Source organism: Acinetobacter sp. YH12105 (assembly GCF_013419095.1).
In the GTDB taxonomy this organism is placed as follows: Bacteria; Pseudomonadota; Gammaproteobacteria; order Pseudomonadales; family Moraxellaceae; genus Acinetobacter; species Acinetobacter pseudolwoffii.
In genome coordinates this window covers 1-57,671 of the sequence record NZ_VPAU01000012.1, presented here as the reverse complement: position 1 = coordinate 57,671, position 57,671 = coordinate 1, and the positions used below count along the sequence as shown (strand labels likewise).

The 57,671-nt window shown below is 38.3% G+C and carries 47 protein-coding genes and 1 pseudogene (1 of these 48 running past the window's edge); 31 read left to right on the top strand and 17 right to left on the bottom strand.

Annotated features, from left to right (window positions below; genetic code table 11):
* Nucleotides 1–1,518, bottom strand: partial view of a polysaccharide biosynthesis tyrosine autokinase gene (locus tag FTU44_RS09940; protein ID WP_180050490.1) — the 5' portion only. Its footprint begins 666 nt before the window's first position; only the first 1,518 of its 2,184 coding nucleotides appear in the window; its start codon is at nucleotides 1,516–1,518; the stop codon falls past the left edge of the window.
* A 435-nt stretch (nucleotides 1,519–1,953) separates the two neighbouring features.
* The gene (locus FTU44_RS09935; protein WP_100535470.1) at nucleotides 1,954–3,030 is read right to left on the bottom strand and encodes a polysaccharide biosynthesis/export family protein; all 1,077 of its coding nucleotides are present in this window, start codon (nucleotides 3,028–3,030) and stop codon (nucleotides 1,954–1,956) included.
* Between the two features lie 740 nt (nucleotides 3,031–3,770).
* Between FTU44_RS09935 and rfbB the strand changes: the two genes are divergently transcribed.
* The 12 genes from rfbB (at nucleotide 3,771) to FTU44_RS09875 (ending at nucleotide 16,609) form a co-directional block, all read left to right on the top strand.
* Nucleotides 3,771–4,835, top strand: coding sequence for a dTDP-glucose 4,6-dehydratase (gene rfbB, locus FTU44_RS09930; protein ID WP_180050488.1), 1,065 nt, complete (start codon nucleotides 3,771–3,773; stop codon nucleotides 4,833–4,835).
* A complete protein-coding gene (rfbA, locus tag FTU44_RS09925; protein ID WP_074383752.1) occupies nucleotides 4,835–5,710 on the top strand; it encodes a glucose-1-phosphate thymidylyltransferase RfbA in 876 nt (291 codons plus the stop codon). The genes rfbB and rfbA overlap by 1 nt, the downstream gene beginning before the upstream one ends.
* A gap of 5 nt (nucleotides 5,711–5,715) precedes the next feature.
* Nucleotides 5,716–6,129: an FdtA/QdtA family cupin domain-containing protein gene (locus FTU44_RS09920; protein ID WP_180050547.1), complete on the top strand. Its 414-nt coding sequence runs from the start codon at nucleotides 5,716–5,718 to the stop codon at nucleotides 6,127–6,129.
* 114 nt (nucleotides 6,130–6,243) lie between these two features.
* The gene (locus FTU44_RS09915) at nucleotides 6,244–7,335 is read left to right on the top strand and encodes an acyltransferase (protein WP_180050486.1); all 1,092 of its coding nucleotides are present in this window, start codon (nucleotides 6,244–6,246) and stop codon (nucleotides 7,333–7,335) included.
* A 96-nt stretch (nucleotides 7,336–7,431) separates the two neighbouring features.
* Nucleotides 7,432–8,547: a DegT/DnrJ/EryC1/StrS aminotransferase family protein gene (locus FTU44_RS09910; protein WP_180050483.1), complete on the top strand. Its 1,116-nt coding sequence runs from the start codon at nucleotides 7,432–7,434 to the stop codon at nucleotides 8,545–8,547.
* Nucleotides 8,548–9,807 carry an O-antigen translocase gene (locus FTU44_RS09905; protein ID WP_180050480.1) on the top strand — a complete coding sequence of 420 codons (1,260 nt, stop codon included), beginning with the start codon at nucleotides 8,548–8,550 and terminating at the stop codon, nucleotides 9,805–9,807.
* Nucleotides 9,804–10,691 (top strand): glycosyltransferase, encoded by an 888-nt coding sequence (locus FTU44_RS09900; protein ID WP_180050477.1) that lies wholly within the window; start codon nucleotides 9,804–9,806, stop codon nucleotides 10,689–10,691. The genes FTU44_RS09905 and FTU44_RS09900 overlap by 4 nt, the downstream gene beginning before the upstream one ends.
* A 141-nt stretch (nucleotides 10,692–10,832) precedes the next feature.
* Nucleotides 10,833–11,975 (top strand): hypothetical protein, encoded by a 1,143-nt coding sequence (locus FTU44_RS09895; RefSeq protein ID WP_180050473.1) that lies wholly within the window; start codon nucleotides 10,833–10,835, stop codon nucleotides 11,973–11,975.
* Between the two features lie 2 nt (nucleotides 11,976–11,977).
* Nucleotides 11,978–12,844, top strand: a complete 867-nt coding sequence (locus FTU44_RS09890) for a glycosyltransferase family 2 protein (protein ID WP_180050470.1) — start codon at nucleotides 11,978–11,980, stop codon at nucleotides 12,842–12,844.
* The gene (locus FTU44_RS09885) at nucleotides 12,844–13,998 is read left to right on the top strand and encodes a glycosyltransferase family 4 protein (protein WP_180050467.1); all 1,155 of its coding nucleotides are present in this window, start codon (nucleotides 12,844–12,846) and stop codon (nucleotides 13,996–13,998) included. Before FTU44_RS09890 ends, FTU44_RS09885 begins: the two co-directional genes overlap by 1 nt.
* A gap of 81 nt (nucleotides 13,999–14,079) precedes the next feature.
* The gene (locus FTU44_RS09880) at nucleotides 14,080–15,033 is read left to right on the top strand and encodes a GNAT family N-acetyltransferase (RefSeq protein ID WP_180050465.1); all 954 of its coding nucleotides are present in this window, start codon (nucleotides 14,080–14,082) and stop codon (nucleotides 15,031–15,033) included.
* 925 nt (nucleotides 15,034–15,958) lie between these two features.
* Nucleotides 15,959–16,609 (top strand): sugar transferase, encoded by a 651-nt coding sequence (locus FTU44_RS09875; protein WP_034609171.1) that lies wholly within the window; start codon nucleotides 15,959–15,961, stop codon nucleotides 16,607–16,609.
* Between the two features lie 534 nt (nucleotides 16,610–17,143).
* On the opposite strand, the gene FTU44_RS09870 is transcribed toward FTU44_RS09875, so the two are convergent.
* The 4 genes from FTU44_RS09870 to FTU44_RS09855 form a co-directional block, all read right to left on the bottom strand.
* Nucleotides 17,144–18,598, bottom strand: a complete 1,455-nt coding sequence (locus tag FTU44_RS09870; protein WP_180050463.1) for a capsule assembly Wzi family protein — start codon at nucleotides 18,596–18,598, stop codon at nucleotides 17,144–17,146.
* A gap of 145 nt (nucleotides 18,599–18,743) precedes the next feature.
* Complete coding sequence (locus tag FTU44_RS09865) at nucleotides 18,744–20,927, bottom strand: polysaccharide biosynthesis tyrosine autokinase (RefSeq protein WP_180050460.1); 2,184 nt, start codon at nucleotides 20,925–20,927, stop codon at nucleotides 18,744–18,746.
* Nucleotides 20,928–20,962: 35 nt separating this feature from the next.
* Complete coding sequence (locus tag FTU44_RS09860; RefSeq protein WP_005094751.1) at nucleotides 20,963–21,391, bottom strand: low molecular weight protein-tyrosine-phosphatase; 429 nt, start codon at nucleotides 21,389–21,391, stop codon at nucleotides 20,963–20,965.
* A complete protein-coding gene (locus tag FTU44_RS09855; RefSeq protein ID WP_180050457.1) occupies nucleotides 21,391–22,491 on the bottom strand; it encodes a polysaccharide biosynthesis/export family protein in 1,101 nt (366 codons plus the stop codon). The genes FTU44_RS09860 and FTU44_RS09855 overlap by 1 nt, the downstream gene beginning before the upstream one ends.
* A gap of 299 nt (nucleotides 22,492–22,790) precedes the next feature.
* Between FTU44_RS09855 and tviB the strand changes: the two genes are divergently transcribed.
* The 18 genes from tviB to galE all read left to right on the top strand — a co-directional run bounded on the left by tviB (nucleotide 22,791) and on the right by galE (nucleotide 43,827).
* Nucleotides 22,791–24,068 carry a Vi polysaccharide biosynthesis UDP-N-acetylglucosamine C-6 dehydrogenase TviB gene (gene tviB, locus FTU44_RS09850; protein ID WP_180050453.1) on the top strand — a complete coding sequence of 426 codons (1,278 nt, stop codon included), beginning with the start codon at nucleotides 22,791–22,793 and terminating at the stop codon, nucleotides 24,066–24,068.
* A gap of 18 nt (nucleotides 24,069–24,086) precedes the next feature.
* Entirely contained in the window at nucleotides 24,087–25,112 is a 1,026-nt protein-coding gene (locus FTU44_RS09845; protein WP_180050450.1) for an NAD-dependent epimerase/dehydratase family protein, read from the top strand.
* Between the two features lie 10 nt (nucleotides 25,113–25,122).
* A complete protein-coding gene (locus FTU44_RS09840) occupies nucleotides 25,123–26,556 on the top strand; it encodes a lipopolysaccharide biosynthesis protein (protein ID WP_180050447.1) in 1,434 nt (477 codons plus the stop codon).
* Nucleotides 26,557–26,592: 36 nt separating this feature from the next.
* Nucleotides 26,593–27,714, top strand: coding sequence for a polysaccharide pyruvyl transferase family protein (locus FTU44_RS09835; protein ID WP_180050444.1), 1,122 nt, complete (start codon nucleotides 26,593–26,595; stop codon nucleotides 27,712–27,714).
* Nucleotide 27,715: 1 nt separating this feature from the next.
* Entirely contained in the window at nucleotides 27,716–28,519 is an 804-nt protein-coding gene (locus FTU44_RS09830) for a glycosyltransferase family 2 protein (RefSeq protein WP_180050441.1), read from the top strand.
* A gap of 9 nt (nucleotides 28,520–28,528) precedes the next feature.
* On the top strand, nucleotides 28,529–29,563 hold the full coding sequence (locus FTU44_RS09825) for a RimK family alpha-L-glutamate ligase (protein ID WP_180050438.1): 1,035 nt from the start codon (nucleotides 28,529–28,531) through the stop codon (nucleotides 29,561–29,563).
* A 14-nt stretch (nucleotides 29,564–29,577) separates the two neighbouring features.
* Nucleotides 29,578–31,029 carry an O-antigen polysaccharide polymerase Wzy gene (gene wzy / locus FTU44_RS09820; protein WP_180050435.1) on the top strand — a complete coding sequence of 484 codons (1,452 nt, stop codon included), beginning with the start codon at nucleotides 29,578–29,580 and terminating at the stop codon, nucleotides 31,027–31,029.
* Complete coding sequence (locus FTU44_RS09815) at nucleotides 31,030–32,133, top strand: glycosyltransferase (protein WP_180050432.1); 1,104 nt, start codon at nucleotides 31,030–31,032, stop codon at nucleotides 32,131–32,133. It begins immediately after the preceding gene.
* 10 nt (nucleotides 32,134–32,143) lie between these two features.
* Complete coding sequence (locus FTU44_RS09810; RefSeq protein WP_180050430.1) at nucleotides 32,144–33,331, top strand: glycosyltransferase; 1,188 nt, start codon at nucleotides 32,144–32,146, stop codon at nucleotides 33,329–33,331.
* 23 nt (nucleotides 33,332–33,354) lie between these two features.
* Nucleotides 33,355–34,509: a glycosyltransferase gene (locus tag FTU44_RS09805; RefSeq protein WP_218949984.1), complete on the top strand. Its 1,155-nt coding sequence runs from the start codon at nucleotides 33,355–33,357 to the stop codon at nucleotides 34,507–34,509.
* Entirely contained in the window at nucleotides 34,510–35,124 is a 615-nt protein-coding gene (locus tag FTU44_RS09800) for a sugar transferase (RefSeq protein WP_180050427.1), read from the top strand.
* Nucleotides 35,117–35,773: a NeuD/PglB/VioB family sugar acetyltransferase gene (locus tag FTU44_RS09795; RefSeq protein WP_180050423.1), complete on the top strand. Its 657-nt coding sequence runs from the start codon at nucleotides 35,117–35,119 to the stop codon at nucleotides 35,771–35,773. The genes FTU44_RS09800 and FTU44_RS09795 overlap by 8 nt, the downstream gene beginning before the upstream one ends.
* Nucleotides 35,774–35,804: 31 nt before the next feature.
* The gene (locus FTU44_RS09790; RefSeq protein WP_180050420.1) at nucleotides 35,805–36,974 is read left to right on the top strand and encodes a DegT/DnrJ/EryC1/StrS aminotransferase family protein; all 1,170 of its coding nucleotides are present in this window, start codon (nucleotides 35,805–35,807) and stop codon (nucleotides 36,972–36,974) included.
* Between the two features lie 131 nt (nucleotides 36,975–37,105).
* Entirely contained in the window at nucleotides 37,106–38,980 is a 1,875-nt protein-coding gene (locus FTU44_RS09785; RefSeq protein WP_180050417.1) for a nucleoside-diphosphate sugar epimerase/dehydratase, read from the top strand.
* 13 nt (nucleotides 38,981–38,993) lie between these two features.
* Complete coding sequence (gene galU / locus FTU44_RS09780; protein ID WP_180050414.1) at nucleotides 38,994–39,869, top strand: UTP--glucose-1-phosphate uridylyltransferase GalU; 876 nt, start codon at nucleotides 38,994–38,996, stop codon at nucleotides 39,867–39,869.
* Nucleotides 39,870–39,894: 25 nt separating this feature from the next.
* Nucleotides 39,895–41,151, top strand: a complete 1,257-nt coding sequence (locus FTU44_RS09775) for a nucleotide sugar dehydrogenase (protein ID WP_005094718.1) — start codon at nucleotides 39,895–39,897, stop codon at nucleotides 41,149–41,151.
* A gap of 35 nt (nucleotides 41,152–41,186) precedes the next feature.
* Nucleotides 41,187–42,818 carry a glucose-6-phosphate isomerase gene (gene pgi / locus FTU44_RS09770; RefSeq protein ID WP_257226476.1) on the top strand — a complete coding sequence of 544 codons (1,632 nt, stop codon included), beginning with the start codon at nucleotides 41,187–41,189 and terminating at the stop codon, nucleotides 42,816–42,818.
* Nucleotides 42,811–43,827, top strand: coding sequence for a UDP-glucose 4-epimerase GalE (gene galE, locus FTU44_RS09765; RefSeq protein WP_180050408.1), 1,017 nt, complete (start codon nucleotides 42,811–42,813; stop codon nucleotides 43,825–43,827). Before pgi ends, galE begins: the two co-directional genes overlap by 8 nt.
* A 78-nt stretch (nucleotides 43,828–43,905) precedes the next feature.
* Here the strand turns inward: galE and FTU44_RS09760 are convergent, their stop codons facing one another.
* The 10 genes from FTU44_RS09760 to FTU44_RS09715 form a co-directional block, all read right to left on the bottom strand.
* Nucleotides 43,906–45,276: a phosphomannomutase CpsG gene (locus FTU44_RS09760; RefSeq protein WP_180050405.1), complete on the bottom strand. Its 1,371-nt coding sequence runs from the start codon at nucleotides 45,274–45,276 to the stop codon at nucleotides 43,906–43,908.
* A gap of 59 nt (nucleotides 45,277–45,335) precedes the next feature.
* Nucleotides 45,336–47,174, bottom strand: a complete 1,839-nt coding sequence (gene glmS, locus FTU44_RS09755) for a glutamine--fructose-6-phosphate transaminase (isomerizing) (RefSeq protein ID WP_180050402.1) — start codon at nucleotides 47,172–47,174, stop codon at nucleotides 45,336–45,338.
* A gap of 12 nt (nucleotides 47,175–47,186) precedes the next feature.
* Nucleotides 47,187–48,551: a bifunctional UDP-N-acetylglucosamine diphosphorylase/glucosamine-1-phosphate N-acetyltransferase GlmU gene (glmU, locus tag FTU44_RS09750; protein WP_159138736.1), complete on the bottom strand. Its 1,365-nt coding sequence runs from the start codon at nucleotides 48,549–48,551 to the stop codon at nucleotides 47,187–47,189.
* Nucleotides 48,552–48,571: 20 nt separating this feature from the next.
* On the bottom strand, nucleotides 48,572–49,093 hold the full coding sequence (locus FTU44_RS09745; protein WP_159138735.1) for a phosphatidylglycerophosphatase A: 522 nt from the start codon (nucleotides 49,091–49,093) through the stop codon (nucleotides 48,572–48,574).
* The gene (gene thiL, locus FTU44_RS09740) at nucleotides 49,071–49,985 is read right to left on the bottom strand and encodes a thiamine-phosphate kinase (RefSeq protein WP_159138734.1); all 915 of its coding nucleotides are present in this window, start codon (nucleotides 49,983–49,985) and stop codon (nucleotides 49,071–49,073) included. The genes FTU44_RS09745 and thiL overlap by 23 nt, the downstream gene beginning before the upstream one ends.
* Before the next feature lie 18 nt (nucleotides 49,986–50,003).
* Complete coding sequence (nusB, locus tag FTU44_RS09735; RefSeq protein ID WP_004728813.1) at nucleotides 50,004–50,453, bottom strand: transcription antitermination factor NusB; 450 nt, start codon at nucleotides 50,451–50,453, stop codon at nucleotides 50,004–50,006.
* Nucleotides 50,454–50,457: 4 nt separating this feature from the next.
* Nucleotides 50,458–50,928: a 6,7-dimethyl-8-ribityllumazine synthase gene (gene ribE / locus FTU44_RS09730; RefSeq protein ID WP_044109358.1), complete on the bottom strand. Its 471-nt coding sequence runs from the start codon at nucleotides 50,926–50,928 to the stop codon at nucleotides 50,458–50,460.
* A gap of 18 nt (nucleotides 50,929–50,946) precedes the next feature.
* On the bottom strand, nucleotides 50,947–52,062 hold the full coding sequence (gene ribBA, locus FTU44_RS09725; protein ID WP_004728811.1) for a bifunctional 3,4-dihydroxy-2-butanone-4-phosphate synthase/GTP cyclohydrolase II: 1,116 nt from the start codon (nucleotides 52,060–52,062) through the stop codon (nucleotides 50,947–50,949).
* A 403-nt stretch (nucleotides 52,063–52,465) separates the two neighbouring features.
* Complete coding sequence (locus FTU44_RS09720; protein WP_180050399.1) at nucleotides 52,466–53,977, bottom strand: aldehyde dehydrogenase family protein; 1,512 nt, start codon at nucleotides 53,975–53,977, stop codon at nucleotides 52,466–52,468.
* Nucleotides 53,978–54,324: 347 nt separating this feature from the next.
* Complete coding sequence (locus tag FTU44_RS09715) at nucleotides 54,325–55,287, bottom strand: alpha/beta hydrolase (protein WP_180050396.1); 963 nt, start codon at nucleotides 55,285–55,287, stop codon at nucleotides 54,325–54,327.
* 366 nt (nucleotides 55,288–55,653) lie between these two features.
* Here FTU44_RS09715 and FTU44_RS09710 point away from each other — a divergent pair, with 366 nt between their 5' ends.
* Nucleotides 55,654–57,354: an NAD-dependent malic enzyme gene (locus tag FTU44_RS09710; protein WP_180050394.1), complete on the top strand. Its 1,701-nt coding sequence runs from the start codon at nucleotides 55,654–55,656 to the stop codon at nucleotides 57,352–57,354.
* A 197-nt stretch (nucleotides 57,355–57,551) separates the two neighbouring features.
* On the opposite strand, the pseudogene FTU44_RS09705 reads toward FTU44_RS09710, so the two are convergent.
* A pseudogene (locus tag FTU44_RS09705) lies at nucleotides 57,552–57,671 on the bottom strand (IS30 family transposase); the annotation flags it as partial.

Sequence of the window (57,671 nt, the reverse complement as noted above, 5' to 3'; positions counted from 1 at the left end):
TTTAAGGGCTAATAAGAACGGCAGTTTTTTCTTTTTCAGCAGTTTCAGTCCCGGTTTCTGAACAGGGGAGTGTGCAATATTGGCATAGACGGGAAGATCCAGTTGGTATTCTATTTGGCTACTATCTTTCACTCCAGAACGGAACATATTGCGGAATAATGCCACCAGAATTCCCAAGAAAGTACCGAAGCAAAAAGTTAAGAACAGAATTAATGGCTGTTTCTGTTTAATCACGTCAATCGGTTCAAGCGCAGTATCAATAACATGTACATTGCCAATCTCGCCGGCTTTGGCAATTCGCAGTTGTTGGTAGGAATTGACCAAATTGGTATACAGTTGTTGTTTGACTTCGACTTCACGAGACAGTTGTAAATACTGGCGTTGTATCTCTGGAAGATTTTTAAGTGTCGTATTGAGCTCACGAATCTTGCCATTAATCACACGAAGTTGAGCAGTAACTTCTCGCATGGTCGGGTGTGCTGCTGCATATTTGGCGCCTATTTCCGCCTGTCTCTGTTCGAGTAGAGCTCGTTGTGTTTCTAAAGTCACACTCTGATTTAAATATAATTCTGACTCCCGGGTGATGTCGACAGTATTATGCTGTTGACGGAATTGGTTAAAGACCCGCTCTGCATCATCCAGCTGTTTTCTTAAATCCGGTAATTGAGCATCCAAGAAAGCGAGGGTCTGAGCAGTTTCTGCTGAACGACGGGTAATATTATTTTGGCTATAAATTGCCAAGATAGTATTCAGAACTTTGGTGATGTGCTGTTTGTCATGACCTTGGTAGCGAAGCTGCAAAATCCCGCTAAGTTCGCCTTTTTCTACAATTGAATAATTGGCAAGAATAGAATCAATCGCTGAGGGTAAAGAGAGCTTTTGCACCTGATAACTGCTATCTAGCGGATCCTGAGTAAAGATCGCGATTTTCCAGTCGCCCTGCGCAGTCTTGAATTGTACTGGCTGGTTCAGTGCACCCTTGAAAATGGTTTCTTTTGTCACAGGATTGATCAGACTAAAGCCCTGTTGTTGAAATTGCAGTAGCAGATTTTTATCCAAATAGGCGGTAGGAACTTCAAACTGTCGAATGTCGAAGCTTTTTTGATCCTCTTTAAAGCGCACAGTTTCAGGTTGATATTCGGTTTGATAATTTACACCTTGAAATAGTCGCTGAACAAAAGTGTCTTCAGTACTGGCAATCTGAAGATCCAAATTTAAGCGATTAATTACTGATTCCAGAATATTGCGTGATTTTAATACCTCAACTTCAGCATTAGATGAAGACATTTGTCCAATGACACTTGAAAGGTTACCCAATAAAGCAGCTGAGGCACCTCTACTTTCTTCGACTTGGACGATGGCATCGACCTTATAATTAATCGCTACAGTGCGTAAATAGAGCAGGACAGCAAGCACGCTGAGCAAGGCACATACGAGGATAAGTTTCCATTGCGCAAACAAGGAAAATAACACCCCTTTTAGGTCAATCATATTTTCGGTATTGTTATTTTTGTTCATAATTTTGCTTTCTAAAAGTTTAAAAGTGATTTTTCCAGTCGATGACGTCGTTTTGAATTAAATTACAGAACTTCATCAAAGATCTGCTGCCCCTGCAAAAATGAATCCCAAATATGCTGACTTTATTGTTCCCTCATGAAAAATTTAGTCTGGTAAAACCAGATATTTTTATGATGATCAGGATAAGATTATTTTTATTCAATCTGCTTCATATTTAGTGTTGAACTACATGGAGTTGCAGGCAGATCCCATGCTATTACGTAAAAAATGCTGTCTTGTGATCAGCGCTGAGTATTACTTCAGCCATCTATATTTATAGATTTAATCTACAAATACGGGCAGATCTCGTTAGTAAACATTCAGTCATTAATCGATGGCTAATACTTTCAAAACAGCTCCCCAAAATCTTTTTAATATACATAGCTGAACTACCTGCTAGCGTATAGCTGTACCAGCAACATTTGAAAATGGAAGAATCTGGCTAACCACTCGTTCCCAACGAGTCAGACCTGTGGCATCCACATAGACAATATCATTGCTGTGCATTTTGAACTTTTTGGCCAAGCCAAAATCTCCCAGGTTTTTTAAACTTAAATGATATATTTCAGTCATCTGGTTATTTGAATTGTCACGTAAGACGTAAATTCGACTAGCACTGGCTGAATAGGGATTAATCCCTTCACTTTCACCGAGAACATCCGCGAGAGTCATCCCCTGGTCACGTATGGGTAAGGGGGTATTCGTGCCTGCTTCACCCATGACATAGATTTTCTGATTTTCACGAGGACTGATATACAGGGTGTCATTGGGTTGAATTAACAGCTTATGTAATGAATATCCTGCCTTTTCTAATGCAATTGTATTGAGGTCATAGGCCACACCCTGACGCACCAATTGAATAGAGCTAGAGTTACCTTGCTCGTTAATGCCGCCGGCCAGACCCAGTGCTGTATAAACGCTCACGGGCTGATCAGACAAATAAAACTGCCCAGCTGATTTCACATTACCCACCACTGAATAACGCTGTCCCTGATAAGAAAGTACTCTCACCACCACATCTGGATTGTTTAAATAAGGAATTAATAGTCGGCGTACTTCCCGATTAACCTCCGGAAGGGTTTTCCCTACTGTTTTATAGCGTCCAATTAATGGAAAATGGATATAACCATTTCGGTCAATTTGATAACCATTGGTATTATCAGTTGCTGTTGGAACTGCACTAATTTCCGGGTAGGCCCATAATTGAAAGGATAAAATATCACCTGGATTCAAACGATAATCCTGCATTTCATGCTGAAATAAAGGTGCGTAATGATTCAGGTGTTGAGTTTGGGCTGACTGCACTGCAGGTAGATTGTCCTGAGTCAATTTTACCAGATTAACTTGAGTTCCCAGTTCGGTTTGATAAATTCCTTCATCTGGTAAATCATAGGTTTGAAAGCCAGATGTTGCTGCACATCCGACTAATGATAGGCTTAAGGTTAAAACGCCTATAAGGTGTCTATTGTTCACTTGAAACCCCTTTATTTTTATATATTTAAAATTAGTATTTATTCGTAATTATTAATTTTTTTAACATGGTTTATGTGATTAACATCTAAAAGTTATAACAAATTATATAGCTTGTCTATACTTATTTTTAGTTCTAAGTATACGTTTGAATTAAAATAGATCAATAACATTTATTAAAAAAAGTATCTAAAACTTCCATTAAATTAAGGTGTAGAGATACAAGTATTACTTAGTTTATTCAGGTAAAACGTATTGTTTATAAATTTTATTGCTTGCAGATTAAGGTGATTATCACAGTATAACTATGCAAAACAAAAGCTTAGAAATAATGAAAGTATTTTCATATTATTTGTGTATACTTTAAAGGTTTTTTAGATTCTATTTTTATTAAATTTCACATATATTTATTCGGCATTAACTAGATTATATAAATGAAGTGTTAATTAATAATCTCTTATTAGTTGAAAGTAATATATCAGTAGTTGTAAAGCTTAAGCTGATTTTTATTGGTTGAAAAGTGTTTTAAAAAAACAATAATTATAAAGTATTGGGTAAGGGGTATAAGAAAAATAATTATCCATAAAATGTAACTATATTTGAGAATAATATTTTTATAGGTGGTGTGTTGAATAAAATTAATATATGTTATAAATAATCAAATAAGAATATCTATGCCAGAAGGCATCAATGAATTAAAAAAATATTTGAAAAGTAAAATAAAAATAAAAGGAATACTGGGAATGGTGAAAAAAATATTAGTGACTGGTGGAGCTGGTTTTATTGGATCTGCTACCGTCCGGCATATCATCAAAGCGACTGAACATCATGTTTTAAATGTTGATAAGTTAACTTATGCAGGCAACTTGGAGTCATTAATTTCTATATCAGCTCATCCCCGTTATCAATTTGCTCAAACTGATATTTGTGATCATGTATCTTTAACACGATTATTTTCAGAATTTCAGCCAGATATCGTCATGCATTTGGCAGCAGAGTCTCATGTAGATCGTTCGATCGATGGTCCAGCTGAATTTATCAGCACCAATATTGTAGGTACATATACCCTCTTGGAGGTCGCACGAAAATATTGGCAAAATTCGGGTGAAATCAAAAAGTCTAAATTTAAATTTCATCATATTTCAACAGATGAAGTCTATGGGGATTTAGAGGGGACAACCGACTTATTTACTGAAGCCACAGCTTATTTGCCAAGTTCACCTTACTCGGCAAGTAAAGCCAGCTCGGATCATTTAGTGCGTGCTTGGCATCGAACCTATGGTTTGCCGGTCGTGGTTACGAACTGTTCAAATAATTACGGGCCTTATCATTTTCCTGAAAAACTGATTCCTTTGATCATCTTAAATGCGCTGGATGGAAAATCCTTACCTGTTTATGGCAATGGTCAGCAGATTCGGGATTGGCTTTTTGTAGAAGATCATGCCCGTGCTTTATATCAGGTTGCGACCAAAGGCAGGGTCGGTGAAACCTATAATATTGGGGGGCATAATGAAAAACAGAATATTGATGTGGTTAAAACCATTTGTGCCATCTTGGATGAACTTAAGCCACGACTCAATGGCCAAATATATGAAAGCCTGATTAGCTTCGTCAGTGATCGGCCTGGTCATGATTTACGTTATGCCATTGATGCTTCAAAAATTGAGTGTGAACTTGGCTGGAAACCACAAGAGTCCTTTGAGACCGGTATTCGTAAAACTGTGCAGTGGTATCTGGATAATCTGCAATGGTGCCGTCGCGTTCAGGATGGTTCTTATCAGCGTGAACGTTTAGGGGAGGCAGTCTAATGTCAAGATCAACAAAGGGGATTATTTTAGCAGGTGGTTCGGGCACACGCTTGCATCCAATCACTAAAGGAATCTCGAAACAGTTACTTCCGATTTATGATAAACCCATGGTTTATTACCCATTATCTGTGTTGATGTTAGCCGGTATTCAGGAGGTTCTTGTCATCAGTACCCCGGAAGATATTGATGGGTTTAAGCGATTATTAGGTGATGGTTCACAATTTGGCATGCAGCTGAGTTATGCGATTCAGCCTCGACCTGATGGTTTGGCACAAGCCTTTATTCTGGGTGAAGAGTTTATTGGGCAAAGTAATGTGTGCTTAGTGCTCGGCGATAATATCTTTTATGGGCAAGGTTTTACCCCCATGCTGCGTCAGGCTGCTGAACGTCAAAAAGGAGCCACTGTTTTTGGCTATCAGGTCAAAGATCCTGAACGCTTTGGGGTGGTGGAATTTGATGAACAGCAACATGCTATTTCAATTGAAGAAAAACCGGAAAAACCTAAATCTAACTTTGCTGTAACGGGCCTGTATTTTTATGACAATGATGTGATTCAGATTGCCAAACAAGTACAACCTTCTGAGCGAGGTGAACTGGAAATTACCTCCATTAACCAGGCATATCTGGAACGTGGTGATTTAAATGTTGAATTGCTGGGACGTGGCTTTGCCTGGTTAGATACAGGTACACAGGGAAGTCTACTTGAGGCAGCTCAATTTGTGGAAACCCTTGAAAAGCGTCAGGGTTATAAAGTTGCCTGTCTAGAAGAAATTGCAATGAATAATAGCTGGTTAAGCAAAGAACAAGTGTTAGCCATTGGTCAAACGATGAGTAAAAATGGCTATGGTCAATATCTGATTTCTTTGGTGGGGTAATCATGATGAATCTTATTGAATGGATTGATTTACCTAATCTGGGAGATCATCGTGGCAGTTTGGTGGTCGCTGAAGCCAATCGGAATATTCCCTTTCATATACAGAGGCTCTACTATATTTTTGGCGCTCAGCCTGATGTTCCTCGCGGGTTTCATGCACATAAAGAGCTTCAACAAATTGGGTTTTGTATTCAAGGCAGCTGTAAAATATTAATGGATAACAGTAAAGAAAAACAAGAAGTGTGCGTAAGTCAGTCCAATAAAGGATTATTAATTCCGCCCATGGTTTGGCATGAAATGCATGATTTTTCTGAAGATTGCATCTTATTGGTATTGGCAAGCGATTATTATGATGAAAGTGACTATATCCGTAATTACGACCAGTTTTTAAAAGAAGCAGATAAAACTTTTATTGCATAGAAAATGAGATCATAAAATTAAGAAAAATAATTCACAAGTATGATGGCTTTGTTACTCAAGAGACTTCAGAAAATAGAATTTTAAATAATAATAAATATGAAGGAGATGTATGAGATGATTAAGCCGCTTACATCATTGCGTATGTTTTTTGCGCTATTTGTTTTTCTTAGTCATTTGGCCTTTTTAAAAAATGACACACATTATGCAAATATTTTTAACAGTATTTTTGACGAAGGATTTTTAGGTGTCAGTTTTTTCTTTATATTAAGCGGATTTATTTTATCCTATAACTATAAAGAAAAATTTTTTAGAGGAAATGTTTCAAAAAAAGAGTTTTATATTTCTCGTTTAGCAAGAGTATATCCAGTACATCTAGCAACTACGGCAATTGTACTCCTGTTGACCTTTAGCCAGTCTGGACAAGGATGGGAATACTTAATTCAACACATTTTTCTAATACAAAGTTTTTTCTCTGAAGAAAATATTCATTTTTCATTAAACTCTCCATCCTGGAGCATTTCCGATGAATTGTTCTTCTATTTACTTTTTCCATTTGCATTTTTAATTTCTGAAAAAATAAGAAGCTATATATTTATTTTTTATCTTATAGCTATTTTAGTTTTGAATATGCAACTTGATAAAAACCAGAATCACTATTGGTTGTACATTTCACCATGGGTGCGTTTTTCAGATTTTTTACTTGGTATTATCCTGTTTGATCTTTATGAGAAAATAAAAGTTAATTATTCTAAAATGAAGATACCTACTTTTGTATTTGAATCAGGCGCGATTTTAATTTTTGTCTTATTCTTTGTACTTCATAGCAAGATAGATATCAGTTATAGATACTCAATTTATTATTGGTTACCTATGGCCACCATCATTCTTGTTTTTGCATTGTCTCATGTTGTTAATGAAAAAAGTATTATTACCAAGTTTTTATCAAATAAATATATGGTTTTGGCGGGAGAAATCAGTTTTTGTTTTTATTTGCTTCATGTTTTGGAAATACAAGTTTTAAATTATATAAAAAAGATGTTTTTATTTGATATAGATTTAATGTTGTTTTCATTGATTATATTTATTGTGACTTTAATAGCCAGCTTTATAATGTATAAATATATTGAAAAGCCTCTAAATAGAAAGATGAAGAAATTTTTATTAGAGCCAAGTTTTAAATCTAAGAATTATGAACTGAATAAATAATATTGGGGTTTTCACTTTAATTCATATCAAGAGATTAGTTTTGATAAATGTGAAATTAAAAAATGAATAACAAATTTTTATACGAGATTGATAAGAATGATACCTTTTCTTGAGCTAAAAGCGATAAATGCTCAATACCGTGACAAACTTATAGCAGCTTGTACACAGGTCATTGATTCTGGTTGGTATATCTGTGGCAAAGAGTTAGAGGATTTTGAACGAAATTTTGCGAATTATTGTGGTACAGAGTATGCCATAGGGGTCGCCAATGGATTGGATGCTCTAATTCTGACCCTGCGGGCATGGAAAGAACTGGGTAAACTGAATGAAGGTGATGAAGTGATCGTACCTTCAAATACCTATATTGCAAGTATTTTGGCAATTTCACAGAATCATCTGAAACCGGTATTGGTCGAACCGGATATCCATACGTTCAATATTGATGTTAAAAAAATTGAAGCCGCGATCACCATCAAAACAAAGGCAATTTTGCCTGTTCATTTATATGGACAGCTTGCTGCCATGCCAGAAATTATGGCGATTGCCAAGAAACATAATTTACTGGTTTTAGAGGATTCGGCACAAGCCCATGGCGCTGAAATCGAGGGTAAAAAAGCAGGGAATTGGGGAGATGCTTCAGGCTTCAGTTTTTATCCAGGAAAAAACCTGGGTGCGCTGGGTGATGCTGGGGCAATTACCACCAATGATGCTGAATTGGCCCATATGCTTAAGGCTATACGTAATTATGGCTCACATGAAAAATATAAAAATCTGGTCATGGGAGTAAATAGTCGCCTTGATGAAATTCAGGCGGCTATCCTGAATGTAAAACTGCCATTTTTAGATCAGGAAAACCAGCATCGTCGTCAGATTGCAGATCTCTATTTAAAAGAAATTCAGAATCCAGCCATTGTGCTCCCACTTAAAAGTATAAATACCGCAACTGATATGCAGCATGTTTGGCATTTATTTGTGATCCAGACCAGATATCGGGAGAAATTACAAAAATATTTGGCAGAGCATGGGGTACAGACATTGATTCATTATCCGATTCCGCCCCATAAGCAGCAAGCTTATAAAGCATGGAATAACTTAAACTTACCAATTTCAGAACAAATTCATGCGCAGGTCTTGAGCTTGCCGATAGGGCCTACTTTATCCATGGATGAAGCAAAGCAAGTTGTTCAGTTATGTAATGGTTTTCAAATATAGATGAATTTACTTAAGACCAGTGTACTGAATGGGGTGGCGGTCCTGATTAAGACCATAACCCTGTTTGTACTGAATAAAATTCTGGCTGTATATCTGGGGCCGACTGGATATGCAGCTTTAGGTCAATTCCAAAATTTTATTCAAATGGTGACTACTTTTGCGGGTAGTGCAATTAATACCGCAGTCATTAAATATACTGCTGAATATCATGAAGATGAAAGCAAACAACGTGCAATCTGGAAAACAGCAGGCAGTATTGTTTTTGTATTTAGTCTGATGTTCGCATTTTTAATTTTAATTTTCCAAAGGCAGCTATCACTTTATATATTTCATACACTTGAATATCAAACAGTTTTTGTATGGTTTGCAGTATTTTTATTATTCTTTAATTTTAATACCCTGTTTTTAGCGATACTTAATGGCAAAAAAGAAATATTAAAGCTGGTACTTGCCAATATTGCGGGTAGTTTATTTGCGCTTATTGTTACGAGTATTTTAGCAATAAAATTACATTTATATGGTGCCTTAATTGCATTATCCATTTATCAATCTATTGCGTTTATAGTGACGTTATTTCTGTGTTATCGAGCGGATTGGTTTAAGTTTTCCTCTCTGTTTGGAAAAATAGACTTAGAAATTACTAAAAAACTTAGTTCTTTTATCTGGATGGCATTGGTCAGTGCGATCTGTGTGCCTTTATCGCAAATCTTAATTCGAGCCTATTTAAGTCAGGAATTTGGCCTGGCGTATGCCGGTTACTGGGAAGCCATGATCCGTCTAAGCACCGTATACCTGATGCTGGTTACAACAACATTGGGAGTCTATTACTTACCGCGCTTGTCAGAACTCAAGATGATTGATGAAATTAAGAAAGAAGTTTATTTAGGCTATAAGTTTCTTTTTCCACTGGCTGTGGCAGGCGGAGTAGTCATTTTTGTGTTGCGTGACTGGATTATCAAGGTCTTATTCAGTCCATCTTTCGCACCCATGCAGAGCCTGTTCTTTTGGCAAATGATGGGGGATGCATTAAAAATAGGAAGCTGGATACTGGCTTATTTGATGCTAAGCAAAGCCATGACCAAACTGTACATCTCTACAGAGATTATATTTACCTTATCTCTTATTGCTTTGACCTATGTATGTACCCAGCTTTTTGGATTTGAAGGTGTTTCAATGGCCCACTTCATAAATTATGGGATGTATTGGATCATCATCAGTTTTTTTATATTTAAATCATTAAAACAAAGAGAGATAATATGATAAATGGCCAAGCTTTAGTTTCTGTCATTATACCAAGTTATAATCATGAAAAATTTGTGTGTGATAGTATCCAGAGTGTCATTAACCAGTCTTATCAGAATATTGAGTTAATTGTCATTGATGATGGATCTACAGATTCTTCAGTAGAAAAAATACAAGAACTGATTCCACGATGTGAAAAACGATTCACCCGGTTTGAATTTAGGCATCGACCGAATGAGGGCTTGAGTGCAACCTTGAATGAAGCCTTAGAATGGGCACAGGGAGAATATTTTTCTTCTCTCGCTTCTGATGATATAATCTTGGAAGATAAAATAAAAATACAATCCGAATTTTTAAAGCATAACAAAAATTGTATTGCAGTGTTTGGAGGAATATTAGTTATTGATCATGATTCTAATCAGGTGAAAAATAGAATTAAAAAAAGAAAAAACTATAGTTTTGAACAAATTTTATTGTTAGAGCATGAGTTACCCGCGACTACACAACTGATTCGCTCAAAAGCTTTGAAAAAAATCGGTGGTTATGATGCTGAGGTAAAAATTGAAGACTGGTATATGTGGTTGCTTTTAGCACAAGAAGGGGAGTTATGTTATCTTCCCGTCCTGTTTGCTAAATACAGGCTACATGATAATAATATGCATAAGCAAACCTCTCTCATGCATGATTCAAGAATGATGATTTTAAATGAGTACCAAAATCATATACTTTTTAATAAAGCAAAAAAAAGAGCGTTATGGATAAATGCGTTTGAACTAGGACTAATATCCAAAAATAAATCATTAGAAAAAATGCTGGGAATTTTGAGAGAGTATCCATCTGAAATTTTGACATATGATTTTTTCAGATTTTTTTACTGGTTATTTATTAAAAAAGAGTTTTAATAAAAATTAAGTTTGATAAATATTGTTAATTTGAAAAATATATTAATAGTTTTTAAAAATTTTAAACAAAAAAACAATATGAAATATTAATCAGTTCTTTTGCTTTTTTTTAGGCATTAGATAATATAAAAGGAATGGATAATGATTATTTTAAATGAAAGTAATTCAAAAAATAACATTATTTTTTTAAGTGATAGTAATATAAGAGATAAAGTAGTTGTATATCTTGTATTGTTTTCATTTTTTTTATCTCAGTTTTATTTTTGGTCAAGTGGGGTTCCGCAGTTTAGTCACATTTTTATTATGGGGGCTATTTTATTATTATTTAATAAAAGTTCTTCAATAAATATTGAATACTCTAATACAATTTTATTGTTTGTCGCATATGCAATTTGTGTGAATTTTTCCTGGTATTTAATCGTTCTAGATTCCAGTTATATGATGTCGACTGTTTACTGGATCTTTAATTTATTATTCTTTTTATTAATGATGAACCTGAATCAGGTTCAGATTAATTTTTTCCATGAAAAACTATTATTTCTTATTCCTTTCTCCTATGTCATTGAAATTATTATCTGGGCAAGTAACTTAGGTCGTTATGATTTTGACCCACGATACAATGGTCTTTTTAATGATCCTAATCAAATGGCATTTTGGGTGCTCAGTACCTGTGCAATTTATTTATATATTTCTGGAAGAAACTTTAAAAAAATAGTCATTTATTTGTTAGCCTTATTTCTGATTTTATTGACCATGTCAAGATCTGCTTCTGTTGGCTTTTTAATGTTAACTCTAGGATTTATATTTAGCCAAAAAGGAGAACTCGATAAAAGAATATTTGTATTCTTTGGGACCTTAGTTTTTTTTGGTGTTTTAAGCTACTTTTTATATAACATGGGGGTTTTTGATAATGTTGTATTACGATTTGTAGAAGGATTAGATCAAAGAGATAGCCAAGTAGAAGGACGCGGTCTTTTTAGTTTTTTTGATTATCCTCAATATTTGATTTTTGGGGCTGGGCAAGGTGCTCACTGGTTATATAACCCCACAGGCAATGAAATTCATTCAACCTGGTTAGGAATCTTGTTTTATTATGGAATTGTAGGCATATCCTTATTTTTAATATTTTTATATCAAATATTCAAGAAACTTTCACTTTCAAACAAAATAATATTATTAGGGCCAATGTTATATGGGTTTACCACTTATAGTGCAAGAACGCTCATTTTCTGGTTTTTATTGGCGGCTTTTTTACTATTTTCAAATAATAATAAGGAAGAATAAATATGTATATTTCTATAGGAATTCCATTTTTTAATGCAGAAAAATACTTGGAAGATGCGATTAAGTCAGTACTGGCTCAAACTTTTAAAAACTGGGAGTTAATATTGGTCGATGATGGATCAACAGACCGGTCTTTAGAGATAGCCCAGTCATTTGTCGATCCTCGAATCCGTATCATTTCTGATGGGTACAATAGAAGATTGCCTTACCGCTTAAATCAGATTATTAATGAAGCAAAATATGACCTTATCGCACGTATGGATGCTGATGATTTAATGGCAGTAGACCGGCTGGAAAAACAGGTTAAAGTTTTGAATGAAAATCCAGAAATTGACTTAGTGGTAACCAGCTTATATTCCATTGGCAATAAAAATGAAATTTTAGGAAAAAGAATCTTTTCTAATCAGCAGATGCAGCCAAAAGAAATTTTACAAGGTCTGACCAATTTATTACATCCTTCACTGCTTGCACGTAAGGCATGGTGTCAAAGAAATCCTTATCAAATCGATAACTGCTTAGCTGAAGATTATGAATTATGGCTCTCGGCAGCTATAAAAAATGATTTTAATTATCTGGTTATGCAAGAACCCTTGTATTTTTATAGAGAAGTAGAAAATGTAAAAAAAGAAAAAATGGTCCGTGGTTATAATACCCAAATTAAAGTGATTAAAAAATATTATAAGAATACTATATCTGATATAGACAAAAATAAAATTATTTTAAAATTTCAAGTCAAAAAAATTGTAGTGAGAATATTAAATTTCCTGAATTTAATGCAAGTTCTACAAATACGTAGGATTACATCTGTCTCTGATCAGGATAAAGATTTTTATGCTTCACAATTAAAAATTATAGAGCGTATAAAGTAATGATCTCTAAAAAAATTATTATTATTGGTACAACAGCATCTAATCTTTATGGCTTTCGTAAAGATTTCATTTTGTCCTGTTTAGCCCAGAATTATCATGTTTATGCTTTCGTGTCTGAATATAGCAATGACTGGTTGGATAAAATAGAAAATTTAGGAGTTACTCTTGTAACCTATCAACTTAGTCGTGGAGGGTTAAATCCATTGGCTGATCTATATTCAACTTATCAGCTGACTCAGAAAATAAAGGAAATTCAACCTGATATTGTATTTTCATATTCAACTAAGCCAGTCATTTATGCAACTTTGGCTGCTTATAAGAATAAAGTTCCTTATATCTATGGCATGATTGAAGGCTTAGGTTCTCCTTTTACCATTCATAAAAATGGTCAAAGTTTGAAGGCTAAATTCATACGCTTTGTACAAATCTCTTTATATCGGCTTGCATTTCCATACTTAGATAAAATTATTTTTCTAAATCGCGATGATCCTAAAGATCTCGTTCATCATTATAATCTTCCGCATAAACAGAATGCAATTGAAGTTTTGGGACCTATTGGTCTTAATTTAAATGACTATGTTTATACGAAATGGGATGATCAAAAAAGATTATCTTTTATCTTTATTGCCAGGTTAATTGCTGAAAAGGGTATATTTGAATATTTAGAAGCTGCTAAAGTAATTAAAAAAAAATATCCTGACATAAAATTTAAAATTATAGGGGGATTAGATCCCGAAAACCCAACCGGCTTAAAGCAGACAGAATTAGATCAATTGATAGAAACAGGAATTATAGAATATGCGGGCTTCGTTAAAGATGTAGATCAACGAATACGTGAGAGTGCGGTTTTTGTATTACCCTCCTATTATAGAGAGGGGGTTCCTCGCAGTACACAAGAAGCGATGGCCATAGGTCGGCCAGTCATTACTACTAATGTACCAGGCTGTAATGAAACAGTAGTAGATGGAGTAACCGGTTTTCTGATTCCAAAATGGGATGTGGCTGCATTAGTAAAAAAGATGATTTATTTTATAGAGCATCCTGAACAAGTAAATAAGATGGGATATCAAGGATTTTTATATGCTAAAAAAAATTTTAATGCGGATTTGATTAATTATAGATTATCCAAAATGCTAGGAATTGATAAGTCTTAAGGTTTTTTTAATAATGATTTTTAAAAATATTATTTAAATTTTATACCTTATAAAAATTTATAATGATAAAAGGAGATTACGGTGAAAGAAGCTGTAAGTTTTCAAATAAAAAAATATGAAGATTCTGATAAAGAGGTATGGAATGAGTTTTTATTAAATTGTAAAAATTATCATTTCATGTTTAATCGGAATTTTATGGACTACCATTCTGATCGATTTGAAGACTTTTCTTTAATGTTTAAAAATGATAAAGATAAAATCGTGGCTTTATTACCTGGAAATATTAAAGATAATATTTTTTATAGTCATCAAGGTTTAACATTTGGTGGTTTTTTGATTGATAGGGATTGTCGTGCTATTGATATGTTAAGTCTTTTTTCTCAGTTAAAAGGTTTTTTAAAAGAAAATTATATTAAAAAAATTATATATAAATGCATACCTAATATTTATCATCATTATCCTGCTCAAGAGGATTTATATGCTTTATTTCTAAATGAAGCAAGGCTCTATCGTCGGGATATTAGTACTTCTATTAACTTACAGGAAAAAATTTACTATTCAAAATCTAAAAAATGGGCAATCAATAAAGCAAAAAAATCTGGATTAACTTATGAAGAAGTCGAACAGCCAAGCATAGTCTGGGAAGTTATTCGTGAAGTCTTAGGTCAACATCATCATCAAAAGCCAGTTCATAATGAAACGGAAATAGATTTATTAAAAAGTAGATTCCCTAATAACATAAGGGCTTATAAATGTTGTTTTGAAAGTCAGATTGTTGCAGCAGCAGTGACTTTTGAAACTGAGAAAGTAGTCCATTTACAGTATTTAGCCAGTAATGATAAGGGAAGGAAAGAAAGAGCCTTAGATATTCTAATCGATTTTTTAATCAATAAAAATATGCAGTCTACTAAGATATTTGATTTCGGTATCTCAAATGAAAAAGAAGGAAAGTTTTTAAATACAGGACTGATTAATCAAAAAGAAAGTTTTGGTGCTCGTGCGATTGTACATGATTTTTATAGTATAGATATATAGTGACCTAACTCATATAGAAATACCTCCACCTTGAAGCATAAATCAATACTTTATAAGAGGTGAATTTTCTGCCTCTTTTTATTTTTTTCTTTAGTGTTTCATACTGATAATAAACGCCATCAACATTCTAAAAATAAAGTAGTTTACTTTTAAAGCTGTCCAATTTTTTTGGATTTATCTCGTAGAAATATCAATAAGATTTTTATATAAATCTTAGATGTCATCTTGAATAAGATTCCTTCTTTTTACTTATCTGGCTTAGACTTGCTTAAAATTAATTAATAAGGTGAATTAATTCACCTTATTTAAAACTATTTTACATTTTGTCACATATTTTTTAGTGTGAGGTGTGTTGTATTTAAAAAATAGATTTTTTTTCAATAAATAGTAACTTTCACAATTATTTATTAAATATATTAAAAGCTCATGAAAAGATATAATTTCTAAAGTGGTTTATTTAATTGAAATTTTCTTAAAGTCTTAATTTCTCAATTAAGTGAAATATCATAGAACCTAGTTGTATGATTTTTTTAATAAAGAAAGATTAATCTATAATAAATTGTTAGTTGTTATTTTTTTGATAAACATATTTCTACTTTTAAAAAAATATAATTGTTATGATTGATAAATAGACATATTGAGGTGTTTATTAATGGATCTAAAAAAAGAAAAAAATAAGATCAAAAACGTTGAAGGAAGCAATATTGTAAGGCATAAGCCTTTATTTATTGAAAAAGATAATAGTTTATCAAATAAATATTCTAAAAATATACAGGGGCATAAGAATGGAATAATACAATTTTCCTCAAAGAAGAATGGAGTTAATGAAACAGATAAGAAAAGCTCTTGGCATTATATGGATAAAAAGAATTTTAGTTTAAAAAAATCTTTATTTCCTCATGTTCATTTTTATTCTTTTTCTAATATTTTTACTAAAGAAAAATTATCTAAAAGAATAGTAGATATAGTTATTGCACTAATAGCTTTATTAGTATTGTTTCCAGTTTTTATCATTATGAGCTATAAAGTGCGGAAAAATTTAGGCTCTCCCATTTTCTTTTACCAAGAACGCCCAGGTAAAAATGGTAAATTATTTAAAATGATTAAGTTCCGATCTATGAGAAATGCAGTAGATAAAGATGGCAATCTTTTGCCTGATAAATTTCGTATCACATCATTTGGGCAGAAAATACGTTCAACCAGCTTAGACGAAATGCCTCAACTGATTAATGTTTTAAAAGGGGATATGAGTATTGTTGGGCCTCGCCCTCAAATGAAAGAGTTTCTAGAACATTATACAGATGAACAAATGCGACGCCATGAGGTAAAACCGGGTATGACAGGGCTTGCTCAGGTGAGTGGACGCAACAATTTATCTTGGGAAGAAAAATTTGAATTAGATGTGCAATATGTTGAACAGTATAATATTTGGTTTGATTTTAAAATTATGTTCAAAACTGCTAAGGTAATGCTAAGCCAAGAGGGAATTAATGCTCCTGATCAGGAAGTGGGTGCTGCGCGGTTTTCAAAAAAAAGTATTCATGACACTAGCTTATTTACAAAAGAGGTGAAATAACACCAAGCATGGATAAATAAGACTTTCACGAAGGCTAAATGCGGAGTACTGCAAGACTATATCTAAACTATTAATTTTGAGCATAAGCGAGTATTAGCATAATGTACCTATGGCTACCAGCTACAGGTATCGAATGAGATACGAGTGAAAAACTGAATGTTAGATTGACAGTTCTACAAAAAATACTAAGTGTATGACAAGTGGGTTGAGACCAATGTGACATTCAGGTTAGAAAATTGATGCTGACGCAAGTGATTAATAAAAGGTATAGTCAGTCCTAAGCTACTGAGCCATATATGAGTTGATAAGTATGGTGATTATTGATCCCTCTCTCATCAGTAGCTGATTTATCAGCGGGCTGGGGTCGATTATTTTTTAAAGACTGGTTCAGTCGGTGTAGGGTAGCTCGATGCATTACCGGATACTTAATAAAAAAACCAGCAAGTGCTGGTTTTTTTATTTTCAGTTTCATCAGTATTTTGGAAGGTATGGAAAAGTTGTCGCTATCACCCGAACTTGAGTGTTGAATAGGTCTTAATAGGAAAATAAGCCCTTTTCTAAGGGGAATTCGATACCAATTGATACACCGCCATCGTTACCGTGTACATCAGAGTCACCCACCCACCCATTCAGTTTAAGTGGAATATCTGGGCGTAGATAATGTGTCCAGGTTAGATCTAGCGCTTTTAATTCATCCTGCGCTGGAAAAGCTAAATTAGTAATGCCTCTATCACGTCGATTAGCTGCTTGATCAAATTTCGCAAATAGGATGCGTGTATTAACACGATTGAGATGATCCAAACGAATATCGCCACCTACAGACAGCATTTGACCATCACCACCTATGGCATGCGCCAAGGGATAACCATGCTGGTAAAAACCATCGGTGTAGTTGGTGTGATTATAGGAAATGCCTTGTGCTTTACCATTGGTACGGGTATCTGCCCATTCGGTATACAGTTGGAAAGGCATATTGTTATAACTTGATGAATAATCGATTCCAGCCAAATACATTTTTTTGGCCGGCAAGCCGCCTGCTTCATCTTCACCGACATATTGCGCATAGATACCCATCGGGACTTGCACGAGGGGATGTAGATTTAAGCGTGCATCAAAACCGGCAATTTGATTTGATGGATCAGGTTCACCTGTACCACCATTGTCTTTATTGCCAACAAAAGCATCCCAAAGTGAGCTCAGGCTTTCAGGTCGACCTTCACCACCCCATTGCATAGCACGCGATGCACCCAGTTCTAAATAAGGCAAGGGTTGTGCAGTGACACGTAAGCCAATCAGTTTGGCATCAGGCACAGCATCATAATCCTGCAACTGCCCTGCAAAAGCTTGATATTGCCAAGGCCCAATCCAGGCCAACCATTTGTTTGCAAAAGCATTCTGTTCGGCACGCTGCATCGTCACACCATAGACAGGGCGGCTGGCATCACCACGAATTAAACTGCCATCATGTGCAGGACCCCAGTGGGTCGGGATCTGTCCAGCAATCAACCATTGATTCCATAATTTTCCAGCGATATATGAGCCTTCAAGATTCAAATCTTGATCATTGTCAATCTGTAGATCTTTTTCTGCATTCACACGAATTCTGGCATCCCAGTTCTCGTTACCCGCATTTAGCTCGATACCTGCCTGATATTGCGTTTTTTGCTGATCGCCAAAGGCTTGAGGAATATTCTTTTGATCAGTTTCTGCAAATAAGGATGCTTTGAGCGACTGGTTATTGGCATTCAAATGTGCCCATACAGTATCAATGACTTTTTGCTGAGTATTATTGCTGATTTTAGCTTGAGCAAGAGCACGTTGGATTTCATCACCACTGATGGGCCAAGTCGACGTGCTTATTTGAATAACACCCTGCTGATTGAGCCAGTTTAAATCGGTACGTAAGTTTTGGTCATTTAAAACGATGCCTTGTGCAAAGGCGAGGGAAGAACTTAATGCCAAGGTAGCGAGCAGTGTTTTGGATAACATTCTTGTATATTCTCAGGACTTTTAAACTATAACCACGATAGGTTTTTTAGTTGATTTTTTCAACAACAATCATTTGCAATAAATGTAAGGAAGGATAATTTCACACCCTGCTCAGACAGAGTGTGAAAGTCGAGTTTAGAATAGATTAGTCATTATCTTTATGTGCAGTATAGGCATAGGCATAATTATAACCATAGCTACCCGCTGCACCTTTTTGTACATCATTGAGAATCACACCATTAACTTTTACATTGGCCTGTTCAAAACGATTCACCGTAATTTCAAGTTCTTTAATTTGCGTTTTTCCATGACGGGCAATCAATAAATTGACCCCTGCATATTGCGCAATAATAATACCATCAGTCACAGCAAGTACTGGCGGAGTATCAATTAAAATATGATCAAAATGAGCAGATGCCTGATCCAGGAAAGCCTTGAATTTATCGGTACTTAACAGTTCAGACGGATTGACTGGACTCTTGCCGCGAGTAACAAAGAACAGGTTTTCTACAGTAGAATTTTGGACAATATCTTCATAGCTATTTTGAAGATTTAACAGTTCTGCTAAGCCAGGGCTTAGCTCTGCATTGAAATATTTATGCAAATAACCACGACGCATATCACCATCAATGACGAGTACCCGTTTTCCACCTTGCGCCAAAATGGTTGCAAGGTTAACAGTAATAAAAGATTTCCCAATCTCAGGGGCAGGGCCTGACAATGCAATCACATTATTGCTGGCATTCATTAAGGCAAAGTGAATTGCGGTGCGCATACTACGCAGGCTTTCAATTGCAATATCACCGCTGTCTTTCACTGCAAGAATAGGAATATTTTTTCTCTTATTTAGCAGATTATTACGACTCGCTTGAGTTAAAGAACGCGGTACGGTGGCATACACTGGCAGATCCAGCTCATTTTCAATCTGAGCAGCATCCTTAATGCCTGAACGCATCATATTACGTAACAGTGCTAATAATGTACCGAGGAATCCTCCCAGAAAAATCGACAAAATCAGGATTTGTAATTTCTTCGGTTTAATCGGTTGAATGGGTTCAACTGCAGTATCGACAATACGTACATTGCCAATTTCACCGGCTTTGGCAATACGAAGTTGCTGGTATGAATTCAATAGACCTGTATATAGCTGTTGTTTAACTTCAACTTCACGGAACAATTGTAAGTACTGGCGCTGTAGTTCAGGTAAACGTTTTAAAGTCCCATCTAGCTCTGCAATTTTTTTATTGATTGCACCGAGTTGTGCATTCATTTGCTGCATCATGGGATGTTCATTTGTATATTTGGATGAAGCTTCTGCAACTTGCTGTTCTATCTGAGCCTTTTGTGTTTCTAAAGCAATACTCTGGGTTAGATATAATTCTGATTCTTTAGTGACATCAACTGTATTTGATTGTTGACGGAAACGGTTAAATTCGCGCTCTGCAACATCCAGTTGCTGTTTTAGCTCAGGTAACTGATCTTCTAAAAACTTGAGTGTTTGAGCCGTTTCTGCAGAGCGGCGCTCAATATTCTGCTGGCTATAAGCAGCTAGAATGGCATTCAGGACTTGAGTAATGTGCTGCGTATCTTCGCCTTGATAATTGAGACCTAATACGCCAGTCAATTTTCCTTTTTCAGCGACGGAATAGCTGGCGGTTAAAGTCTGCATCGCAGCAGGCAAGCTTTGCTTTCGGATATTATAAGCGGCATCGAAACGGTCTTGACTAAAAACACCTACTTTCCAAAGGCCGTATTCAGATGAGGATTGACTGATCTGGTTTAGAGGCGCAGAAAAAACCACCTGTTCAGTTGTCTCATCAGTCAGGCTATATTTGCCTTCTTTAAAACTTAAAATTAAGTTTTTATCCTGGAAATATTGTGGAATATCAAACTGGCGAACATCAAAACTATTCTGATTATCTTTAAATAATACTGATTTTTTTGAGTATTCGGTGCTGTACTTATGTTTGGCCATTAACCGGTTCCAGAAACTGTCTTCTGTACCAGATATGCGAATATTTAAATTTAAATGATTGATGACTTCGCCGAGCACCAAACGCGATTTTAAAATCTCAATTTCGGCTTGCGCTGGAGATTTTTGCTCGATCATACTGGATAAATCACCCAATAGTGCAGCTGAAGTACCTTTACTATCTTCCACTTGTACCAAGGCATCTACTGCATATGTATTTGGTGTGGTTCTCAAGTATAGTAAGGCACAAATCAAGCTTAAAATAATGCACAAGGCAATCAGTTTCCATTGCGCAATTAAGGAAAAAAACAATTCCTTTAGGTCAATGGTATCTTCGGTATTGGCGGTTTGGCTCATAATTTAAATATCAAAAAGTGAAAATATTAAAAAAATTAAATATATTTTTTCCAGTCAGCAATACAGTCTTGAATTAATTGACAGGTATCATCAAAAAATGTCTGATCATGCTGATAAGGGTCGGCAATATTTTTACTTTGCCAATGCCCCAGTCTAAAGGTTTTGCCCTTGGCAAATGGCCAGGTCTGTTCGATATGCTTTTGCTGGTTCTGACTCATCACAAGAACTAGGTCAGCTTTTTTAATCAGCTCAGCATTGAGTTTTTTTGCAATATGCGCACTCATATCAATCTCAAAGCGTTGCATGCATAGACTGGCTTTTTCATCGGCTGCATGTCCAACCACACCCGCAATACCCGCAGACTCAATCTGTAAATGCGGATATTGCTGTTTTAAAAAGTATTCTGCCATGGGGCTACGACAAATATTGCCAATACAAACCACTAAAATATGATTGATTTTCATTAATTCCCCAAACGGTCTAAATTATACAAAGCATTTGAGAATGGGATAATCTGGTTGACGACACGCTGCCAGCGCGCCAAGCCAGAGGCATCAACATACACAATATCATTGCTGCGCATCTTAAACTGATTGGCCAGACCAAAATCAGCAATACTGGTCAAGTCCATCTGGTAGACTTCAGTGTGAGTAGTAGTGGGCTGACTACGCACCACATAAACCTTACTGCGACTGGCAGAAAGTGGATTAAGACCGAGACTTTCACCTAAAACATCACTTAAGCTCATGCCTTGATCACGCAATGCTAAAGATTGGTTTTTACCCGACTCACCCATCACATAAATTTTTTGATTTTCACGGTTGTTGACATATAACGTGTCATTTGGCTGGATCAACAAGTGATGCAGTGAAAGCCCTGCTTTTTCCAGTTCTACGGTATTTAAACTATATGAACGTCCCTGGCGTACTAATGTAATAGAGGCATTATCACCTTGTTGTGCATTCACACCACCTGCCATACCTAAAGCAGTATAAACACTCACAGGTTGGTCACTTAAGTAAAATTGACCGCCCTGCATTACGTTACCTTGTACTGAGTAACGCTGGCCTTGATAAGACAATACTCGCGCAATCACATCTGGGTTTTTCAGGTAACGTGATAACTGGCTGCGTAATTCACGATTAACTTGTGTCAGTGATTTCCCAGCGGCCTTATAACGGCCAATAATGGGAAACTGAATATAGCCTTCCGAATCGATTTGGAAACCATTCGCTTGTGCGGATTGATCACTACTAATATTAGTTGGAGAGGTGAGTTCAGGATAAGCCCATAAATAAATTGACAAAATATCACCTGGGCTCAGGCTGTAGTTACGATGCTGTGTGTTAAACAGATGGGCATATTGTTGTTGAATATTCTGTATAGCAGGCTGAACAGCCAGCATAGAATCTTGAGTGAGTTTTATGACATTGACTGTCGTGCCGAGGTCGGTTTGAAAAACGCCTTCGCTAGGTAAGTCATATGTTTGTAAACCAGAGGTGACTGCACACCCTGTAGTAGCAATGCCACATGCCAATAAAGCAGCTAGTTGAAAGTGTCGCACATGTTTTCCCAAAGATTATTTTTAAATTTTAAAATTGAAGCTATTCTACCCAAGTTATTGACTATATACATAGCAATTTGTAACTATCTTCTGGTTTATGATAAAGCTGAATGGTATTAAAAATGTAAATGATTTTAATAGTTATAAATAAAATAAGTAATTCTTACAAAAAATATACACTATGCTATTTTTTAATAGGATTTGAGCACAAATCATAATAGAAATTTCATGGTTTTCTGCTAGTATGCCTGCCGAAAGATTTAATCTTCATAAGTACAGTACATAAATAAGGCTTTGAAATGCTATCTATTGCAGATTTAAAAATTGCGGTCATTGGGTTAGGTTATGTAGGCTTACCACTTGCGGTTGAATTTGGGAAAAAAGTACCTGTAATTGGTTTTGATATCTATCAGAAAAGAATTGATGAGCTTAAAAGTGGCCAAGACCATACCTTAGAAGTTTCTCCAGAAGAACTCAAACAGGCAAATCAGCTGAGTTATTCAGCAAATTTAGAAGATTTAAAAAGCTGCAACTTTTTTATTGTGACTGTGCCTACGCCGATTGATGAATTTAAACAGCCAGATTTAACCCCGCTTGTTAAGGCTTCGACCAGCATTGGCCAGGTACTTAAAAAAGGCGATGTGGTGGTTTATGAATCTACTGTATATCCAGGTGCGACTGAAGAAACCTGTATTCCAGTTCTGGAACAGGTATCAGGCCTGAAGTTTAATCAGGACTTTTTTGCCGGTTATAGTCCGGAGCGAATTAACCCGGGTGATAAGCTGCACCGTGTCACCAATATTCTGAAAATCACCTCAGGTTCTACCCCTGAAGTCGCTGAATTTGTAGATCAGGTGTATAACCTAGTGATTGAGGCAGGTACGCATAAAGCCACCAGTATTAAAGTGGCTGAAGCGGCAAAAGTGATTGAAAACACACAGCGTGATGTCAACATTGCTCTGATTAATGAACTGGCGGTGATCTTTAATAAAATGGGAATTGATACCGAAGCAGTTTTGCAGGCTGCTGGTACCAAATGGAACTTCCTGCCATTCCGTCCAGGTTTAGTGGGTGGACATTGTATTGGTGTCGATCCCTACTATTTAACGCATAAGGCGCAGTCGATTGGTTATCACCCTGAAATTATCCTGGCAGGTCGCCGTTTAAATGATGGCATGGGTGCTTATGTAGTAACCCAGCTGGTCAAGGCCATGATCAAGAAAAAAATTCAGGTCGAAGGTGCCAAGGTTCTGGTTTTAGGCTTAAGTTTTAAAGAAAACTGCCCGGATATTCGTAATACCAAAATTATTGATATCGTGAATGAATTGACTGAATACAATATTGTTGCCGATGTGTATGATCCATGGGTGGATGCAGGCGAAGCTCAACATGAATACGGGATTACTCCAGTTGCAAACCTGGAGCAGGGTCAGTATGACGCGGTGATTTTGGCGGTTGCACATGATCAGTTTAAAGCGATGGGTGTAGATGCATTACGTGCCTTGGGTAAGTCGGCACATATTTTATATGACTTAAAATATGTACTGGATCAATCTGAATCTGACCTTCGTCTGTAATTTATAGGGACCCTAAACATGAGCCAATATCAAACTGTATGCGAGCAATTACAACAAGCACCAAAAACCTGGTTAATTACAGGTGTAGCAGGCTTTATTGGCTCAAATTTACTGGAAACCTTGTTAAAGCTGAACCAAAATGTGGTCGGTCTGGACAATTTTGCTACAGGTCATCAGCATAATCTGGATGAAGTGCAAGGTCTGGTCAAGCCTGAACAGTGGGCGAACTTCAAGTTTTATGAAGGTGATATCCGTAATTTTGCAGATTGCCAGATAGCATGTGCAGGAGTGGACTATGTCTTGCATGAAGCAGCTTTAGGTTCTGTGCCCCGTTCGATTGCCGACCCGATTACCACCAATGCAGCCAATATTACCGGCTTTTTAAATATGCTGACCGCTGCACGTGATGCAGAAGTGAAAAGCTTTACCTATGCCGCCAGCAGCTCGACTTATGGCGACCATCCCGCACTGCCTAAAGTGGAAGAAAATATCGGCAAGCCACTTTCACCTTATGCAGTCACCAAATATGTAAATGAGCTGTATGCGGAAGTATTTGCCCGGACGTATGGCTTTAAAACCATTGGTTTGCGTTACTTTAATGTCTTTGGCAAACGTCAGGACCCGAATGGAGCCTATGCTGCAGTCATTCCAAAATGGACAGCAGCCATGATTGCTGGTGATGATGTGTTCATTAATGGTGATGGTGAAACCAGTCGTGATTTCTGTTTTATTGAAAACACGGTTCAGGCCAATATTTTAGCAGCTACTACGAAAAATGATGAAGCTAAAAATCAGGTTTATAATGTGGCAGTTGGAGATCGTACTACACTCAATGATTTATTTAATGCCATTAAAGCTGCATTAAATGAAAATGGTGTGATTTATACGAAAGAGCCTGCATATCGTGATTTCCGTGCTGGTGATGTACGTCATTCTCAAGCAAGTATAGAAAAAATTAAGAATTTACTGGGCTATGAACCAAAGTTCGTAATTTCAGAAGGTATTAAGAAAGTAATATCTTGGTATATAAATTCTTTAAAGTGATTACAAATAGATGAGTTTAAAAAAACAAGCCGTAGTAGGGGTTAAGTGGACATTCGTACAGCAATTTAGTGTACAAATTATTAACTTTGCGGTTCAAATTATACTAGCGCGACTATTGGCGCCAGAATTTTTTGGACTTATTGCTATGGTTGTTATTTTTATATCTATAGGGCAGGCACTTATGGATGGGGGGATGACTAGTTCTCTTATTCGAACTAAAAATCCAGACCAATTAGATTACTCTACTGTTTTTATAACTAATATAATTATGAGTTTAATTGTATATGGGGCTATCTTTATAGTGGCACCATATATAGCACAATTTTATAATCAAGAAATTCTAACTAATATTATTAGAATACTTTCTCTTACTTTTGTGATTCGTGCTTTAGTTGCAGTACATATGGCTAAACTCACTAAAGAGATGGATTTTAAGCTTCAAATGAAGTTACAAATTCCATCAACAATCTTTGCAGGTATAGTTGGTATAACTATGGCATATAAGGATTATGGGGTATGGAGCTTAGTATGGTTAAATCTAGTGCAAGCAATAAGTTTTACAGTGCAAACTTTATTATTTATGAGCTGGAGACCATCATTAATTTTTAATTTTGAAAGATTTAAATATCATTTTAACTTTGGCTACAAATTAACTATAGCAAATCTAATTGATGTTATTTTTAGCGATGCTTATCGAATAGTCATAGGAAAGTTTTATTCACCAGCCGCTGTAGGTTTCTTTCATCAAGCAGAAACTTTACGTCTTTTTCCTGTTCAGCAAGTAAGTGCAGTTGTTGGCAAGGTAACCTATCCTCTTTTTGCTAAAATGAATGATGATGAAGCATTGAAAGCAGCTTATAAAATTACTATGAAGCTAGTTCTAGCTTTAGTTGTTCCTTTAATGTTGGCATTAATTTTAATAGCAGAAGAAGGATTTAGATTTTTGTTTGGTGAAAAGTGGCTGCCAGCAGTACCATATTTTCAAATTTTAGCACTAGCTTCTATTGTTAGACCTTTAAGTGCATATAATTTAAATATCTTAAAAGTAAAAGGTAGGAGTGATATTTTCTTAAGGCTTGAAGTTCTTAAAAAAATTATAGGAGTAGTATTGCTTATAATTGGTTTTAATTTTCAAATAATAGGATTAGTCGTTTCATTGACAATTTTTTCATATGTTTCATTTATTATCAATATGTATTTTAGTGGAAATTTGATTTCGTATTCAATGATTGAGCAGATTAAGGATACATTTAATCTGTATATGATAGGTGGACTTATATTTATTTTACTAAGTTTCATTAAAAGTAAGATGAGTTATTTTATTTATTATGATTTATTAAGTATATTTTTTTATATATCAGTGTTTTTTATTATATATTATTTTATTTTAAGCATTGTTGATAGAGGATTAATAAGTATAATGAAGAATATTCGAAAGGGTTGAAAATGATTTTAGGGATTTTTAGTAAAGGAAATTTGAATGTTTAAAAATTTTTTTGAGTCTGAAATACTATTTACAGGATATTATGGACAGTTAAATGTCGGAGATGATGCATTTGTTGTTGTATCTGACTGGGGTGCAAGAAAATATTGGAATAAAACTAGTAATAGGTTTTTAGCAATAAAAAACAAATTGCCAGAATTAGATGTCGTTAAAGGTTATCCATTTAGACTACCTAGAACTTATGATATTCAAAATAGAATTTTAATTTCTCAAACAGATTATTTAATATCTGCAGGGGGGTCAACTATACATAGTATTTTGAATGAAAACAATATTAAGCAATTAGCGTTAAATGAAAAAAGAAATGGGTCTTCAATAAAAGTGGGAGCAATAGGTGTATCAATTGGTCCATTCAAAAGTATAAAAGATGAACATGCTGTTATTGAGTATTTGAAAAATATTGATTTCTTAGCTGTAAGAGATAAAAAATCATATGATTTTGTCAAAAATTTAAGTTTACCATTTAATCCCATACATGCTTTTGATTTGGCTGCATTGCTACCAGAAATTTATGGTGTAGAGGAAAAAAACAAATATCTAGATAATATAAAAACTGTAGGGGTGAGTGTTTGTCCTGTAGAAAGTATAGTAGGTGATAATACTGAAAGAGAAAAACAAAGAAATAAAAAAACTGTAGACCTTCTAAAATTACTAGATCAAAAAGAAAATATTCATTTTAAATTTTTTATTATAAATGGTAATAGTAAAGTTGGTGATTTAAATTTAACAAAAGAAATAATAGCCAAGGTTCAACCCAAAAGTTATGAAATAATACCATATAGTAACAAAACAAATTACATTTGGGATGAGATTTCAAAATGTGATTTTGTAATCTCTACACGATTACATGCTGCAATTTTTGCTTGTTTTTCAAATACACCATTTATATTAAATGAGTATCATAGAAAATGTTCTGATTTTCTTGATGATATAGGCTATTGTGAAAATTATAGACTATATAATAATGAATTCAATGTTTTAGAAAAGGCGAATATTATTTCTAAAATTTTAAATAAAAACGAAGACTATATATATCCTTCTCGGATTAAAGAAATGACAAATAAGGCTAAGTTAAACTTTACAGAGGTAAAACTTTGATATGTTTTCTATAGTAATCCCTTTATATAATAAAGAGTTAAGTATTAATAACACTATATTATCTGTGTTGAATCAAACTTATCAAATTTTTGAAATAGTGATAATTAATGATGGGTCTACTGATAGTAGTGTTAATGTTGTAAATGCTATTAATGATAAAAGAATTCGATTGATTCATCAAGAAAATCAGGGTGTTTCTGCTGCAAGAAATCGAGGTATAAAAGAAGCAAAATATGATTGGGTTGCTTTTTTAGATGGCGATGACTTCTGGGAAAGCAATCATCTTGAGGAAATTATAAATATGATGAAATTATACCAAGATGAAAATGTATATGTTACTTCATTTAAATATTCTGATGAAAGATTAATGTATAAGAATGAACGAAAAGATTGTATTTTTAAGATTGAAGATTATTTTAAAGAGGCAATAAGAGAGCAATTAATATGGACAAGTATTGTAGTAATTAATAAATCTTGCTTTGAAAAAATTGGATATTTTAATATGGCTATAAATCGAGGAGAGGATTTAGATGTATGGATGCGGTTGTCAAAAAAATATAATATTATTAAGTCCCAAAAGGTAACTGCAATATACAATCTTGAAGATACTAATTCGTTGACTAAATCAAAGTCTAATTATAATAAATCCTTGCTATCTCTTATTGATTTAAAGGATAAAAAAGGAAGTGAGAGATTGTATCTGAAAAAATTACTAATTAATCGTATTAAGTCAGATATAAAGACCTTAGATCTTATAGAGTTAGTAAAAATTCTTGTTAAACATAATTTTGAATTATTTAGGTAAAAAATTAGTATGAAGTTAGCAATTCACCAAAGCTCTAATAGTTTTTCAGAACGTTGGATTCAATATTGTAAAAAAGAAAATATTGAATTTAAAATAGTAGATGCTTTTGATAGTAATATCATTAAACAACTTGAAGATTGCAATATATTTATGTGGCATCATCATCATGCTGAATTTAAAGATGTAATTGCTGCTAAAAGAATACTCTTTGCCTTAGAACATGCTGGTATTAAAGTTTTCCCAAATTTTAAAACAGGATGGCATTTTGATGATAAAGTTGCACAAAAATATTTATTAGAGGCAATCAATGCTCCTTTGGTGCCAAGTTATGTATTTTATGATAAAAATCAAGCTTTAAACTGGGCTAAAGAAACTTCATATCCTAAAGTATTTAAACTTAAAGGTGGAGCTGGAGCAGCTAATGTAAAATTGGTAAAAAATCATAATGAATGTATTAAGTTAATTAAAAAATCTTTTGGGAAAGGGTTCTCTCAATTTGACCGTATAAATAATTTAAAAGATAGCTATAAAAAATATAAAAATGGACAATATAATTTTAAAATTTTTTTAAAGAGTATTGCTCGTTCACTTATAAATACAGATTTCTCTAAGAAACAACCGAATGAAAAAGGTTATATATATTTCCAAGAATTTATGCCAAATAATGAATGCGATATTAGAGTAATAGTTATTGGCAGTAAGGCTTTTGCAATTAAAAGGTTAGTGCGCGAGAATGATTTTAGGGCTTCAGGAAGTGGAAGTATTATATATAATCCTTTAGAAATTGATATAAATTGTGTAAAACTAGCTTTTGAAATTAATGAAAAAGCTGGATTTGAATGTATTGCATATGATTTTATATATAATGATCAAGGTGTGCCGCTAATAGTTGAAATAAGCTATGGGTTTTCAATGAAAGCTTATGATACTTGTCCTGGGTACTGGGATAATAACTTAAATTGGTATGAGGGAGAATTTAATCCACAAGGGTGGATGGTAGAGCTTTTATGTGAGGATTTTAAAACAATCTCATCTTTAAGCTAAGTGGATATAATGATATGTCTAATAATGTTAATAGTCTAATTTTTTTAGTTAATATAACCATATTAACTTTGGTGTTATTTTTTTATATTTTTTTTGAATATAGTTTAAGTAATACCTTTATTTTGTTTTTTATATCAATGGCATTTATATTGTTATTTATATTTTTCTTAAGAGTAGAAAGAAATGAAATTCTGAAAAAAAATTATTTTAAACACTCTGTTTTAGTGCTTTTGGGATTCTTTGTGGTAAGTTTTCAAAAGTATATAGATTATTATTTAGGATATATTGATAAGAATGAGTTGTTAATGCTGGTTTCTGAAGATTCAGCAGCGAAAAGTTTAATAATAGCATTTTTGGGATTGGTTTCTTTTTTTATTGGTTATATTTTAAAAAGTAATAAATTAAATATTACGAGTAGAAATTATTTTCAATCAACTAGCACACAAATTTTGACATTTCTAAGTGTTATTTTTTTATTTTTTTTCCTATTCACTGTTAATCCTTTATATGTAATGGGGGGGTATGGTATTTATGATATGGGTAGTAATGCAATTTATTTTTCACTTTTGTTTAAAGCTAGTTATTTTGCCTTAATAATTCAAAAAATAATAAATATTTCTAATTCTAATTTATTGTTAAATAATTTATTTGATTATATTAAATCTATTGGTTATTTTAATATTGGCTTATATTTTATTTATATATCTATTGTGCTGTTAAGTGGGGATAGAGGAGATTTTATTACTTTGTCGTTACTTTTGCTTATTGGATATATAAATGTTACAGGAAAAAAAATAAGTCGTTTTTTTAGTATATTGATGATATGTAGTGCTGCATTTTTTATTACTTTATTAGGCGTAGCACGCTCTTTTAATACACTTGAAAATACAAGTTTTACTTCTAATATTTCTAAAGCATTAACTGGGGAAAGTAATAAACATCAATCGAACTCTATACTACCTTTTACAGCAGAGCTTGGTGATTCAATTAAAACGTTGCATTATAGTGTAGAGTATGTTCCTACACAGTATGATTATTTGTATTCTAGATTTCATTTTCAAGCAATTTTAGGAATTATTCCTTTTTCATCCTATATTTCACCGCTAATATTTAATGACTCTTCTGAGAAATATACTTCTTCTGATAGGTATATAACTTGGTTAATTGAAGGAGATAATTGGAATACTGGACATGGTACCTCAATGATTGCAGATTTTTACTTATCTTATGGTGTATTAGGTGTGATCTTTGGTATGGGTTTCTTTGGTTGGTTGATCCGCTACTGTGAACAACATATGCAGCTTAAAGATAATAAATATCTAATACTATTGATAATTTCTGTAGTTATTTTTTCATCAAGTATATATTTAGCCAGATCTTCTCTTCTTCCACCTATAAGACTAATTGTATGGATCTGGATTTTAATGCTATTGAATGAATGGTTGAATAAAAGGTTGATTAAGTAAATGGAAAAAATTGTTTTTTTAGTTACCTCCTTAAATTCTGGAGGCATTGAAAATTATTTATTTAGATTTTTAAAACATTATGAAGGTCATTTTATTCCTATAATAATTTGTAAAAATGGTGTTCATGGTGAGTTGTACGAGAAATATAGTCAAATTAAAAATATTCAATTTTATGATGGGAATTTAACTTATATAAACATATTTTTATTTTATAAACTCTATCAATTTTTGTTGAAAAATAAACCTCATAGTATATGTGATTTTACGGGTAATTTTGCAGGAATACCTCTTTTATTAGCAAAATTAGCTGGTGTGGAGCATCGTGTAGCATTTTATAGGGGTTCTACAGATCATTTTCATGGGGGGAGAATTAAGAATATATTTAACTTGGCTATGAATCATTTGGTTTTTAAAAATGCTACAGCTATTTTGGCTAATTCAAATTTAGCCATTGAGTATTTTTTTGGCAACCTAAATTTAAATGATAGTAGATTAGATGTGGTATACAATGGTATTAATGCAAGTGATTTTTTAAATAATAAAAATAATCTTAGAGTGGAGTTGAATATTTCTAAAGAGCAATTTGTTGTTGCTCATATTGGTCGTTATGATGAGGCGAAAAATCATATTACTATTATGAAAGTGGCAAAGAAATTAATTGAATTGGATAAAGATTATATAATAATTTTATGTGGTAAAAATGTAGATAAGCAGTTTCAAAATATTATAGATAAAGATCAGAGTCTAAACGGTAGGATAAAATTGCTTGGATATACTAAGGATGTAATTAAAGTATTAAACACAGCAAATTGCTTTTACTTTCCTTCAATCACAGAAGGTCAGCCGAATGCATTAATAGAGGCTTTAGTTCGAGGTCTTCCATTTGTTGCTTCTAATATTAAACCAATAAGTGATATAATCCCTTTAGACTATCAAAGTCAATTAATTGACCCTTTAAATGTTGAATTGGCAGTAAAAAAAATTCAAGAGATTAAGGAGTCTCAAGAGTTAAGAGAAAATTTAAATTTATCTGAGTGGGCAATTCAGAATTTTGATGCGGATAGACTTTTTTCTCAATTTAAAAATAAATTGTCTGGTAAATAAAGAGTAAATAATGAGCAATAAAAAACTTGTATTTATTACAGAAGCACGTTTTTTTTGTGATTCTAATAATATCATTTATTTTGATAGGGACTTTGATGCTACTTTGTGGGATAGATATTTGGAGTATTTTGATGAATTAGTTGTTTTTGCACGTATTAAAAATGTTAATCGTGATTATATAGATACACTTATTGTTAATAAAAACGCTAGAGTAAAATTTATAAAGCTTCCATACTTTATCGGACTTTTTGATTTTTTAAAAAATATCTTTCTACTAAATAGGGTTTTAAAAAAAGAATTGTATTTATTGAAAGATTATTCATTTATTTTAAGAGTCCCAGGTTCAATTGGATTCAATGTAGCTAAAATTTTAAATAAGTTTAAGATAAATTATAGTGTTGAAGTAGTGGGTGATCCTGCAGAGGTTTTTGCTCGAGGAAATTTTACGCATAATTTACGACCATTATTAAGATTTATGGCAATATATCAACTTAAGTATGTTGTCGAAAATGCTAAGAGTGTACTTTATGTAACTCAATCAGTATTACAAAAAAAATATCCTGCCTCTGTAGGGGTTTTAAGTTTTGGAGTCTCTGATGTCCGTATTGAAGATAATATTATTACAATAAAACATAAGAATTATTCTTTTAAGAAAAAGTATCAAATTATTAGTGTTGGTTCTTTAGCACAAATGTATAAGTCACCAGATGTTCTTTTAAAGGCAATACATATTATTAATTCACAATATAATGATATTGAAATTAATCTAACTTGGTTGGGTGAAGGTATATATAAAGAGAAAATGATTAACCTTGCAAAAGAGTTAGATGTTTTTGATTATGTTGATTTTAAAGGCAATGTTTCCCGTGAAGAGGTTATGTGGCAAATAGATAGTTCAGATTTGTTTGTGCTAGCTTCGAAGACTGAAGGCTTGCCGAGAGTTATTGTTGAAGCAATGGCAAAGGGTCTGCCTATCATTGCTACAAATGTGGGAGGTATTCCTGAGCTTCTACCATCTGAAGTATTAGTTGAACCCAATAATGCAAAGCTTTTGGCTGAAAAAATTTACCAAATATTGAGTGATTCGGAATTTTATAATAGACAGTCAAGTAGTAATTTAATTAATTCACATAATTTTAAAAAGACTATTTTAGATCAAAAAAGGAAAATTTTTTTTGACACAGTAATGAGTTTATAGGCTTTAAGGGAATTATTATTTTTATGAAAGAAAATATTCGTATTCTTCATTTAATTAAAACTACATCAGGTGCTTCATGGGCTCTGAAGCAAGTACAGCAACTCATTAGTCTGGGGTGTGAAATACATGTTGTATTGCCAGATAATAATGGTTTGACTAATTGTTATTTAGAGACAGGAGCTAAAATCCATATTTTAAATATAGATTTTGCATTGCTAATTAAGCAGCCTATTCTCTTTCTGGAAAATGTGAAAAAATTTAGAAAGTTATTACACCAGATTAACCCAGATATTGTCCATTCGCACTTTGTAGGTAACACCATATTTATGCGTATAGCAATGAAAGGTCTAAGCATAAAAAGAGTCTTTCAGGTACCAGGTCCTCTGCATCTTGAAACGACGTTTACTCGTGCTATAGATCTGAAATTAGCTGATAAATATGATTATTGGATTCCTACATGTTATTTGTCAGAAAAAATTTATTTAGCTTCGGGTGTTTCAAAAAGTCGATTAATGACAACTTTTTATGGTACAGATACCTCTACTTATCATAAAAAAGATAAAGGTATATTAAGAGATGAGTTTAATATTTCTAAAAATATTAAAATTGTGGGTATGGTTGCTTATGCATATGCGCCTAAAAAATGGCTTGGACAGTCACGAGGGTTAAAGGGGCATGAGGACTTGATTGATGCAATAGAAATTGTTGTACAGAAAAATCCACATATTAAATGTGTGATTGTAGGAGGGCCTTGGGTAGGTGCTGACCAATATTTTCAAAGTATTGTTGCATATGGTAAAGAAAAATTAGGAGATCGAATTTTATTTCTAGGTACTCGTAAAGATGTACCGGATTTATATCCAGATTTTGATGTAGTTGTACACCCTTCACATTCTGAAAATTTAGGTGGTGCTGCAGAGTCACTTTTAATGGCAATACCAACTATCGCAACAAATATTGGTGGATTTCCTGATATTGTTAAACCTAATGAAACTGGTTGGTTAGTACCTAAACAGGATCCAGAAGCTTTAGCAATTGCTATTTTGGATGCGTTATCTAATCCTGAATATGCGCATGAAATGGCACAAGAAGGTGAAAGACAATTAAAGCAAAGCTTAGATGTACGAAAAACGGCTAAAGATGTTTTTGAATTCTATAATAAAATTATGGTGAGCTAGATGTTTTTAAAGCGCCTTTTAGATATTGTGATTGCTTTCATTGCTCTGATCCTGCTTTCACCACTTTATGCATTTGTTGCTTACAAAGTGAAAAAAAATCTGGGTTCGCCAGTCTTGTTTCGCCAGGTGCGTCCCGGTTTACATGGCAAGCCCTTTGAAATGATCAAGTTCCGCACAATGAAAGATGCTGTAGACGAGCAGAGTAACCCATTGCCGGACAGTGAACGTCTAACGCCTTTTGGTCAAATGCTACGTTCCACCAGTCTGGATGAAATGCCGGAACTCTGGAACGTGATTAAAGGCGATATGAGTATTGTCGGCCCACGCCCCCTGCTGATGGAATACCTGCCACTTTACAGCCCTGAACAGGCCAAACGCCATAATGTTAGACCGGGCATGACAGGTCACGCACAGGTCAACGGTCGTAATGCCATTGGATGGGAAGAAAAATTCAAGCTAGATACCTGGTACGTCGAAAATCAGTCGATTTGGCTCGACTTCAAAATCATGTTTAAAACAGTACATAAAGTTTTAGCAAAAGATGATATCAGTGCCATGGGAGAAGCGACCATGACCAAATTTACTGGTACAAAAACGGACAATATCCATGACTGAAATCTATGCCGTGTATGGTGCTTCAGGTTGTGGCCGAAGCTTGATGCCTGTGGCTCGCCAGCAATTACAGCGTAAGAATATAAATGCCAAAATCTATTTTATTGATGACAGTCTGATCGAAGAAATGACGGTTAATGGGCATAGAGCGTTAAATTATGCAGCATTTAAAAATCTAAAGGCTGATAGAAAGTCAGTTCTCATTGCGATTGCCAATAGTCAGATCCGTGAAAAAATAGCTAAAAAACTTCAACAAGATGCAATTGAGCTATGGACGGTTCAGGCAGATAATGTCGTGCGCATGGATGCAATAGAAATTGCTCCAGGTGCTGCTTTAAGCCCATTTGTAACGCTCACTTCTAATATCAAGATTGGCAAATGTTTTCATGCCAATTTATACAGTTATGTTGAGCATGACTGTGTGATTGGAGATTACGTTACCTTTGCTCCCGGCGTGAAATGTAATGGCAATATTCATATTGAAGACCATGCCTATATTGGTACGGGTGCCGTAATCAAACAGGGCACACCAGATCAACCTTTAGTGATTGGCAAGGGAGCAGTGGTGGGCATGGGCGCTGTCGTCACCAAAAGTGTGCCACCCGGGGTTACGGTCGTTGGTAATCCGGCACGGATTTTAGAGAAAAAATAAGTTTTTAAATTTTAAAAATTCAGGACACATCATGTTAAATACTACATTTGAACCATGGCCAAGTTTTACCCAGAAAGAAGCGGATGCGGTTTCCCGGGTTTTATTGTCGAATAAAGTCAACTACTGGACAGGGCAAGAATGCCGTGAGTTTGAAAAAGAATTTGCCCAGTTTGCAGAAACCCAGTATGCAGTGGCTTTAGCCAATGGAACCGTGGCCCTCGATGTTGCTTTGAAAGCCTTAGGGATTGGCGCCGGGGATGATGTAATTGTCACCTCACGCACCTTTCTGGCATCGGCCAGTTCGATTGTTACCGCTGGAGCAAATCCTATTTTTGCTGATGTTGAGCTGGATTCACAGAATATTTCTGCTGAAACCATCGAAGCAGTACTGACCTTAAATACCAAAGCGATTATCTGTGTGCATCTGGCAGGCTGGATGTGTGACATGGATCCGATCATGCAATTGGCACAGGAAAAAGGCCTGTATGTGATTGAAGACTGTGCACAGGCGCATGGGGCAAAATACAAAGGCAAGTCGGCCGGTTCCATCGGTCATATCGCAGCCTGGTCGTTTTGTCAGGACAAGATCATGACCACGGGCGGTGAAGGCGGTATGGTCACCACCAATGATGAAACCCTGTGGAAAAAAATGTGGTCTTATAAAGACCATGGCAAGAACTTTGACAGCATCTATAACAAACAGCATCCACCGGGATTCCGCTGGTTACATGATTCATTTGGTACCAACTGGCGCATGATGGAAATGCAGGCGGTGATTGGACGTATTCAGCTTAAAATGATGCCGGAGTGGACTGCAAAACGCATGGCCAATATGGAAAAAATTTATGCTGCATTTGCAGACAGTCCATATTTTAGCGTGCATCGCCCATCCGATGAGTATGTCCATGCCGCATATAAATGTTATGTGCAGGTCAATACAGATCGGTTGCCTGAAGGCTGGTCACGTGACCGGATTATGGCAGAGATGAATGCCTTGGGTGTGCCATGTTTTAGTGGATCTTGTTCCGAGGTGTATTTGGAGCATGCTTTTGATGGTACAGCATGGCGACCGACACAGCGTTTGCAAAATGCGCAAAAACTCGGTGAAACCAGTTTGATGTTCTTGGTCCATCCGACATTAACAGAAAATAATATTCAAACAACTGAATCTGCCATCCAGCAGATCATTAGTCGCATATAATCTAATCATGATTCAATCACGTAGAATGCACCAACAGGTGCATTTGATAAATTTACCCAAGTTTCAATTTAGTCATTCTAATACCTAAATTGGATTGAAACTTATTAAGTACTATTGAGAAGACATATCACGTGAAGTCCATCATCCTGCCTTTAGTCGAATCTCCACGTTCAGCAAAACTCGCATTTTTAGTCATTTTAGACTTTTGTATTTTCCCTGTTCTAATCTGGCTGTGTTATGCCATCCGCCAGTTTGACCTCGGCGCAGAAGTTGTACCCAATATTCCTTTTGGTGCGGTTTGGGTCAGTGCTATTGCTGTATTGGCTCTATTTCTCTGCGGTGTATATCGCTTTATTGTGCGTACCTTCAATGAATTTTTTATTGTTAAACTGGGTTTGGCAACGATCTTATCCGTGATTGGTCTGTATTTATTGGCTTATAGCACACATGCCTTTATTCCGACATCCATCCCGTTGATGTTTGGCTTTATGATGTTTGCCTGGGTCTGGTTTAGCCGCGGTTTTATCCGTTTTATCGTGCGTTCTTATTTACAGGCCGGAGTGCCTAAAAAACGGATCGCGATTTACGGCGCTGGGAATGCAGGGCAGCAGGTGGCAGCCACCTTAAATCGCTCCAATGAGCATGTGCCGATTATATTTATTGACGATGATCCATCTTTAAATGGCCAAAATATTGGGGGTATTCAAGTTTATTTACCAGATATTGCCTTGAAATATCTCCCTAAATTAAAGATTAGTGAAATTCTGATTGCACTGCCCTCAGTCGGGCGGATACGTAAAAGTGAAATCGTTAAATTTTTAGAACCGGCGCATCTTAAAATTACCGAGATTCCCGGCCTGACTAAACTGGTCGATGGTGAAATTCGAATTTCCGATATTCAGGAAGTGGATATTATTGACTTGCTGGGCCGCGATCCTGTCCCTCCGGTTGCAGAACTTTTAGCCAAAAATATTCAAGATAAAGTGGTGATGGTGACTGGTGCAGGTGGCTCAATTGGTTCTGAGCTTTGTCGCCAGATTATTAAAAACCAGCCGGCGAAAATTATCATTTATGAACTGACAGAATTTGCTTTATATAGTATTGATAAAGAATTACGTCTTACAGCATCATGTGACATTATTCCAATCCTGGGCTCAGTACTGGATGAACGCAAGCTGGAGCGGGTGATTGAACAATATGAGATACAAACAGTTTATCATGCAGCGGCTTATAAACATGTCCCTCTGGTGGAGTGTAACCCATTAGCAGGCCTGAAAAATAACGCGGTGGGAACGGCATTTAGTGTCAATGCTGCGGTGAAAAAAGGCGTCGAAACCTTTGTACTGATTTCAACCGATAAAGCGGTACGTCCAACTAACGTGATGGGTGCGACCAAGCGCATGGCAGAGCTGTATTGTCAGGCTATGGCAGAAGCTCAGGATCAGACCCAGATCAGTATCGTGCGCTTTGGTAATGTGCTGGGTTCTTCTGGCTCGGTGGTGCCGCTGTTTAAACAGCAGATTGCCAAAGGTGGCCCGATTACCGTGACCGATCCCGAAGTGACCCGGTTCTTTATGACCATTCCGGAAGCTTCGCAACTGGTGATTCAGGCTGGTGCTTTGGGAACCGGTGGCGATGTGTTCTTGCTGGATATGGGGGAACCGGTACGGATTCAGGATCTGGCACGACAAATGATTTCACTCAGTGGACTCAAAGTCCGTGAAGAAAAAAATCCAAATGGTGATATTGAAATTCAATATACCGGCTTACGTCCGGGTGAAAAGCTGTATGAAGAACTGCTGATTGATGAAGAAAATACAGAAATTACCTCGCATAAGCGTATTTTGAGATCAGTCGAGAAGCATTATCCATTGGCAGAAATCCTGGAGGTCTTTAAACGGATGCATGAACTTTCAGCGACGCAAGCCGATATTGAATGGGCATTGGCGCAGCTGGAATACTATGTCGATGGTTATGTACGTGGTAATGACATTCAAGTGAACTAGGTTATTTATAGATATGATTAAGAAAGCAATTCTTCCTGTGGCCGGCCTCGGTACGCGTTTTTTACCGGCCAGCAAATCGATTCCCAAAGAAATGGTCACTGTGGTTGATCGTCCGGCGATTGAATATGTGGTCCGTGAAGCGGTAGCCGCCGGGATTGAACAAATTATTTTGGTGACACATTCTTCAAAAGCATCGATTGAAAATTACTTCGATCGTAATTTTGAACTTGAAACCACACTTGAGCAAAAAAACAAAACCGATTTACTTAAAGAAATTACTGAAATTCTGCCTAGCGGTGTAAGTATTATTAGTGTACGTCAACCGCAGCCTTTGGGCTTAGGTCATGCAGTACTCTGTGCCAAAGCCGTGATTGGCGATGAAGATTTTGCGGTATTATTACCAGATGTGCTGGTCAAGGATCAGGATCCGGAAAATGATTTGTCTCGCATGATTCAACGCTATGATGTATCTCAAGCAGCACAAATCATGGTCGAAGCGGTACCTGAACATCTGGTGGACCAGTATGGGATTGTCGATGTGGCCGCATCTCCGGCCGAAGGCGAAAGCATTGTCATGCAAGGGATTGTTGAAAAACCGGCAGTCGGCACTGCACCATCGAATCTGTCTGTGGTTGGACGTTATGTCCTGCCGGCAAAAATCATGCAGCTTCTGGAACAGACACCACGCGGGGCAGGCAATGAAATTCAGCTCACCGATGCGATTGCCATGTTACAGCAGACTGAAGCAGTGGAAGCTTATCGTATGAAAGGTCAAACTTTTGACTGTGGCAACAAGCTCGGCTATCTTAAAGCTGTATTACATTATGGGGTTGATCATCCCAAGCTTGGTCGCGAGTTTAAAGCGTTGATCCAAGAACTCGCTTTATAATAAAAAATAATAACAAAGGAATACTATGAAAGTCGCAGTACTGGGGAAAACCTTATTTTCCGGGGTCATTTCGGCCCTTTTGTCTGAATGTGGTCATCAGGTGGTGTGGTGTAACAGCTTCAGTGCAGATGAGCCAGCCCGGACTTATTTTCAGGATGAATCCTTGCAGTCATTGCTGCAAAAACAGGAAAAATCCGGTTTTTTAAACTGTTGTGATTTTCAGCATCTGGATTTTAATCAGGATGTTTTTTTCTTTAGTTTTAACGCCACCGAAGAGCAGCAGGCATTTCAGATGCTGGATACCATTCGGCATGCCTGTTTTGCTCATCCCAAGCTGATGATTAATGCTTCGACCTTTGGCTTGCATGGTACCCAACGTTTTCAGCAACTGCTGCCGAATGATGACTGGATTTATCTGCCCGATATTATTCAGGAAGGTAATGCCCTGCGTAGTTTTGTTCAGGCCACGCAGCTGATCGTGGGCTGTGATCATGCAGATGCACAGGCTAAAATCAGAGAGCTGTTACGCCCCTTGTTTCCGCGTGCGCAGCAGTATCTGTTTATGCCGGTACTGGATGCCGAATTTACCAAACTCAGTATTTCCGGCATGCTGGCCACCCGGATCAGTTATATGAATGATCTGGCCAGTGTGGCAGAAAAACTTGGGATTGATATTGAACAGGTGCGTCAGGGCATGGCTGCGGATAACCGGATTGGTTCCGCCTATTTGTTTCCAGGAGTCGGTTTTGGTGGAGAGAACTTCTCGCATGATATCCGCACCTTAACGCATGCGGTAGCAGATTCGGGGGTGAAAAACCAGTTACTGGAACAGGTCTGGGAGATTAACGAACAACAAAAAGAATTACTGTTCCGCAAACTATGGAATTATTTCCGTGGCGATTTACAGGGAAAAGTGGTGGCGATTTGGGGCGCAGCCTTTAAAGAAAATACCCCGAGCATCCAGCAATCTCCAGTGCATGCCATGCTCACTGCATTATGGGCGCAAGGGGTGACGGTCAAACTGCATGATCCGCAAGCATTGGCCAATATTAAAAAAGTCTATGGGATACGGCAGGATCTAATCCTGTGTGAAGATCAATATCAGGCCGTCGAAGGTGCGGATGCCTTATGTTTGATGACTGCCTGGAAGCAGTATGGTAGTCCAGATTATCCACACCTCATTAAACTGATGCAGCATCCCCTGATTTTGGATGGGCGTAATCTGTATGATCCGGCCTATATCAAGGCGCGTGGTTTTAATTATATTGGGGTGGGACGTTAATGTTAAGTCAGCTTAAACCAGATCTAAATACTGAAATGGTGTGTCAAAAACTCGCCTCGAGCAAAGAACAACTTGATGCGGTGCATCTACGAGAACTGTTTGCCGCAGACCCCCAGCGTTTTAACAAATATTCAATTCAGTTTGAACAGCTGGTCTTCGATTATAGTAAACACAGAATGAACAGTACGGTGATGCAGGGCCTGATTGAATGGGCAGATGCACAAAACCTAAGATCCTGGATCGGGTCTTTATTTTCAAATCAGGACATTAATTATACCGAGCAACGTGCTGCCATGCATTGGGCATTACGCTTGCCAGCACAGGATCAGCAGCATGCGGATCTGGCCGCTGATGTGCATGCTCAACTTGAGCGCATGTATGCCTTGGTCGAGCAAATCCATGCCGGGCAGCGTCGTGGCGCCACCGGTGAAGTGATTCAGGATGTGGTCAATATTGGGGTCGGTGGTTCAGATCTTGGCCCTCTAATGGTTACGCATGCCTTATCGGATTTTAAATACCAGTCTGCCCAGCCACTCAATGTGCATTTCGTCTCGACCATGGATGGCAGTCAGCTGTCCGAGTTGTTGCATCAACTGCGTCCGGAAACCACGCTATTTATTATTTCGTCCAAATCATTTGGCACGATTGATACTCTGACCAATGCCCAGACAGTACGCTTGTGGCTGGAAAAAGCCTTGGGTCAGCATCCCTATATTCTGAAACATCATTTTATTGGAGTTTCTACCAAGCCGGAGAAAATGACGGCCTGGGGAATTGCTCCGGAAAACCAGCTACTGTTGTGGGACTGGGTCGGTGGTCGCTATTCACTGTGGTCCTGTATCGGATTGCCGATTGCACTGAGTATCGGCATTGAAGGTTTTAAGCAGCTGCTGGCCGGTGCCTATGCGGTCGATCAGCATTTTCAGTATCAGCCTTTTGAGCGCAATATTCCGGTGTTGATGGGGCTCTTGGGTGCATGGAATAACAATTTTCTGGATATTCAGACCCATGCGATCCTGCCTTATGATGGACGACTGAAATACTTTGCTTCTTATTTGCAACAGCTGGAAATGGAATCCAACGGTAAGTCGATTCAACGTGATGGTGAAAAAGTTCAGCTGGATACCTGTCCGATTATTTGGGGCGAAGTGGGACCGAATGCGCAACATGCTTTTTATCAGCTCCTCCATCAAGGTACGCAGTCAGTGAGTTGTGACTTTATTGCGCCAGTCAAGCGTTATAACAGTCAACAATATACCTATGCAGACAGTGCCGAAGCATTAATTGAACAGCATCATTTGGCCCTGTCTAACTGCTTGGCGCAATCACGTTTACTGGCCTTTGGTAATGAGGCTTTGGACCCAAAAGAATTAGAGAGCTTGCCAGCCTATAAACAGTATGAAGGCAACCAACCGAGCAGTACGCTGTTGATGCAAGAGCTGAATCCTTATAGTCTGGGTATGCTGATTGCTCTATATGAACATAAAGTTTTTGTGCAATCGGTGCTGTGGAATATCAACCCATTTGACCAGTGGGGCGTGGAAAAAGGTAAGGAAATTGCCAACCAGTTGCTGCCTATTTTGAATGGTGAACAGTCTGAGCTAGGTGGTCTGGATGGTTCAACTCAAGGTTTAATTAACATTTTATTAGGGAAGCAGCATGGCTAAAATTCTGGTAACGGGCGGGGCAGGCTATATTGGTTCGCATACTTGTGTTGAGTTATTAAATGCCGGCCATGAGGTGGTGGTTTTAGATAATCTGTGCAATAGCGCTGCTGAGTCTTTAAATCGGGTGCAACAGTTGACCCAAAAAAGCCTGACATTTATACAAGGTGATATCCGTGATGCTCAATTATTAGATCAGGTATTTCAGCAACACTCGATTGAGGCCGTGATTCATTTTGCCGGTCTGAAAGCGGTCGGAGAAAGCCAGCAAATACCATTGGCTTATTTTGACAATAATATTGCCGGTTCAATCAGCCTGGTTCAGGCGATGCAGCGCGCACAGGTTTTTAAACTGGTGTTTAGTTCCTCAGCCACGGTCTATGGCGAAAATAATCCTTCACCTTTAAACGAAGAAATGCCTACCGGAATGCCGACCAATAACTATGGCTATACCAAACTGATTGTTGAACAGCTCTTGGAAAAGTTGTCTGTGGCGGATGAACATTGGTCGATTGCCTTATTACGTTATTTTAATCCGGTCGGCGCGCATAAAAGTGGCCAGATTGGCGAAGATCCACAAGGTATTCCCAATAACCTGATGCCTTTTGTGACTCAAGTGGCAGTCGGTCGTCGTGAAAAGCTATCTATTTTCGGTCATGATTATGACACGGTGGATGGTACCGGAGTGCGCGATTATATACACGTAGTTGACTTAGCCAATGCACACTTATGTGCCCTCAATAATCGTTTAACTGCGCAAGGTTGCCGTGCCTGGAATATTGGTACAGGTAATGGCATTTCAGTGCTACAAGTTAAAGATACTTTTGAGCAAGTGAATGGGGTTGCGATTGCATTTGAATTAGCCCCTCGTCGTGAAGGCGATGTGGCCACCTGTTTTGCAGACAATACCCGTGCAGTCCAAGAGTTGAGCTGGACACCACAATATGGCCTGGAAGATATGCTCGCTGATAGCTGGAACTGGCAGAAACAGAATCCGAATGGCTATCGTTAAAATTTTTATAACGATATAAATAAAAATGGGAGCTTTTGATGAATAGCTCCCATTTTTATTGTACTGTATGCGTGAAGATTAACTCTGAATCAGCTGAGTCAATTCATCGACATAATCCTGCATTGGTCGGGGATTGTGATCCCGACGGCTTTCAATATTCAGACGCAATAGCGGTTCAGTATTCGATGCCCGCACATTAAAACGCCATGCATCAAAATTAAGACTGACCCCATCGGTCTGATCGATCTCCGGCTGCTGATTGGCATAATGATCGAAAAGTTTTTGGATGGTCGCTTGGGTATCAGCGACTTTAAAGTTGATTTCACCACTGCATGGGAACTTGGCGATCATCTCTTCTACCAAAGAAGATAAGGATTTTCCTGTTTCAGACAGTACTACTATCGCCAGTAACCATGGAATCATGCCGCTATCGCAATAGGCAAAGTCACGGAAATAATGATGTGCACTCATTTCACCGCCATAGGCCGCATTATGCTCACGCATCACATCTTTAATAAAGGCGTGACCTGACTTGGACTGAACCGTGATCCCTTGATATTGCTCTACAATATCCAGTGTATTCCAGACCAAACGCGGATCATGTACAATTTTTTCGCCAGATTGCTTTAGCAAGAAGGCTTGAGCCAGAAGGCCGACAATATAATAGCCTTCAATAAACTGGCCTTTTTCATCGAACAGGAAGCAGCGGTCAAAGTCACCATCCCAGGCAATGCCCATATCTGCGCCATGCTGAATGACCGCATCACGGGTGCTGTCACGGTTTTCAGTTAAAATCGGATTGGGAATCCCGTTCGGGAAAGTGCCGTCAGCTTCATGATGAATTTTGATAAATTCAACCGGAATATTGAGTTGTTGAAATTTTTGTTCAATCGCATCGACCACATGACCTGCTGCACCATTCCCGGCATTCATCACCAGTTTCATCGGACGGATTTTTGCCGGATCAATATAGCTCATCAGATGATTTACAAATTCAGGCAGAATATTGTATTTCTCAGTACTGCCTTTATTGCTGACGTCAATAAATTCATCTGATTCTGCTAAAGCCTGAATCTCTTTAAGACCAGTATCGGCACTGATTGGACGGGCATTTTCACGTACCAGTTTCATGCCATTATAGTCCATCGGATTATGGCTGGCCGTGATTTCAATACCACCTTGCACATCCAGATGGAAGGCGCCAAAATAGACTTCTTCAGTGCCGGTCATGCCCAGATCCAGAACATTGACACCCGCATCATTTAAACCGTGAATGGTGGCCTGTTTTAAACCTTCACTGCTGAGCCGGATGTCACAGCCAATGACCACCGTTTTAGGTTGATAAATCTGTCCATAAGCACGGCCAATTTTATAGGCAATCTCTTCATTGAGCTCGGTGCCAAGTTTGCCGCGAATGTCATAGGCTTTGAAGCAAGTCAGTTTGGTCATTTATAGGCTCTCCATTCAGAAGAAAAAAGGCCGGTTCCCCAGCCCTGATTCAATTTTAATTATTCTACCGTAACCGATTTTGCCAGATTACGTGGCTGATCGACATCTGTACCACGCAGCACTGCCACATGATAAGACAGTAACTGCACCGGGATGCTATATACAATCGGTGCCAGCACTGCATTGACTGCCGGAATATGTACCACATGCTGACGCTCTTTGGCTTTAATGCCGCTGTTTTCATCGGCAAAGACAAACAGTTCGCCACCACGTGCCTGAACTTCTTCCATATTGGATTTCAGCTTATCCAGCATGTCATCTTGCGGTGCCAGAATCACCACCGGCATGTCATTGTCGACCAGTGCCAATGGGCCATGTTTCAACTCACCTGCAGCATAGCCTTCAGCATGAATATAGGAAATTTCTTTCAGCTTGAGTGCACCTTCCAGTGCGATCGGGAAGTGCGTGCCACGGCCCAGGAACAGGCAATGCTGCTTTTCAACAAACAGCTCAGACAGACCTAAAATTTCATCATCATGACGTAAAGTGTCCAGCATCACTTTAGGCAAATGCCAGAGTTCCGTGCTGATCTTCGTCATCTGTTCTGTAGAAATGCTATTTTTGACCGAACCAATTTTCAATACCAACAGCATTAAAGCAGCAAGCTGGGTGGTAAAGGCTTTGGTAGATGCCACACCAATTTCTGGGCCTGCCAGTGTCAACAGACTATGCTGGGTCTCACGTACCATCGATGATGTAGCGACATTACAGATGGTCATCGTAGTGATGTCTAGCCCTTTGGCCGCCGCACGTTTCTGTGTATCACGTAATGCAGCCAAGGTATCGGCAGTTTCACCGGATTGGGAAATACACACATAGAGTGTGTGATTCACAATGACTGGCGTACGATAACGGAACTCGCTGGCAATCTCGACCTGACACGGCAGATCAATCAGCTGTTCAAACCAGTATTTCGCAATCATGCCGGCATGATAGCTGGTACCACAGGCAATAATCTGGATTTGCTGGATTTTTGCGAAGTCCTGTTCCGCACTGGCAAGAAAGTCTTTGCGCAGGTCATTGCCATTTAAGGCTTGAGAAATGGTCTGTTTGATCGCTTCAGGCTGCTCATAAATTTCTTTGAGCATGTAGTGCTTATATTCACCTTTAGAGGCATTGCTGACCGCAGCATCCAGTTCCTTGACCGGACGATCGACCAGTTGACCATCGACAAAAACTTCAATCGTGGTGCGGGTCAAACGGGCAATATCACCTTCTTCCAGGTAGATAAAACGGTTGGTAATCGGGAGCAGTGCCAGCTGGTCAGAACTGATAAAGTTCTCGCCAATCCCCACACCAATGACGAGCGGAGAACCTTCACGTACGGTAATCAGTTCATCCGGATGATCTGTATGCACGATACCTAGGGCATAAGCACCTTTGAGTTGTGGTACCACCTGGCGCACAGCTTCCATTAAGCTTGGGGTAGATTTCAGGGCGTCATTGATCAGATGTGCAACCACTTCTGTATCGGTCTGTGAAGTAAAGACATAACCCAAAGCTTCAAGATCATCTTTGAGTTCTTGATAGTTCTCAATGATCCCGTTATGAACCACTGCCACATTTTCAGAAATATGCGGATGGGCATTTTCTTCAGTCGGTTTGCCATGGGTTGCCCAGCGTGTATGTGCAATGCCAAGTGAACCGCTGATCTGTGATTCATTCACGGCCTGTTCAAGATTCGCGACCTTGCCGACACGACGTTCACGCAGGACCTGGCTATTGTTGATGAGTGCCAAACCTGCTGAATCATAACCCCGGTATTCCAGGCGTTTTAAGCCTTCAATCAAAATATTGGTAATGCTACGTTCTGCAATGCCACCGACGATACCACACATATTTATTCCCCCTTATTTCTTGATTTTTTGCGGACGTGGATAGTTTTCTTTGGCAAATTGCTTAGAACGTTCTACCGCCAAACTGTTGTCTTCCACATCACGAGTAATCGTCGAGCCTGCACCCACTGTAGCACCATTGCCAATTTTCACAGGTGCAACCAATGAACTGTTCGAACCAATGAAAGCCTGATCACCAATGATGGTTTTAAATTTATTCGCACCATCATAATTGCAGGTAATGGTACCTGCACCAATATTAGAACCGGCACCGATTTCAGCATCACCGAGATAGGTGAAGTGGTTGGCTTTAGAGCCTACGCCAATCGTGGTATTTTTCACTTCTACAAAGTTACCGATATGCACCTCGGCAGCAAGCTTCGCACCCGGACGCAGTCGTGCAAAAGGGCCAATCTGGGTATCTTCACCGACGATAGCATTGTCAAAAATGCTATAAGGTTGCACTTTAGTCCCAGCTGCAATTTTGGTATTTTTGATGATACAGCCGGCGCCAATTTCAACATGGTCGCCCAGCTCGCAATCACCTTCGATAATCACGTTGATATCAATCTGTACATCTTGACCGACAGTTAAATTACCACGCAAATCAAAACGGCTCGGATCAATCAGATGCACACCTTGCTGCATCAGCTGTTTGGCCTGAAATGCCTGAAACTGACGTTCTAATGCTGCCAGTTGCACACGGTCATTTACGCCTTCAACTTCAAAGGCTTGTTCAGGTTCTACCGAAGCAACCTGCATACCATCTGCCAGAGCCATCGCCACAATATCGGTCAGATAGTATTCACCCTGAACATTCTCATTGCTTAAATTTGGCAGCCATTGATGCAACTTGGCATTGCTGACCGCATAAATGCCAGTATTAATTTCTTGGATCTGACGTTGCTCGTTCGTTGCATCTTTATGTTCAACAATGGCCTGAATCTGACCATTTTTACGCACGATGCGACCATAACCATTGGCATCTGGCAAGGTGAGTGTGACCAGACCAATGCCAGTTTCTGCAGTGGCATCGAGTAATTTTTGCAAGGTAAGCGGGTTAATACAGGGTACATCACCAGAAAGAATCAGCGATACGCCGTCTTGGGGCAGGACAGGTAAAGTCATTTGTACGGCATGACCGGTCCCCAGCTGTTCGCTCTGTTCAACCCATTTAATTTTTTGCGCTGTAAAAGCAGCTTGAACCTGCTCGCCACCGTGCCCGTAAATGGTAATAATATTATCTGCGTTTAATTTTTTTGCTGTGTCAATGACATGACCCAGTAAAGGACGTCCTGCAAGCGGTTGTAATACTTTCGGTAAGCTTGAACGCATGCGCGTGCCTTTACCTGCAGCAAGAATAATAACAGTCGTTGACATGTTCTAATCCTAAATATGGCTTATGCCACGGTGAAGTAAAAATAAATCAAAATACAAAGAGCCGCCCACAGGCCAGCAATGATGTCATCCAGCATGATGCCAAAACCGCCGTCGACCTGACGGTCAATGACCCGAATCGGCCACGGTTTCCAGATATCAAATAATCTGAATAGCGCAAAACCGACCAGCAGCCAGAGAAAGTTCATCTGGCCGAGATAGATCAGGGGTAAAAATGTGATGGATTGTCCGGCGAATTCATCCCAGACAATACGGCCATCATCATGAACGCCCATGACCTTGGCAGTATGCCCGCAGATATATATGCCAATCAGGGACATGATGGCAATGGCAAAAAGACTGTTTAGAAAATCAAGATGCAGCCAAATCGGGATAAATAAAAGTGCAAAGGCCGAACCAAAGGTCCCCGGTGCTTTAGGCATCAGTCCTGAGCCGAAGCCAACGCCACTAAATACAATCAGTCGGTCGGTCCATGACATGGCTTTAAAATTGATCGCAGGTTTATGCAAAATGTTGATACCCATTAAATTGAAGCAAATGATCTACGCCATCTTTTTCAAAAGTTAAGCCGTGCTGCTGAATTGTGCCGACTATACTAATCGAAACATCAAGTTGTTTTTGCAATAATTTTTCGTAATTTTGCGGGCTTATTGTAAAACATAATTCATAATCGTCGCCACCGGCCAGTGCATACTGCCATTTTTGTGCCTCGCTTAAGGTCTGCAGGGCAGGACTGATCGGTAAGTGTTCCAGTTGTAGCTTGGCACCGACTTGCGAGGCTTTGAGAATATGTCCAAGATCTTGGGCCAAACCATCCGAGACATCAATCATGCTATGTGCCAGACCTTTTAAGGCGGCACCGAGCTGACAGCGTGGCGTCGGATAGTCCAGACGTTTCTGTAGCGGATGACCTAAATGATTTAAGGCAAAAGCAGCATCGCCGACAGTTCCACTGACACAGATCAGATCACCTGGTTTTGCACCTGAGCGTGGCACCGCTTGGCCAATATCGACCCAGCCTAAGGCTGTCACAGATAAAGTGAGATGCGGACTTTGGGTGGTATCACCCCCGATTAAACTCACGCCAAATTGATCGCAACAATCATATAAACCCTGACTAAAGGCTTTGAGCCAGTCATGATCAATTTGGGGTAGGCTCAATGCCAGAAGAATACTATGCGGTTTTGCACCCATCGCGGCAATATCGGAAAGATTAACAGCAACCGATTTCCAGCCAATGGCATGCGGATTTGTATCGAGAGGGAAGTGTCGTCCAGCAACCAGTGTATCGGCACAGATGACCAGTTGTTGCTGAGGCGGAGGGGTGAGCAAGGCTGAATCGTCACCGACGCCTAAATCGACAGAATGGGTATTCTTGCGATTGAAATAGGTGTCGATAATCGAAAATTCAGCCATACAACAATTCGACTTTAATTAGTTGGCTTGTTGCTTTTCTGCTGCACGTAAAGTTGTCGCTAAACGATCCAATACACCGTTGATGTATTTGTGGCTGTCGGCACCGCCAAAATGTTTAGCCAACTCGATCGCTTCGTCTAGAACCACACGATATGGAATCTCAAGATGTTCTTTGAGTTCATACGCGCCTAGACGCAAGGTTGCGAGTTCAACACCATCCAGTGCTGAAAGTTCACGATCGAGTACCGGAATTAAGAGCGCATCCAATGCTTCATGATTGGCAACCACTTGAGTCAACAATTCATGATAATAGCTCAGATCCACTTTATGCATGGCATTTTCCACACGCGTACGTGCTTCAATCTCATGCACCGGATTGTGGCTCATTTGCCATTCATAAATTCCTTGTACAGCAAAGCGACGTGCTTTACGTTTTGCTGCATAAGTTGCTTGAAGTGTTTGCGACATAGCGTTAAATAGCCTTTAACAAGTTAACCATTTCAATCGCAGTCAGGGCAGCTTCGCTACCTTTATTGCCTGCTTTTGTTCCAGAGCGTTCAATCGCTTGTTCAATACTGTCCGTAGTGAGTACACCGTTAATGACAGGTAAGCCAGTGTCCAGGCCAACCACGCCTAAACCTTTGGCACATTCGCCTGCAACGAAATCGAAGTGAGGCGTGCTACCACGAATCACGGCGCCAAGCGCGATGATGGCATCGAAACGATCTGAAGTTGCCAGTTTTTTCGCAACTACAGGAAGTTCCCAGGCACCAGGGGCATGAACAACAGTGATATTATCCTCTGATACACCATGACGTTTCAATGTATCAATGGCACCTTCTAACAGATGTTCAACCACAAAGCTGTTAAAACGACCAACTAAAATCGCATAACGGTCTTCGTTCGCGAGATGTAACATACCTTCAATACGGCGAACTGCCATAGCAACCTCGATGATTTCTTAAGATGTTTGTTGTGCGGTGATGTATTCCACCACTTCTAAGTTAAAGCCTGATAGTGCATTGAAGCGCAATGGAGAGCTGAGCAGCTTCATTTTTTCAACGCCTAGATCACGCAAAATTTGTGCACCGACACCAATGGTCTGATACTGCTGAGACAGTGCAGAATTTGATTTTACATTTTTTGGTGTATTTAAGGTATCTAAAGCTGGACCCAAATCCTGTAAATGACGTTGCCCAATCCAGACCAGTACACCACGATCACTATTGGAAATTTCTTTTAATGCACGGTCTAAATTCCAGGCCGGTTCGCCGTCCTGTTTTTTCAGTTTGAGCAAATCACGGGTCGGATTAAAACCATGTACACGAACGGTGGTCACGCCTTGTTTAGGCTCGCCTTTGACCAGGGCCAAATGAATATCCGGGTTGCCCAGTTCACGATAACGATATAAATCAAATGTGCCGTATTCGGTGTCGAGTTTTTGATGATCGAGACGCTCAACCGTTTGCTCATTGGTCATGCGGTAATGAATCAGGTCGGCAATGGTGCCAATTTTCAAACCATGCTTTTCAGCAAAAACTTCAAGATCCGGACGGCGCGCCATCGTGCCATCTTCATTGATGATTTCACAAATCACCGAAGCCGGTTCCAGTCCTGCTAAACGAGAAAGATCACAACCTGCCTCGGTATGCCCGGCACGGTGCAATACGCCACCCGGCTGCGCCATCAGCGGGAAGATGTGTCCTGGCTGTACAATATCTGCCGGTTTGGCATGAGCAGCCACCGCAGTTTGAATCGTGTGCGCACGTTCAGCCGGTGAGATCCCGGTAGAAATACCTTTGGCTGCTTCAATTGACAGGGTAAAATTGGTTCCATGCTGGGCACCGTTTGCATCGACCATCAAAGGCAGATTCAACTGCTGGCAACGCTCTTTGCTTAAAGTCAGGCAGACCAGACCACGTGCATGGGTGATCATGAAGTTGATGTCTTCAGGACGTACGTGCGTGGCAGCAATCACTAAGTCGCCTTCATTTTCACGATCTTCATCATCCATCAGGATGACCATTTTTCCTGCACGGATATCTGCTACAAGCTCTTCAACAGTATTGAGCGGCATCAACCTTCACCTTCTTTTTTGATCTTGATCAGACCGAATCATGACATTATTGGGTACATAGTCTAACGCTTTTTAAGCAATTTTGCCTATGCTTATTAGTTTCCCTATAGTGGTTCAATGTTATACACAGTCTTGGGAATCATGAAAAGCCGACTTTAAATGAAAGCCAGGGCTTTATGCAGGTTTTTTGAACAGTTAAAATGCATAAAAAATGAAAAACTTAGGCGAAGTCCTTCTAAGTTAAAGTATTAATTTGTTTTTATACAGTTTTATTCCTGTTTTTGTGATTTTCAGATTTTTATTTTGCTGGTCAACGATCAAGAGCAGAAAAATTTACCAGATATTAAAAAACTTGAATAAAACAAAAAAGCGAACCGCAGTTCGCTTTTGAGAAAATTCATACTTAGAAGAAACCAGCCGGTTTGGTTGAATAACTCACCAGCAGGTTTTTGGTCTGTTGATAATGATCCAGCATCATTCTGTGATTCTCACGGCCAATCCCTGATTTTTTATAGCCACCGAAAGCCGCATGTGCAGGATAAATATGATAACAGTTGGTCCAGACCCGACCCGCTTGAATCGCGCGTCCTGCACGGTAAGAGGTGTGTGCTGAACGTGACCACACACCTGCTCCTAAACCATAAATGGTGTCATTGGCGATTTTAATGGCATCATCAAAGTCCTTAAATGTCGCCACCGCCAGCACCGGCCCGAAGATTTCATCCTGAAAGGTTTTCATGTCATTGGTGCCTTTGAAAATGGTCGGTTCAATATAAAAACCTTGTCCCACTTCCTGACGTGCTTCACCGCCGGTCAGAATCTGCGCACCTTCTTCACGGCCAGTGGCAATACAGCCCAGAATCTTGTCCTGCTGTTCCTGTGAGGCTTGCGCACCAATCATGGTGTCGGTGTCGAGCGGATGACCGGTTTTAATGCGTTGCACCCGTTCTACCGCACGCGCCAGAAACTCATCGGCAATACTTTCCTGCACCAAGGCACGAGAAGGACAGGTACAGATTTCACCCTGATTCAGGGCAAACATGGCAAAGCCTTCCAGTGCCTTGTCCAGATAATCGTCTTCCTGATCCATAATGTCGGCAAAGAACAGATTCGGTGACTTTCCGCCAAGTTCCAGTGTTACCGGAATAATATTCTCGGTGGCGTATTGCATGATTTGCTGACCGACTGCGGTTGAACCGGTAAAGGCAATCTTGGCAATGCGCGGATTGGTCGCGAGTGGACGACCGACTTCGATACCATAACCATTGACAATATTCAGTACACCCGGCGGCAAAATGTCCTGAATCAGTTCAGCTAAAACTAAAATGCTGACCGGGGTCTGTTCCGCAGGTTTCAGCACGATACAGTTGCCTGCTGCCAAGGCAGGTGCGAGTTTCCAGGCCGCCATCAGGATCGGGAAGTTCCACGGAATGATTTGACCAACCACACCCAACGGTTCATGGAAATGGTAGGCAATGGTATCTTCATCAATCTCGGAAATGCCGCCTTCCTGAGCGCGGATACAGCCGGCAAAATAACGGAAATGATCAATACATAGCGGAATATCGGCCGCTAAGGTTTCACGGATCGGCTTGCCGTTGTCCCAGGTTTCTGCCACCGCCAGCAGTTCCAGATTTTGTTCCAGACGATCTGCAATTTTTAGCAGGATATTAGAACGGGTGGTGGGCGAGGACTTATTCCACTGTGCTTTGGCCTTGTGCGCTGCATCCAGGGCCAATTCGATGTCTTCTACAGAAGAGCGCGGCACTTTGGTAAAGACTTTGCCATCTACCGGAGAGATATTGTCAAAGTATTCGCCTTTGACTGGAGCGACCCATTCGCCGCCAATGAAGTTGTCGTATTGGGCTTTAAATTGAATTTTTGCACCGTCAGTATTGGGGTCTGCATAACGCATAATCTATTCCTTTATATGATTGTTATTGGTACATGCTGACCCTATTTTCTCAATTGAAAATGCTACAGTTTCAGCAGTCAGCTCTACTATAAAGAGGGAAAAAGACAGGTGGTGCTTTGATTACACGCTTGCTACAAAAGACAACATTTGGAATATGAAGTATAGGAATTAAATTTTATATTTAATCGAAGCTTATCGTGAGAAATAAGCATTTAACTGGCGCTTAAAAAATCGAAGAATTTATGTATTTCTGATGGTTGCGGATTACATTCAAGAGGGTCATTTTATTCAATCAAAACACTTAACAGAAAACAGGAGCCTAAAATCATCTTTCCTGTTTGCCGGCATTATAGTCCTTTGCTGTTGAGCCATTGAAACAGCTGCTGATAAACCTGTTCACGTACAGATTTGTCTGAAAGCATCAGATCGTGTAAACCATTCTGAATGCTTTGAACCGTGACATCAGCTTTAATTTTTTTGGCATATTTCTGAATGTCTTTAACTCCCAAAATCACATCACTAGTTTGCGCTGCCTTGCCCCATTTTTTTGGATATAAAGTCTGATGCGAATGCATGACCAGAACCGGAATATCGAGTTCGATGCCGCGATGAATTTCTTTTTGTGCTTCATAGATGGCACGAATAAAACTGATCCGTACCCTTGGATAGCGGGTCTTTTTCCAGTCCAGACTGAAGTCCCATTCCCCTTTTAAATCCTTGTGCAGACTGGTGGCATACCATTTATTTAACTCACTCGGAAATTTAAGGTCGGGAAAATTTTTTGCCAGTTTGCTTAACTGCGGGATGCCGAGCGCACGTTTTATCGGATTCATATTAAAGTTATAAAATGGACTGTTGACCCAGAGTGCTTTGATTAACCGATGATTAGGGTGATGTGCCGCGTACAATGTGGTGATGAGGCCGCCGGTAGAATGACCACAGAGCAGGGCAGCATCATGGCCCTCGCTTGCGATAATATCCAGTGCCTGGCTAATTTCTGCATCATATTCAGACAGCTCATGCACATTATAATAGTTCTGATGCGGCAGAATCGAACGGCCATATTTTCTTAAATCCAGCGCATAAAAATCAAAACCCTGCTGATTAAAGCGTTCCGCCATTTCAGTCTGAAAAAAATAATCAATAAATCCGTGAATATATAAAACCGCTTTAGGAGTAGGCTGCGCTGCTTTTTTACGTATCAGGGTTGCTACAACTTTGCCCTCATAGTCATCTGGAAAGCTCAAGGTGGCTTGCTCATAGCCGATGCCTAAAATATCAGCTTGATAAAGGGGCTGGAATTCACTCATTTTTATACTCATTTATATTATTGAATTTATACTTTATCCTTGATGAGCTTTAACTTTTTGTCAAATCAATCTTCTGCCTTAGCAGTATGAAAAAGATCAACACTATTTAAATAGGCCATAACCCATTTTAAATCAGTGAGATTTTAAAATAGAACAAGCATTTTTGATGGATAAAAGAAATTTATTACAAAATTAACCAAAATCTCTCCTATCACGCTACGTTATCAGATTATAAAATCCTGCTAAAAGCATTATCAATTTACTAAATACCCCAAAAGGCTAAAATCAGGATAGGCTATATAAAATAACGATAGTGATGTCATTGTTTTCGGCGAAGTGCCGAGGATTGATTAGAAGAGTTAAATAATGCCCAGAGAAAATTTGAACAGTAAACGCCCTTTATATATTCCGTATGCCGGAAATACCTTATTAGAACTCCCGTTACTCAATAAAGGTTCTGCATTTACTGAAGAAGAGCGTAGAAGCTTTAATTTGCATGGTTTAATTCCTCATGTGACCGAGACCATCGAGGAACAGAGTCAGCGCTCTTATCAGCAATATTGTGCTTTTAATAGTGATATCAACAAGCATATTTATTTGCGTAATATTCAGGATACCAATGAAACCCTGTTTTATCACCTGATTGAAAATCACCTTAGCGAGATGATGCCGATTATTTACACCCCGACTGTGGGGGAGGCATGTCAGCGCTTTTCTGATATTTATCGCCGTCATCGCGGGATCTTTATTTCCTATCCGGATCGCGATCAGATCGAGCAGATTATTCACAATATTAATAAAAAGAACGTGAAAGTGATTGTGATTACCGATGGCGAACGCATTTTGGGTTTAGGCGATCAGGGGATTGGCGGAATGGGGATTCCGATTGGTAAATTGGCGCTCTATACTGCCTGTGGTGGAATCAGCCCAGCGTATACCTTACCGATCACTCTCGATGTCGGCACCAATAATCAGCAATTGCTGAATGATCCGATTTATATGGGTTGGCGTGAACCGCGGATCAGCGGCGATGAATACTATGCTTTTGTCGAAATGGTAATTCAGGCCATTCAGCAGCGCTGGCCGGATGCATTGATTCAGTTTGAAGACTTTGCGCAGAAAAATGCCCTGCCTTTGCTGGAAAAATACCGTGATCGCATCTGCTGCTTTAATGATGATATTCAGGGAACCGCTGCGGTTTCGGTCGGAAGTTTAATTGCCGCTTCGCGTGCAGCAGGTAAGCAGTTGAAAGATCAGGTGGTGGCATTTCTGGGGGCCGGTTCAGCTGGTTGTGGGATTGCGGAACAGATCATTAAACAAATGATTGCGGAAGGCTTGAGCGATAGCGAAGCACGTGCACGAATCTTTATGGTCGACCGCTTTGGTCTGATCACTGAAAATCAGCCGAATTTACTAAATTTTCAGCGTAAATTGGCACAGCCTCTTGAACATGTAGAAAGCTGGGCAGATGCTGAAGCCATGATTTCATTAACAGATGTCGTGAAGCATGCTAAGCCAACAGTACTGATTGGGGTTTCGGGGCAACCGGGATTATTCACGCAGGAAGTGGTTGAAGCTATGGCTGAGAATAGCGTGCAGCCAATTATTTTCCCTTTATCCAATCCGACTTCACAGGTAGAAGCAGTACCGGCAGATATTTTGCAATGGACTAAGGGTAGAGCGCTGATTGCCACAGGTAGCCCCTTTGCACCGGTGAATTATCAGGAAAAAATCCATCATATTTCACAATGCAATAATTCTTATATTTTCCCCGGAATTGGGTTGGGGGTGATTGCTTCGGGTGCGAAGCGTGTTACAGATAATATGCTGATGGCTTCTAGTAATGCTCTGGCGGATTGTTCGCCTAAGTTGCAAGACCCACAAGCGGATTTATTGCCAAGTCTCGATCATTTGCAGTCTATTTCAAAGCAGATTGCATTAAAGGTAGCCCTTGCTGCCATTGAGGATGGGGTGGCGCCTAAAGTAAGTATTGAGGACTTGCAGTTAGCGATTGAGCATAATTTCTGGACACCGCAATATCGTGATTATCAGCGGGTCACTTTCTAATTTTAAATGAAGACAAACTCTGACTAAGCACTCGTTTTGGGCTGGTCAGCGTTTATTGGTTAAAATAGGCAATGCCTAAAAAAAGCCCCGATCTTTCGATCAGGGCTTTTTTGAATCTGGAGCGGGAAAGGAGACTCGAGCTCTCTGATTCCAATCTCGATAAAGTCGCTGAGATTTATTTTATTAAATAGGCGGATTCAAGCGGCAAGTGCAACAGTATAAAAACCAGCCATAACTTCACTAGGCGTATACCAACCTAGTGTTTTTCTAGGACGATGGTTGAGTGCAAATTCTATCTGCTCTATTTGTTCGTTTGA

Bases quoted from the DNA above. Each gene is read 5' to 3' on its own strand.
- rfbB (WP_180050488.1), top strand. From the start codon at position 3,771: ATGGTGAAAAAAATATTAGTGACTGGTGGAGCTGGTTTTATTGGATCT.
- rfbA (WP_074383752.1), top strand. From the start codon at position 4,835: ATGTCAAGATCAACAAAGGGGATTATTTTAGCAGGTGGTTCGGGCACA.
- FTU44_RS09920 (WP_180050547.1), top strand. From the start codon at position 5,716: ATGAATCTTATTGAATGGATTGATTTACCTAATCTGGGAGATCATCGT.
- FTU44_RS09915 (WP_180050486.1), top strand. From the start codon at position 6,244: ATGATTAAGCCGCTTACATCATTGCGTATGTTTTTTGCGCTATTTGTT.
- FTU44_RS09910 (WP_180050483.1), top strand. From the start codon at position 7,432: ATGATACCTTTTCTTGAGCTAAAAGCGATAAATGCTCAATACCGTGAC.
- FTU44_RS09905 (WP_180050480.1), top strand. From the start codon at position 8,548: ATGAATTTACTTAAGACCAGTGTACTGAATGGGGTGGCGGTCCTGATT.
- FTU44_RS09900 (WP_180050477.1), top strand. From the start codon at position 9,804: ATGATAAATGGCCAAGCTTTAGTTTCTGTCATTATACCAAGTTATAAT.
- FTU44_RS09895 (WP_180050473.1), top strand. From the start codon at position 10,833: ATGATTATTTTAAATGAAAGTAATTCAAAAAATAACATTATTTTTTTA.
- FTU44_RS09890 (WP_180050470.1), top strand. From the start codon at position 11,978: ATGTATATTTCTATAGGAATTCCATTTTTTAATGCAGAAAAATACTTG.
- FTU44_RS09885 (WP_180050467.1), top strand. From the start codon at position 12,844: ATGATCTCTAAAAAAATTATTATTATTGGTACAACAGCATCTAATCTT.
- FTU44_RS09870 (WP_180050463.1), bottom strand. From the start codon at position 18,598: ATGTTATCCAAAACACTGCTCGCTACCTTGGCATTAAGTTCTTCCCTC.
- FTU44_RS09865 (WP_180050460.1), bottom strand. From the start codon at position 20,927: ATGAGCCAAACCGCCAATACCGAAGATACCATTGACCTAAAGGAATTG.
- FTU44_RS09860 (WP_005094751.1), bottom strand. From the start codon at position 21,391: ATGAAAATCAATCATATTTTAGTGGTTTGTATTGGCAATATTTGTCGT.
- tviB (WP_180050453.1), top strand. From the start codon at position 22,791: ATGCTATCTATTGCAGATTTAAAAATTGCGGTCATTGGGTTAGGTTAT.
- FTU44_RS09845 (WP_180050450.1), top strand. From the start codon at position 24,087: ATGAGCCAATATCAAACTGTATGCGAGCAATTACAACAAGCACCAAAA.
- FTU44_RS09840 (WP_180050447.1), top strand. From the start codon at position 25,123: ATGAGTTTAAAAAAACAAGCCGTAGTAGGGGTTAAGTGGACATTCGTA.
- FTU44_RS09835 (WP_180050444.1), top strand. From the start codon at position 26,593: ATGTTTAAAAATTTTTTTGAGTCTGAAATACTATTTACAGGATATTAT.
- FTU44_RS09830 (WP_180050441.1), top strand. From the start codon at position 27,716: ATGTTTTCTATAGTAATCCCTTTATATAATAAAGAGTTAAGTATTAAT.
- FTU44_RS09825 (WP_180050438.1), top strand. From the start codon at position 28,529: ATGAAGTTAGCAATTCACCAAAGCTCTAATAGTTTTTCAGAACGTTGG.
- wzy (WP_180050435.1), top strand. From the start codon at position 29,578: ATGTCTAATAATGTTAATAGTCTAATTTTTTTAGTTAATATAACCATA.
- FTU44_RS09815 (WP_180050432.1), top strand. From the start codon at position 31,030: ATGGAAAAAATTGTTTTTTTAGTTACCTCCTTAAATTCTGGAGGCATT.
- FTU44_RS09810 (WP_180050430.1), top strand. From the start codon at position 32,144: ATGAGCAATAAAAAACTTGTATTTATTACAGAAGCACGTTTTTTTTGT.
- FTU44_RS09805 (WP_218949984.1), top strand. From the start codon at position 33,355: ATGAAAGAAAATATTCGTATTCTTCATTTAATTAAAACTACATCAGGT.
- FTU44_RS09800 (WP_180050427.1), top strand. From the start codon at position 34,510: ATGTTTTTAAAGCGCCTTTTAGATATTGTGATTGCTTTCATTGCTCTG.
- FTU44_RS09795 (WP_180050423.1), top strand. From the start codon at position 35,117: ATGACTGAAATCTATGCCGTGTATGGTGCTTCAGGTTGTGGCCGAAGC.
- FTU44_RS09790 (WP_180050420.1), top strand. From the start codon at position 35,805: ATGTTAAATACTACATTTGAACCATGGCCAAGTTTTACCCAGAAAGAA.
- galU (WP_180050414.1), top strand. From the start codon at position 38,994: ATGATTAAGAAAGCAATTCTTCCTGTGGCCGGCCTCGGTACGCGTTTT.
- FTU44_RS09775 (WP_005094718.1), top strand. From the start codon at position 39,895: ATGAAAGTCGCAGTACTGGGGAAAACCTTATTTTCCGGGGTCATTTCG.
- pgi (WP_257226476.1), top strand. From the start codon at position 41,187: ATGGTGTGTCAAAAACTCGCCTCGAGCAAAGAACAACTTGATGCGGTG.
- galE (WP_180050408.1), top strand. From the start codon at position 42,811: ATGGCTAAAATTCTGGTAACGGGCGGGGCAGGCTATATTGGTTCGCAT.
- FTU44_RS09760 (WP_180050405.1), bottom strand. From the start codon at position 45,276: ATGACCAAACTGACTTGCTTCAAAGCCTATGACATTCGCGGCAAACTT.
- glmS (WP_180050402.1), bottom strand. From the start codon at position 47,174: ATGTGTGGTATCGTCGGTGGCATTGCAGAACGTAGCATTACCAATATT.
- glmU (WP_159138736.1), bottom strand. From the start codon at position 48,551: ATGTCAACGACTGTTATTATTCTTGCTGCAGGTAAAGGCACGCGCATG.
- FTU44_RS09745 (WP_159138735.1), bottom strand. From the start codon at position 49,093: ATGGGTATCAACATTTTGCATAAACCTGCGATCAATTTTAAAGCCATG.
- thiL (WP_159138734.1), bottom strand. From the start codon at position 49,985: ATGGCTGAATTTTCGATTATCGACACCTATTTCAATCGCAAGAATACC.
- nusB (WP_004728813.1), bottom strand. From the start codon at position 50,453: ATGTCGCAAACACTTCAAGCAACTTATGCAGCAAAACGTAAAGCACGT.
- ribE (WP_044109358.1), bottom strand. From the start codon at position 50,928: ATGGCAGTTCGCCGTATTGAAGGTATGTTACATCTCGCGAACGAAGAC.
- ribBA (WP_004728811.1), bottom strand. From the start codon at position 52,062: ATGCCGCTCAATACTGTTGAAGAGCTTGTAGCAGATATCCGTGCAGGA.
- FTU44_RS09720 (WP_180050399.1), bottom strand. From the start codon at position 53,977: ATGCGTTATGCAGACCCCAATACTGACGGTGCAAAAATTCAATTTAAA.
- FTU44_RS09715 (WP_180050396.1), bottom strand. From the start codon at position 55,287: ATGAGTGAATTCCAGCCCCTTTATCAAGCTGATATTTTAGGCATCGGC.
- FTU44_RS09710 (WP_180050394.1), top strand. From the start codon at position 55,654: ATGCCCAGAGAAAATTTGAACAGTAAACGCCCTTTATATATTCCGTAT.